Genomic DNA, 57671 nt, shown 5'->3' with positions numbered 1-57671 from the left:
GCCGAGCGGCGTGCCGATCAGGATCGCGATCGCGCACATCACCGCGCTGCCGAAGAAGGCATTCATCAGGCCGCCTTCCTGCATCGGCGGCGGCGTGCTCTGGGTGAACAACGCCAGGTTGACGCCGCCGATGCCCTTGGCGACCAGCGTCCACAGGATCCAGCCGAGGAAGAACAGGCCGAACAGGGCGGCCGCGCAGGCCAGCACGATGGAAACGGCGTTGACGATGCGACGCCTGCGGTACAGGCCATCGGCGACGCGGTGGTCGGTGGCCTTCAGGGACTTGGCGGTGGTGGCGGTCATGGCCATTAGTTGCCTTCCTTGCGCGACAGCTGCATCAGCATCAGGCGGGCAATGGCCAGCACGACGAAGGTGACGATGAACAGGACGAAGCCAAGCAGCAGCAGCGCGGAGCGATACGTTTCGGTGGCTTCACCGAAGTCGTTGGCGATCAGCGCGGCGATGGTGGTGCCCGGCTCGAGCAGCGAGGTCGAGAAGTTGACGCTGTTGCCGATGACGAAGGCGACGGCCATGGTCTCGCCGAGTGCGCGGCCCAGGCCGAGGAACACGCCGCCGATCACCGCCGAGCGGGTATACGGCAGGACGATGTCCCAGCTCACTTCCCACCTGGTCGAGCCCAGCGCGTAAGCCGATTCCTTGAGTCGCGTCGGCACGGTCAGGAAGACCTCGCGCATCACCGAAGAGATGAACGGAATGACCATGATCGCCAGCACGATGCCGGCGGTGAGCATGCCGATGCCCAGCGGCGGGCCCTGGAAGAACTGGCCGATAACCGGCCAGGTGCCGAGGTTGTCGTTGAGCCAGGGCGTGACGTACTCGGTCATTACCGGCACCAGCACGAACAGGCCCCACATGCCGTAAATGATCGACGGGATGCCGGCGAGCAGCTCGATGGCGGTGCCGATCGGCCCGCGCGCCCAGCGCGGCGCGACCTCGGTGAGGAAGAAGGCTATGCCGAAGCTGACCGGTACCGCGATCAGCATGGCGATGATGGCGGTGACGATGGTGCCGTAGATCGGCACCAGCGCACCGTACTTGTCCTCGACCGGATTCCATTCGGTGGTGATGAAGAAATCCAGTCCCGACGCGGCCAGCACGTGGCGACCGCCCCACAGCATCGACAGCGCGGCGCCGGCCAGGGCGATCAGCACGAAGACCACCGTGCCGGTCAGGATGTAGCGGAACAGCTTGTCGTTGCGCGCGTCGTGGTGATCGCGCGAACCAGGCACTGCCGCGGGGATGGTGGTGGCGGACATGGGTCAATCCGTCACTTGAACTCAGCGGCCCAGTACGCTTCCACCTGCTGCACCAGCGCCGGCGGCAGCGGCACGTAGTCCAGCGACTGCGCCTGCGCCTGGCCGTTCTCGAAGGCCCACTTGAAGAAGGCGAGCGTGTCGGCGCTGCGCTTGGCGTCCTTGGGCTGCTTGTACATCAGGATGAAGTTGGTCGCGGTGATCGGCCAGGCCTGCGCGCCGCTGGCGTTGGTGATCACCAGGTTGAAGTCCTTGGCGTTGGCCCAGTCGGCGCCCTCGGCTGCTGCCTGGAAGCTGGCGGCATTGGGCTGCACCCAGTTGCCGGCGGCGTTCTGCAGCGAGGTGTAGGTCATCTTGTTCTGCACGGCGTAGGCCAGCTCGACATAGCCGACCGAGCCCTTGATCTGCTGCACGTACGAAGCGACGCCTTCGTTGCCCTTGCCGCCGACGCCACCGGGCCACTTCACCGTGGTGCCCTCGCCAATGCCGCTCTTCCAGGTCGGGCTGACCTTGGACAGGTAGTTGGTGAAGTTGAAGGTGGTGCCCGAACCGTCGGAGCGGTGGACGATGTTGATCTTGGTCGAGGGCAGGGCGAGGCCCGGGTTGACCGCGGCGACCGCCGGGTCGTTCCAGGTGGTGACCTTGCCCTGGAAGATGTTGGCCAGCAGCGTGCCGGTCAGGCGCAGCTTGCCCGGCTCCATGCCTTCGATGTTGACCACCGGCACCACGCCGCCGATGGCGGAGGGGAACTGGCCCAGACCGGCCGCGGCCAGGTCTTCGGTCGTCAGCGGCTTGTCGGAGGAACCGAAGTCGACGGTACCGGCCTTGATCTGGGCGATGCCGCCGCCGGAGCCGATCGACTGGTAATTGACCTTGGCGCCGGTGGCCTTGTTGTAGTCGTCCGACCACTTCGAGATCAGCGGGTAGATGAACGTCGCGCCGGCGCCAGTGATCTGTACGGCGACCTTGTCGCCAGCGGGAGCTGCGGTCGGCGTGCCGGCATCGCCAGCAGGTGCCTGTGCCTCGCCCGACGGCTTGCAGGCGGTCGTGGCCAGGACAATGGCGAAGGCGAGGGCGGCAACGCGGGCCGTCGTCGTGTTCATGCGCAACTCCGTGTGGGGAGGGAGATATGAATCGGGATTCCAAGGCTCTCGCCCCGGGCTGCGCCATTTGATGATCTTTTTGTTACACCCCGATGACATGGAACGGTCACATTTCTGTAGCCAAGCCCGGGACGCCTCCCGGAACGAAAAAGCGGGCCCGAAGGCCCGCTCTTGGGTGTTGCCCGAGCCGGAAGGCTCAGTAGTTCATGTTCGCCGACCAGTACTTCTCGATCTGCTGCACCAGCGCGTCCGGCAGCGGCACATAGTCGAGCGCCTTGGCCTGGGTATCGCCATTGGTGTAGACCCAGCGGAAGAATTCCTTGGCGTTCTTGGCGCCGGCGGCGTTCTTGGGCTGCTTGTACATCAGGATGAAGTTGGTGGCGGTGATCGGCCAGGAGTTCGCGCCCGGGGCATTGGTCATGACCAGGTAGAAGTCCTTGGCATTGGCCCAGTCGGCGCTGGCAGCGGCGGCCTGGAAGGTCTCGTCCGACGGCAGCACGAAGTTGCCGGAGGCGTTCTTCATGCGGGTGTAGGCCATCTTGTTCTGCAGCGCGTAGGACAGCTCGACGTAGCCGATGCCACCGACGATCTGCTTGACGTAGGCGGCCACGCCCTCGTTGCCCTTGCCGCCGATGCCGACCGGCCACTTGACCGCGGTGCCTTCACCCACGCCGCTCTTCCATTCCGGGCTGACCTTGGACAGGAAGTTGACGAAGTTGAAGGTGGTGCCCGAACCGTCCGAACGGTGGACGACGGTGATCTTCTTCGCCGGCAGCTGCACGCCACCGTTGAGGGCGACGATCGCCGGGTCGTTCCACATCTTGACCTTGCCCAGGAAGATGTTGGCGAGCGTATCGCCGTCGAGCTTGAGCGCGCCCGAGGCGACGCCCGGCACGTTGACCACCGGCACCACGCCGCCGATCACCGACGGGAACTGCGCCAGGCCGTGCTGGGCCAGTTCTTCGGGCTTGAGCGGAGCGTCGGACGAACCGAAGTCGACCGTCGCGGCCTTGATCTGGGCGATGCCGCCGCCGGAACCGATCGACTGGTAGTTGACCTTCTTGCCGGCTGCCTTGTTGTAGTCGGCCGACCACTTCGACATCACGGGATACACGAACGACGCACCGGCGCCGGTGACATCGGCGGCCTGAGCGTTGGCTACGAACGCCGTCGCCAGCGCAAGAGCGGCGAGGCGGAACTGGATGGATTTGAACACTGTGGTCTCCTGGAGTGACGACGAGCGGGTTCGACCAGGGGCCTGACCCGTATGGGGCGCATTTGATAACGGTTCGATGACAGTGCCGGGACGGCTATGTGACACCGGAGTGACACGTGAAACAGAGCGCGCAATGCCTTGCAGGCTGCCGGCGTGGATCCCGGCGTACGCCGGGATGACGTTCCCCAAAAAAATGGGCGCGGCTGAGCCGCGCCCGAGGGGGAGGAAAGAGATGCGGGAAGTCGGGGCCCGACAAGGCCAGGCCCCCGATGCAGCCTTACCAGTACAGCTGGACGCGGGCTTCGAGGATGTTCGGGTTGTCGTCGACCTTGCGGTTGACCAGCACGTTGTTGTTGGCCGGGATGTCGGCGTACGGAGCGGCCGGGGTGCGGACGAAGTAGCGCGAGCTGTCGACCATCACGTAGTTCAGCATGAACTTGAAGTTCGAACGCCAGTACCAGTTCACGCCGACGGTCCAGGTGTCCATCTGGCCGCCGAGCACGCCGTCGACCACCGACGCTGCGGTCGGGGTGGCGCCGGCGATGGCGCGGCCGTCATCCAGGTCGATCGTGTCGAAGCGCAGGCCGGCCTGCCACATGCCCGAAGCCGGGCTGTCGGGCAGCGGGGTGGTCGGCACGCCGTCCTTGTAGCCCCAGGTCTCGCCGGTGATGTTCCACAGGCCGCTGACGTACCAGCTGTTGGCGTCGTAGTCCTTCGACTGGCGCGGGTTGCCGTTGTTGTAACGGTCGACCGTCGACTGCATGTACTCGCCCTGCAGCTTGAACGGACCGGTGACCCACATCGCCTCGGCACCGAGGGTCGACTGGCGGTCGGCATTGGTCATGTTGCCGGTGTCGACGATGCGCTGGCCGGCCAGGTCGGCGTCCGGACGGGCGCGGATGCGGACCGTGTCGGTGAAGGTGTCGTAGTCGATGTACGACAGGCCGAAGTGCAGGATGTTGCCCTTCTCGTTGATCGGCGCCCAGTTGCCGCGGAAGCCGAAGCCCGGGCCGTGCGGCGTCGGAGCCGGATGCTCGGTCAGCTCGCGGGTGAAGTAGCTGGCGGTGATGCCCCAGTCGTTGGTGCCGTAGTGGTAGGCGGCGCCGAGGCGACGGGCGATGCCGAAGGTGTTGGTGACCAGCGACTTGGAGATGAAGTCGTTGTTCTTGGTCGACGACAGTTCTTCAAGGCTGTTGGGCTGCTTGAACTGACCGGCCTGGAACCAGTGGTTGGCGTCGCCGCCGAGCTTGTACTTGGCGTTGACGTCCAGCCACTTGTCGGCCTTGGCGTCGTAACCGACGACCCAGTCGATGTTGCCCGGGCCCTTGCCCTTCAGCACCAGCTCGGCGCGACGCAGTTCGTTGTCGCTGTCCTTGCCGTCCGGGGCGTCGCCGTTGAGGTTGGCGAAGTCGTTGTCGAAATAGTTGTAGTCGGCCTGGACCAGGCCTTCGAACGAGATCTCGGAACCACCGATGACGTCGAATGCGATTTCGGCGTGGGCGGCAGGAGCGGCTAGAACGGCGAGCAGCGCGACGGAAAGGGTGCTGCGAGACAGTTTCATGGACGTAGCCCTTGGGGCGTTGGAAGACGCTGCGCAGGCTAGGGTGTGAAAGTTGCGTAAATATGACAGCCCTGACTTATTTCGTCGGGATGACGCTGGCATTACCGCCGCCAGCCGGCAGCCATGGCAGCGATCAGCCCTGGATCGGCCTGGCCGTCATTCCGACAGACGGTCGGGTTCGCCGGCTGTCTTTTCTTTGAAACGACACAGATCGCGCAGCACGCAGTGCGGGCAATCGGGCTTGCGCGCCTTGCAGACGTAGCGACCGTGGAGGATCAGCCAGTGGTGGGCGTCGTGCAGGTACTGCGGAGGTATCACCTTGAGCAGGCCGTCCTCGACCGCGCGCACGGTCTTGCCCGGCGCCAGGCCGGTGCGGTTGGCGACGCGGAAGATGTGGGTGTCCACGGCCATCGTCGGTTCGCCGAAGGCGGTGTTCATCACCACGTTGGCGGTCTTGCGGCCGACCCCGGGCAGGGCTTCGAGGGCGGCGCGGTCGCGCGGGACTTCGCCGCCGTGGTGCTCCAGCAACTGCCGGGCCATGGCCACCACGTTGGCGGCCTTTGTGTTGAACAGGCCGATGGTGGCGATGTACGGCTTGAGACCCTCGACCCCGAGGGCGCCGATGGCCTGCGGGGTGTTCGCCACCGGGAACAGCTTGCGCGTGGCCTTGTTGACGCCGACATCGGTCGCCTGCGCCGACAGTGTCACGGCCACCAGCAGCTCGTAGGGCGTGGTGTATTCCAGTTCGGTCTTCGGGCTGGGATTGAGCACCTTGAGGCGGGCGAACATCGTTTCGATTTCCGCGGCACTGAGGCGGCTGCTGCGACGGGCTCGCGTCGGAGCAGCTTTTTTCGCTTTGGCGGCTGGCATGCGGCGGATGGTGTCCGATCAGGGCTTGTGGCGCGCGGCGGCCTTGGCGCGTGCGCGCGCCAGTGCGGCGGCGGCGGCCGAGGGGAGGGCGGTTGCAACGGGTGCCGGTGCATCGGTGGCGACACTTGCAGCGACGGGCATCGCCGCGGCGCGATGTTCGGCGCGCTCGCGTGCGCGTCGCTCAAGGCGTGCGTTGCGCGTGCGGTAGCGATCGCGTGCGGCCAGTGCCTGCATGCGTTCCGTGCGCGCCGCTTGCAGGCGCGCGCGGCAATCGTCGCTGCAACTGGTACACGACGGTGCCGCATCGCCCGCAACCAGGCCAAGCGTGATCGCGCGATCGAGATCATCCTGGGCGAGCGCCGCGGCAATCGCGTGCACCGCTGCGCCTGCGCCCTCGCGGCAACCGCAAACGCAGGCGTGGTTGCTGCCGGTTGCCATCACTGACCGCTGAAGCTCGGCTTGCGCCGCTCCAGGAAAGCGGCAGTGCCTTCGCGCATGTCGTCGGTGGAGAACATCAGGCCGAACTGCGCGGTCTCGTACTCGAGGCCTTCCTCGATGCCGCATTCGCCGCCGACGTTGACGCAGTCAAGCACGCCACGCAGCGCCAGCGGCGCGGATGCGGCAAGCTGGTCGGCGAGCTTCATCGTCTCCGTTTCCAGCTCGGCAGCAGCGACCACGCGATTGACGATGCCCAGTTCGCGCGCACGCGCGGCATCGATCGGCGCGCCGGCGAGGCAAAGCTCCAGCGTCGCGGCGCGACCGGCCAGGCGCAGCAGGCGCTGCGTGCCGCCGAATCCCGGGATCAGCCCGAGGTTGACCTCCGGCTGGCCCACCTTGGCATTGTCTGCGGCGATGCGCAGGTGGCAGGACATGGCCAGCTCCAGACCCCCGCCCAGGGCGAAGCCGTTGATCATGCCGATCACCGGCTTGGGCATCTTTTCGATGCGGCGCATCAGCTTTTGCCCGCGCAGGGAGAAGTCGCGACCCTGCACCGGCGTCAGGGTGTTCATCTGGGAGATATCGGCGCCGGCCACGAAAGCCTTGGATCCGGCCCCGGTCAGGACCACGCAGCGGACCTCCGGCGCGGCCTCGGCGGCCTCGAAGGCGGCCAGCAGGGCATCCAGGGTCTGTGCGTTGAGCGCATTCAGCTTGTCGGGGCGGTTCACGGTAATCAGGCGCACGGCGCCGCGATCGGCAGTCAGGACGGGCGTTTCAGACATGTCGGAGGGTCACTGGGAAAGTTTCTGGGGTCGGTTCGGGGCCGTCGAATACTTCTGCGGAACTCCCGGCCAGGAGCGCTGTCAGAGCAGGACGGCCTCAGTGGCGATTAAGCCTTGGCGCCGTTATCCTAGCGCGTCCATCCGGGCCGATTCGACCGGTGCGGGCTTCACACATCAGGCTTTACACAGACGGTGCGGCCAACCCGCCCCTCGATCCACCACGGAGATTCCACCGAATGAAGTTGCGTTTGATTGCTGCCGCCGTTGCGGCCCTGGCACTGACCGCCGGCAACGCCGTCGCGCAGGACACTTCGACCGAGAAAGGCAAGCTCAGCTATGCCCTCGGCTATGACCTTGGTCGCAACTCCGTGGAGAGCGGCGAGCAGGTTGATGTGAACACCATCATCAAGGGCCTGCAGGACGGCTACGGCAAGAAGCAGCCGGCCGTCCCGGTCGACCAGCTGCGCACCGCCGTGCAGAACATGCAGCAGCGCCAGCAGGCCAAGGCCAAGGCCGAGTGGGACAAGGCCGCCGCCACCAACAAGACCAAGAGCGACGGCTTCATCGCCGCCAACAAGGCCAAGGCCGGCGTGAAGTCGCTTCCGAGCGGCGTGCAGTACCGCGTCATCGAGACCGGTACCGGCGCCAAGCCGACCCAGGCCAACACGGTGCAGCTGGAAGTCGCAGGTCCCTACGCATGGGGCGAGCGTCCGCAGCAGCCGCGTCCGGCGCAGGCGATCCCGGCGATCAAGGTCAGCGAGATCGAGATGGCGGCAATGCGCGAAGCACTGCTGCAGATGCCGGCCGGTTCGAAGTGGGAAGTCACCCTGCCGCCGGACAAGGCGTACGGCGCCGACCCGCGCACCCCGTTCCCGCCGAACGTCGCCGTCCAGTTCGAAGTGAAGCTGGTCAGCGTGAAGTGACGAATTGGCCCGCGACCGCATAGCGGCCACGGCTCTGCCAATTCGTCATCCCGGCGAAAGCCGGGATCCATCTGGATCCTGACGATCCGGATCGTGACGACAGCAACACCCATTGAGCCGGCCTCGTGCCGGCTCAATGTCTTTATGGGTCCCGACAACCATCCAACGGTTGAAACCCGCGCACTCCCGCCTTACGGTTGTCAGCTGATGAATACTCTTTTCCGCGCCGTGCTCAGTCCGTGCATCGGCGTCTGCGCACTCGACGATGAAGGCCTGTGCAGCGGCTGCCATCGCACCAGTGCCGAGATCGCGCGCTGGCCGCAAATGAACGATGACGAGCGCTTGCGCATGATGGAAACCACCTTGCCCGAACGGGAGCACAGACGAGGGTGAAGCCGCTGCCCGCCGGACCGGTTCTGCCTGACTGTCCCGGCCTGATGGCCGCGCTGCACCCGTTGCCGTCGCCACCGCAAGGGCCCGGCTGGAATCTCGCCGAGCTGCACGACCTGGTTCCGGACGGAACGGTGTCTGTTGCGGCGGCGGTACTGGTCGGACTGATCCCCCGCAGCGGCGGTACGCAGGTGCTGCTCACACGTCGCACCGATGCCCTGCGCCAGCATGCCGGGCAGGTCAGCTTTCCCGGTGGCCGCGTCGAACTCGACGACGCCGATGCCGTCGCCACCGCCTTGCGCGAGACCTGCGAGGAGATCGGCCTGGCGCCGGCGCAGATCGCGCCGCTGGGTTACCTCGATCCGCTGGCCACCATCACCGGCTACCGCGTGCAGCCGGTCGTGGCGCTGCTCGACGACGACTACGTCGCCCGTCCCGATCCGAACGAAGTCGCCGACGTGTTCGAGGTGCCGCTGTCGTTCCTGCTCGATCCGGCCAACCTGGCCACGCATACGCTCGACTTCCGCGGTCGCCCGCGCGAAGTGCTGGAGTACCGCTATCCCGCGCAACGCATCTGGGGCGCGACCGCGTCGATGCTGTTCAACCTGCGGCAACGACTGGAGGCCATCGCATGAGCACGACGCAATCCTGGGGCACGTTGATTTCCGCCGCGGAGCTGGCGTCCGCGCTTGGACGCAGTGACCTGGTCGTGATCGATGCTCGCTCCAGGCTGGGCGATCCCGCTACCGCCGAAGCGGCGTACCGCGAGGCACACATTCCTGGCGCGCGCTATGCGCATCTCGAACGCGACCTTTCCGCGCCGCCGGGCACTGCGCCGGCCATGCAGATCGATGCCGGCCGTCACCCCTGGCCGCAACTCGATGACTTCCTCGCCGCACTCGGTCGCTGGGGCATCACGCCGCAGACCCAGGTCGTGGCCTACGACGCCGGTGACGGTGCGCTTGCGGCTGCACGCATGTGGTTCCTGTTGCGGATGCTTGGCCACGAGCGTGTTGCCGTGCTCGACGGTGGCTGGGAGCAATGGCAGGCGCAAGGGTTGCCCGTCGACTCCGACGTGCCGCAGCCGACGCCGACTCATTACGCCGGCACGTTCGATGAGTCCCGCCTGCTCGATGCCGGCGCAGTGCAGGCGCACCTCGACGAAGGCGGACTGTTGATCGATGCGAGGGCGCATGAGCGCTTCCGCGGCGACATCGAACCGATCGACCGCGTCGCCGGCCACGTGCCCGGCGCACGCAACCGGCCTTACGCACTGAGCATGCGCGATGGTCGCTTCCGATCGTCCGATGAGCTGGCCGGCGAACTGTCGGCCATTCTTGCCGGTCGCCCGGCCAGCGACGTCGCGGTGATGTGCGGCTCGGGAGTCACTGCCTGCCACCTGCTGCTGGCAATGGAGCACGCGGGCCTGAAGGGCGCGAAGTTGTTCAAGGGATCATGGAGTGGATGGATCGGCGATCCGAGCCGTCCGATTGAGACAGGCGAGTAGCCAGCTGTAACAAGAATTCGCACGCGGTAACAAGAACGTCATCGAAGCTCCCGATGCTTGCGTGTTTTCGCATTGGGGGCGTGCGCGATGTCACGTATCGCACGGATTGTGTGGGGTTTGCTGCTTCTTGGAACATGCGCGATGGCGCAGGCGCAGGTGGATGCCGAGCGGGTGCGCATCCACGGTTCGCAGACGCTGGGCGCACGGCTGGTGCCGACAGTGGCCGAAGCGTGGTTGCGCGACATCGGCTATCAGGACATCCGCCGTGTGCAGGCGGCGCCGGCGACGACCGAGATCCACGCCGTTCGCGACGGCCAGCCGCTGATCGTCGAGATCGCAGGCAGCAACACGGCGCAGGGGTTCGCCGACCTGGTCGCCGGTGAGGCGCAGATCGCGATGATGACGCGGCGGCCGACCACCGCCGAACTCGATGAGGGCTGGCAGCTCGGCGACCTGGCCTCGCACGACCAGGAGTTCGTGCTGGCGCTCGACGGGGTCGCGGTCGTGGTCCATCGCGACAATCCGGTCAGGCGGCTGGACATCGCACAGATGCGTCGGCTGTTCTCCGGACAGATCCGCGACTGGCGCGAGGTCGGTGGTCGACCGGGCCCGGTGCGCCTGCAGATGGTGACGGGTGCGAACTCCGCGCGCGACCTCGTCGATGAGCAGGTGATGGCGGGCAGCGCCTATGGCATGAGTCGCGAGCACCCCGACGGACCGGCGCTGCTGGACGCCGTTGCGGCCGACCCGCAGGCAATCGGCTTCATCACGCTGCGCCAGCGCTGGGGCGCGGGCGTCAAGCCGTTGGCGATCGCTGAAGGCGGCCGTGCCGTCGCACCCACGCGCTTGAACGTGCTCAGCGAGGACTATCCGCTGATGCGCCGTCTGTACATCTACGGCAGTCAGATGATGGGCGCACTGGCCCGCAGCTTCGCGCTGTATGCGATGGGCCAGCACGGCCAGGACGCAGTCGCCTCGGCAGGTCACCTGGGCGTGACTTTGCGGCCGGGCTACAAGCCGCCGTCGCTGTTCGGTCCCGCCGAGTACAAGGCGCTGATCGGCAATGCCATGCGTCTTCCGCTCAGCCTGCGCTTCAACTTCACCGGCAACAACGACAGCGGCGTGGCCAGCAGCGTGTACGACAGCCGCTCGGTGCGCGACATCGAGCGCCTGGCTGCCTTCATGAAAATGCCGGTGAACCAGGGGCGGCAGTTGCTGGTGGTTGGCTTCGCCGATGTCGGCACCAGCTCGTCGGTGGCAGCCACGATGATGATGAGCAACGACCGTGCCGACCTGGTCGCGCACGAGTTGATGGCGCTGGGACTGCCGGTGCTGCATGCACGTGGCATGGGCGCACAGGTGCCGTTGAAGGCACCGGCGGATGCCCGCGCGCGCCTGCGCAACGAGCGTGTCGAGATCTGGCTGCTGTAACTGTTCCGAGGTGAGGGTGGCGGCGCTGGGCCGCCACCTTCGCCGGATTACTTGCCCAGGCGCGCCACCAGCGCCTGCAGCGCTGCCTGCGTGGCCGGGTCGCTCCAGGCATCGATGAAGCGCGGCAGCTGGATCTGGTCCGGATGCAACGCGGCGACCACGTCGGCGCGGGCGATGGCGCGGGTCTGGCGCATCACCGGCTGCGGCAGCGCCAACAGCGATGCGAGCCACTCGCGCGAACGCGTAACCACCTCATCGATGTCGACCAGTTCGTCGACAAGGCCGAGGCGATGGGCTCGATCGGCGGCGACCATCTCACCGGCCACGACCAGGCGCTCGGCCTGGTAGATGCCGACCACGCGCTGCATCAGGCGAAGGATGCCGACCGGCACGACCAGTCCGACCTGGGTTTCGTTGAGGCCGATGCGGAACGGCTTGGCCGGGTCTTCGCTGCGCGCCATCACGCGGTAGTCGCAGCACAGTGCCAGCACGCAGCCACCGGCGGGGGCGTGGCCGCCGATCGCGGCCACCACAGGCACCGGGCACTCGGCCAGGGTGCGTGCGGCGAAGAAGAACGACTCCCAGGCCGACATCAGCGCATCGCGGTCGTTGCCGAGCGAGACCAGGTAGGGCACGTCGAGGCCGGCCGAGAACACCTTCGGGCTGCCGCTGAGGATCAGGCCCTGCGCACCGTCGGCGACAGCCTTGCCGATCGCGGCGGTGAGCTGATTGCACAGCTCCGGGTTGAGCGCGTTGACCGGCGCGCGCGCCAGCTGGATCTCCACGATGCCGTCGGCGGAATGGGTCTGGATCATGCTCATGGCGTGGGGCTCATTGAATAGTGATGATGCAAGGTCTCATGGGGTGACGTCCTTGCTCCAGCGGTAGCGCACGGTGTAGGTGAGCGTGGTTTCGCCCTCGGCCGCGACCGGGACTTCGAATTCCGCGTGCTGGGCGTCTTTCTTCTTGCCAGGCACGCTGCTGGCTACCAGCTCCCAGTCGCTCCAGCGCGGCAGCGGCTCGATCACGCGAATGGTAGCCGCGGTCTTCTTGCCGTTGGTCAAGGTCAGTTCAATCGTCTCGGTGATGGTGCGGCCGGCGCGATCGAGGCGGAAGTCCCTGGGCTCGCGCTTTGCACGCAGGTCGAAGGCTTTGCCGAGCTGGAGGCGGATTTCTTCGCCGGTGGCCGTATGCGGAAGCATGGATTCGCCGAGGAAGTCGTCATCGACGAAGGCACGCACGCGGCCTGCCGGCAGCGGTTGGCCGAGACTGGCCTCCCTGGAGTTCTTGATGGAGACCGTCGTGGTCACAGGCAGCACGCCGGTCGCGCCACGGAACGAAGGTTCGATCACCGGTTGCGGTGGTACCCAGCCGCCGCCGTCTGCCTCGACCACATAGGCACGCTCGCACGCGATCGACGGCCGGGGCGCGAACAGCGGCACGCGCTCGTTGCTGCCATGGGCCAGACGCACCCGGCCGGGAAGATCATAGGCGTGGTATTCGCCGGACTCGCGCGAGGTCGGTTCCGGCGGTGGCGCCGGTGCCGCTGCCGACATCTCCATGCGGTCCATCGTCACCCGACTACCTGTGACCTGTATCCGCTCAACATTCGGTTCGCCGGCGACCAGGCTCACTGCGGCGCCATCGAACGTCACTCCGGAGCGATTGGCGATCAGCGCCGCACCATCGAGTGCGAGCTGGCAGCCGTCGCCCTTGGCAAGCCTTGCCAGGTACTCCGCGCGCCAGGCCATGCCGCCCATCGGATAGCTCAGCTGGAAATCGGCGTCACCGGCCGTGGGCGCGGCCACCGTCCATTGCAGCGCGGCGTGGCGCGGCAGGCGTGTTTCCCCGTCGACGAGGCTGAAGCTGTCGTAGTTGCGGATCACCTTGATGCCGCCGTCATCCAGCGCGAGCGTCAGGCCGTCGCCGGCAGACAGCAGCGTTCCGCTGTCGGTCTGCCTGGAACCGCCGGCGGTGTGCTCGACGGTGACCTTGTTGCCAATGGCCTGCGCGAGCACGTCTTCGGTACCCGACAGTGCAGCGACATAACGCTGGCCGACGATGCCGATGCCATCCGTCAGTGGTCGCAGCGACGCGGCCTCCACGTCCATCGACGGCGGAACGTCGTCGGCGGTTATCGCGTTCTCGCCTTGCTTGAGCGTGCGCTGCAGCTTGCGGTCGACCAGTGCGTACCCGGGCATGCCGGCCTGCGGGACACCGCTGTTGGCCAGCTGGTCGTAGCCGCCGCTGTAGACCGTCAGCCGGGTCGTCGTGGCATCGCCACCCTCGGCGCCTTGCCGGGTGGTCGCCGGTGCCGGGGCGGAGGCGCTGCCGCTGGCCGGTGGTGCCTTGGACCCCGAGCAGGCGGCGAGGGAGCAGGCGGCCACCAAGCAAGCCGGGGCAAGCAGCGAGAGCGGATGCTTCATCGGCGACTCCTTCAGCATGTGGGAAGTATCATAGGCCCATGAACGCATCACGCTTCCGCCTGGGGTTACTGGCCCTGCTCGCCGCCTTGTCTTCCTCGTCTGCGCTTGCAGCTGAGTGCACGCCGGTCGTGCGCGATGGCTGGGTGCGCATGCCGCCGATGGCGATGCCGATGATGGCCGGCTTCGGTCGCATCGAGAATCCGTGCGCCAGGCCGATGACAATAGTCGCCGTCAGCAGCGTCGCCTTCGGCGATGTGTCGCTGCACGAGACCCGGGTCGTCGACGGTGTCAGTCGCATGCGTGCGCTGCCGGAGTTGCGCATCGGCGCGGGCGAGTCCGCCGTGCTCAAGCCCGGTGGCATGCACCTGATGCTGATGCAGCCGGGCGCGACGCTGAAGCCTGGCAGCAAGGTCGCGGTCGAGTTCGCCCTGAAGGACGGCGGCAAGCTGCTCGGCGAGTTCGTGGTCCGCTCCGCGGGCGAATAGCGGGACATCGGCGGCACCGACACTGGCGTCACGGCCGGGTGCAACACAATCCGGGCACATGCCACGATCCGACTCCGCACCACCACGGAGATTCGATGGACACCCGCCCCGAGCAGCGCCTCCTCAAGCTTTCCATCGCGATCACCATTGTCGTCGGCGTCGTCGGCATCGCCAGCGGGCTGCTGGTCAATTCCGACGCGATCATCTTCGATGGCATGTACAGCCTGGTCGACGTCGTGCTGACGGTGGCATCGCTGAGCGTGTCGCGGCTGGTGGCCTTCGAGGGCAGTCGTCGCTTCCAGTTTGGTTACTGGCACCTGGAGCCGATGGTCGAGGCGTTTGGTGGTGCCACGCTGGCGTTGTCGTGTCTGTATGCGGCGTTCACCGCGATCATCGGCCTGACCTCCGGTGGCAACGAGGTGTCGTACGGCCTGGGCGCGATCTGGGCGGGCGTGCTGTGCATCGTCGGCATGGGCATGTCGGCTTACATGCGCGGCCACGCGCGTCGGCTCGGGTCGAATTTGCTGGCGCTTGATGCGCGCGCCTGGCTTGTCAGCGGCTCACTCAGCCTGGCCCTGTTGCTGGGGTTCGGCGTCGCCGTGTCGATGAAGCGCAGTGGCCATGAAGCGTGGGTGCCCTACATCGACCCGGCGATCCTGCTTTGCATCGCGCTGGCGATGCTGGCCGTGCCGATGCGATCGACCTGGCGCGCGATCCGTGAAGTCCTGCAAGTCGCGCCGGGGGACCTCGATCGCGAGGTCAAGCAGGTCATGGACGCGGTCGTCGCCGAGCACGGGTTCCTGGAGTACTCCAGCCACGTGGCGAAGGTGGGGCGGGGCAGGTTCGTGGAGATCCTGATCCTGGTGCCAGCCGACCACCAGATCGGGCCGATTGCGCGCGTCGACGCGATCCGCCGGGACATCGCCGCGCGCCTCGGCGCCGACCGGCCGCAGTTCTGGCTGACCATCGAGTTCACCGGCGACAGATCCTGGATGTGAGTCGCCCGGATGTGAATTGTCGTCAAATGTGAAATCAGCGTGCAGGGCAGCTTGCCGGAGCATCACGGTCGCTTCACGTTAGGCCGCATTAACGTTGGTGCTCGCGCTGCCAACCAGGCGACCCACAGTGGGAGGGAAAGGATCATGCGACATGATTTCGCAGCTTCCTCGCTGGCCGTAGCAGTCGCAGCCTGTGCTGCATTTTCCTCGCTGCCTGCGCAAGCCCAGTCAACCGCCTCGGCCGAGCAACTGAAGGCCGAACTTTCCCAAATGCGTCAGCAGCTGCAACAGCAGCAGCAGATGATGCAGAGGATGCAGCAGCGCCTGGACGAACTGGAATCGAAGGAGGCGGCGCAGGCCAGTGCAGCGCCGCCGCCGGCACCGACTCCGGCCGCTCCATCGGCACCGCTGGTCGCCTCGGCAACCGGGCCAACGCCTGAAGAGACGCGCATCCATCGGCCGCCGTCGGCATTGCCGGCAACGGCAGAGCCGCTGCCCGAGGGCTATGTCCAGCTCGGCGACACCGGCAACCTGATCAAGATCGACGTCGTCGCTCAGTTCGACATGATGTTCGACAACAAGTTCATGGGCGCCAAGGACCTGTTCGTGCCTTCGTCGATCCCGGTGCAGGGACAGCCGTTCCACGATTCGGACTCGCGCAGCAACCTGAGCGCCAAGCAGAGTGTGTTCCGCCTCGACTTCCGTCGCCAGACCGACTACGGCCTGCTGAAGGTGGTCTACAAGAACAACTTCTTCGGCAGTGGCAGCGGCGACATGCCGTACAACATGCAGTACCTGTACGGCGAACTGGAAGCGAAGGACTACTCGCTGATCGCCGGCTACTACCTGTCCGCGTTCACCGACATCGACGCCTTCCCGAACACCCTTGATTACGAGGGGCCGAACTCCTTCACCTTCAAGTACACGCCGCAGGTGCGCTATTCGCCGATCGTGTACCGCGCGGGCGAAGGCAAGCTGACCGTGCCGATGTCGATTGAGAAGCCGAACGCCGACATCGCCCAGATCGGTGATTTCGAAACCTATTCGCGCATTCCCGACCTGACCCTCGGCCTGCGCTGGGAAACCCCGGACTGGCACATCCAGTGGGCCAACCTGTTCCGCGACCTGGGCGTGCAGAGCGCGATCGGCGACGAGCAGCGCAACACCGATGCCTACGCCACCCAACTCAGCTTTGCCGCCGGCCTGTTCGACAACGACAGCGTCCAGGCCTGGGCCAGCTACGGCTCCGGCTACGCCAACTTCCTGCAGGACATCTCCGGGTTCGGGCTGGATGCCGCATTCAACGCCAATACCGACCTGAAGGCCATCGATGCCGGTGGCTGGGGCCTGGGTTACACCCATGGCTGGTCCGACAACGTCAGTTCGAGCGCGTCCTACGGCTACCTGCGGATCGATCCGGACGAGGACATGCTGATCGATCCGAGCCTGCCCAAGAGCACCCGGTTCGCATCGCTCAACCTGGCCTGGCAGTTCTCCGAACGGGCCATGCTCGGTGCCGAATACCTGTGGGGCAAGAACACCGACCTCAACGACAACGACGGCGAAGCACAACGCGTGCAGGTAACGCTCCGCTACGACCTCAACCCCTGATGAGGGGCGCGCACACCTGACCTGACGGCGCGACAAGGACCACCGACATTCGCCGGACGCGGGCAGGTCGCGTCCTATCCGTGAGCCAGGAGTGCATTGCCATGCTTCAGCGTCGCGCCCAGCGTCAGAAGTTCCGCGTCCTCATCGTTCACCCGAAGATCGGTACCGACACTGCCGGTGGACGGGCCTGCAAGATGCTGGTTGACGAGTTCCACGACCGCAACGTCGAGACCGTCACCGCCACGCACGTCGAGGACGCGCGCGCGACCATCATCTCCGATGCCTCGATCCAGGCGATGCTGATCGACTGGTCACTGCCCGACGAGGAAGGCAAGGAGCGAGGCAACGCCGCCGCCATCGACCTGATCACCACGATCCGCGCCCGCAACGAGTTCGTGCCGATCTTCCTGCTGACCGAGCGCGACAAGGCCAAGTCGCTGACCATCGAGCTGGTACAGGCGATCGACGAGCTGGTCTGGCTGCTGCAGGACACGTCCACCTTCGTCTGCGGTCGCGTGATGGCGGCGGTGGGCAAGTACGTCGGCGGCTTGTTCGGGCCGCTGGTCAGTGCGCTCTACAACTTCAACCAGGTCCACGAGTATTCCTGGCACACACCGGGCCACACCGGTGGCACCGCGTTCCTGAAGCATCCGGCGGGTCGCGCGTTCCATGACTTCTACGGCGCGCACGTCTTCCAGACCGACTTGTCGATCAGCGTCGGCGAGCTGGGTTCGCTGCTCGATCACACAGGTCCGATCGGCGCCAGCGAGAAGTACATCTCCACCGTGTTCGGCTCCGACCGCAGCTACACGGTCACCAATGGCTCCTCGACGTCGAACCGAATCATCTTCATGGCCTGCGTCGCGCGCGACAAGGTCGTGCTGTGCGACCGCAACTGCCACAAGTCGATCGAGCATGGCCTGACCATGACCGGCGGCGTGCCGCAGTACCTGGTGCCGTCGCGCAACCGCTACGGCCTGATCGGACCGATCTACCCGGAGCGCCTGGCCAAGGCCTACCTGACCAAGGCCATCGCCTCCATCCCGATCAGCAAGGGGCTCAAGGACAAGCAGCCGGTATTCGCGGTGGTGACCAACTCCACCTATGACGGCCTTTGCTACAACGCCACGCGCGTGCTCGAGCAGCTCGGCGGCTGGGTCGATCGCGTCCACTTCGACGAGGCCTGGTTCGGCTACGCCCGCTTCAACCCGCTTTATGCCGGGCGCCTGGCGATGCATGGCCCGGCCACCGACCACGACCGCAAGGGGCCGACGGTCTTCAGCACGCATTCCACGCACAAGCTGCTGGCTGCGTTCTCGCAGGCGTCCTACATCCACGTGCGTGATGGTCGCGATCCGATTCCGCATGCGCGGTTCAACGAGTCGTTCATGATGCACGGCTCGACATCGCCGTTCTATCCGATCATCGCCTCCAACGAGATCGCCGCGTCGATGATGGACGGCGCCGGTGGCCTGGCCTTGACGCGCGAGAGCATCGACGAGGCGATCAGCTTCCGCCAGACCGTGGGTCGCATCAACGCCGGTTTCGCCAAGAAGAAGGAATGGTTCTTCCGCACCTGGAACCCCGACAAGGTCAAGATCGGCGCCAAGCGCGTCGCCTTCGAGGACGCGCCGCCGGAAGTGCTGGCGACCGATCCGTCGTGCTGGGTGCTGCATCCGGGCGACACCTGGCATGGCTTCGACAAGCTCGAAGACGACTACTGCATGCTCGACCCGATCAAGGTGTCGGTGCTGACGCCTGGCATGGGCGACGACGGTGTGCTGGCGAAGCAGGGCTTCCCGGCTTCGCTGCTGACCGCGTACCTGGATTCGCGCGGCATCGAGGTCGAGAAAACCAGCGACTTCGCGGTGCTGTTCCTGTTCTCGATCGGCATCACCAAGGCCAAGTGGAGCACGCTGTTGGCGGCGATGCTCGACTTCAAGCGCGACTACGACATGGACCAGTCGCTGGCGCGGGTGATGCCGAACCTGGTGAAGGACTACCCGGAGCGCTACGAGGGACTGGGACTGCGCGGCCTCGGTGACCAGATGTTCGCCGAGCTGCGCAAGGGTGGACAGACGGCGCACCTGCAGAAGGCCTATTCCAACTTGCCGGACATCAAGCTCACGCCGGCCGATGCCTACCAGGAGCTGATCCTCGGCCGGGTCGAACGCGTGCCGTTGCCCAAGCTCGCCGGACGCACCGTAGCGACGAGCATCGTGCCGTATCCGCCGGGCATTCCGATGGTGATGCCGGGTGAATCCGCTGGCGCGGCCAACGGCCCGCACATTGGCTACCTGAAGTCGCTGCAGGGCTGGGACGCGGCGTTCCCGGGCTTCGGCCACGACACGCACGGCGTCGAGGTAGAGGACGGCGAGTACTACGTGCAGTGCCTGACGACAGGCTGAGGCGACGACGATGCACGGTGGCAGCAACGGCAAGATGGGGCTGCTCGGGGCGTCGTCGCTCGTAGTGGCGAACATGGTCGGCACCGGGATATTCCTGTTGCCGGCCAGCCTGGCTTCGATCGGAAGCATTTCGATCTTTGGCTGGATCGCGGCCGCGATAGGGGCCTCCGCGCTGGGTCTTGTGTTCGCGCATCTGGGCATGGTCGACCCGAAAGCGGGTGGGCCGTACGCGTACGCGCGCGACCATCTGGGCCCATTCGCGGCATTCCAGACCAACTTCCTGTACTGGGTGGCCAATGTCATCGGCAACATCGCCATCGCGGTGTCGGTGACCGGTTACCTGGGGGTGTTCTTCCCGGTGCTGGCGAACCCGTGGCTTTCCTGCGTCTGCACGGCGGTGGTGATCTGGGTGTTCATCTGGCTCAACCTGCGCGGCGCCAACGCGGTCGGCCACTTCGCTGCAATCACCACCGTGGCCGGCATCCTGCCAATCGCGGTGATCGGCCTGCTGGGGTGGTTCTGGTTCCGCCCTGAAGTGTTCATGGCGGGCTGGAATCCCGGCTCCGTCCCCGAGTCGACGGCCATCTTGCACAGCGCGTCGATCGCGCTGTGGGCCTTCCTGGGCGTGGAGAGCGCGGCGGTGTCGGCGGGTGTCATCGAGAACCCCAGGCGCAACGTGCCGCTGGCGACGATCATCGGACTGGTGGTGTCGACGTTGATCTATGTTGTTTGCTGCACGGTGATCATGGGGTTGCTGAGCAATGCCGAGCTGAAGGCCTCGCACGCGCCGTTCGCGGATGCGGCGCGGGTGATGCTGGGGCCCTGGGGGGCGATCATCATCTCGCTGGCGGCGATCGCGAAGGCGACGGGTGCGCTGACCGGGTGGATCCTGATCGTGGCGCAGTCGGCGCAGGCTGCGGCGGAGGACGGGATGTTCGCGCGGGTGTTCGCGGAGAAGAATGCGCGCGGGATGCCGGCGCGCAACCTGATCATCACCGGGGTGCTGATGACGGGGTTGCTGGTGCTGACGGTGTCTCCGACGGTCGCCGACCAGTTCACGCGCATTACCAGCGCCACGGTCGTGCTGATGGTGATTCCGTATGTGTATTCGGTCGTGGCCATGTGGCGCCTCAACATGACGCTGGACCTGACCGCCTCGCGTCGCTGGCTGCTGGGTGTGGTGGGGTTGCTGGCGTGCGTGTACTGCGGCGGGGTGATCCTCGGGCAGTCGGCGGAGCTGGACCGCAATGCATTCGTCGTGCTGCTGTTGAGCATCCCGTTCTATGCACTGGTGGGGCGCAGGGCGGTGAAGGTGGGGGCTAAGCTGCACTGAGGCGTGTGTCTGGGCTTTCGTCTGCGGTGCGGCGTCGTCCGCCGTGCCGGGGATTGCTCCGCCCCTTAGTCGGACATCCTGTCCGATGCGGGGCGCGGGACATCCATGTCCCGCTGCGGATCAATCCCCGACCCGTCGAACGACGCTTCGGCATTTCATCTCCCGGTCTCCGATGACGCCCATCAACCCGTCATTCCCGCGAAGGCGGGAACCCAGCGACGTTGCTTTTCCGTCATTCCCGCGAAGGCGGGAATCCAAGGACGTTGCTTCAGGCTTCTAAAACCTCCTCCCCCACTGACCGCGCACGCAAAAGAAAACGGGCCGCATCGCGGCCCGTTTCACCCTCACCTCATCCCCTCTCAAGCAGGAGAGGGGCTCCGAGATCAGGTCTGGAACGACTTGCCCGGGTTCGGGATGTGCGCTTCCTGCTCCATGCGATAGAAGCGGTTGGCGGCGAAGAATCCGAACAGGGTCCAGCCCAGGAAGATGCAGATGCCGCCCAGCACGATGGCTTCTGTGCCGGAGCTGTAGAGGGCATAGAAGCTGTAGAGCGTCGCGATCAGCGCGATGACGTTGGTCATCCTTGCCTTGACCTTCGGAATGCCGGCCACGTTCTGGATAGTGACGATGGCGGCCATCGACATCACGTAGGGAACCAGGTTGGTCACAACGGCCAGGTTGACAACCTTGCCGAACGTCTCGCTCAGTTCGGGGCTCGCCGTCATCAGTGCAAGGCCCGTCTGCACCGCCAGCAGGATCAGCATGCCGGTGATTGGCGTGCCGATCTTGGTGACCTTGCTGAAGACCGAAACGAAATAGCCGACGTCGGCCGAGCTCTTGAACACCTGGGCGACGGTGAACTGCCAGCCCAGCAGCGAGCCGATGCAGGCGATGACCATCAACGCGGTGACGGTCTGCCCGACGATCGGGCTGAACATGTACTCGTACGCAAGCCCGAACGGTGCGCTGGACTTGGCCAGCACCGCGTTCGGGATCATGCCGGCAATGACGTTGGTCGAAATGATGTAGACGGCGGCGGCGCCGATGGTCGCGACCAGCACCGCGATGGGCACGTTCTTCTCGGGGTTCTCGACGGCGTCGGCATTCGCGCAGGCCGACTCAAGCCCGAGGAACGCCCACAGGGTGACCGAGATCGAACTGCCGACAGCGGACCAGAAGCCCATCTCATGCGGGTTCCACGCAGCCGCCCAGGTGCTCGGGCTGAACCAGAACCAGCCGATCAGGCAGATCAGCACCACCGGCAGGATGACGCCCCACACCGTGACCGAACCGATCTTGCCGGTGATGCTGGCGCCGCCGAAGTTGGCGAACGTCGTGATCCACAGCAGCACGATGGTCCAGAAGCAGGTCTGCATCGGGCTCAGGGTCGCGCCGAACAGCACGGTGGCGTAACCCACCGCGGTGACGCCGATGGCGACGTTGCCGATCACCAGCGACAATCCGTAGGTGTAGTTCGCCATGTAGTTGCCGCCCTTGCCAAAGGCGTACTCTGCATAGCCACCCATGCCGCCGGGTTTCTTGCTGAGCATGCCGCAGCGGGCGAAGACGTAGGCAAGGGCGAGCGAGCCGCCAGCGGTGAAGAGCCAGGAGAAGATCGTGATCGTGCCGATCTCGGCCAGCTTGCTGGGCAGCAGGATGATGCCCGAGCCCATCATGTTGACCAGCGTGATGACGGTCAGCTGGAACACATTCATTTTCTGATGGGACTCGCTCATGACAGGCTCCGTTGGGTGGATCGGAACTTCAGGCGTTGCAAGTCGTGCTGCTCTCGATTCGCGCAATGGCGGGAACTACGCGCAGGAAAATGGATGCGCGCGAAACGGAGGCGGAGATTCGAACCTGGCAGTGCCTTGGACGTGGCGGACAAGGCCCGTTGGCGGCAATGCGTCCCCCGGTTCATGTGGAGATCGCCGCGAGATTTTCATAGCGCTTGTAATCTCCGTGTGAAGTCACGACCCGCGTAAGGCGGGGCAGGCGAACGGTCGCCTTCACACGGCCAAAACGCTCGCAAGTGACATGGTTCGGTGCGAGCATCGTCAACCTGATGACCGCCGACGCGCGCCCGATGGATGCCGCGGTGCCGGCGGGGAGTGATTCGAAGCTTGTAGCGCCAGCAGTGCCCTGGCCGCCAATCTGCTTGCCAGACGACAAGGAAGAGGACTCCCATGAGCATTCCCCTTGAACGCTTCTTTCGCATCCTGGTTGTCGGCGAACACACTGGTGTTGTCGCCCAGGTGATCGAGCACGAGCTGCACTTCCCGGTGACATCGATCGACCTGGAACAGATCCCGCAGGCGATTCGCGGCGGTGCCGACCTGGGCGCGATCATCGTCGCCCGCGAAGGGGCCCAGGCAGTGGTGGATGCGCGCGACGAGCGCGGCCTGCGCATGCCGATCTTCATGATCAGCGGCCGCGATGACGAAGCGCTGGACGAGCCCTTCCTGAAGTCGCTCGACGGCGTGCTGATCGCCGACCTGGAAACCCGCGATTTCTACGAGAAGCGGCTGGTCGCCTCGATCGAGCGCTACGCGCTGAGCCTGCGCACGCCGTTCTTCGGCGAACTGATGAAGTACGACTACGACGCCAACCGCACCTGGGCCTGCCCTGGCCACCAGGGCGGGCAGATGTTCATGCGCCATCCGGTCGGCCGTCTGTTCTACGAGCACATGGGCGAGAACGTGTTCCGCGACGACATCTGCAACGCGATGGTGGCGCTCGGCGACCTGCTCATCCACGAAGGTCCCGCGCTGGCGGCGCAGCGTGGCGCGTCCAAGGTGTTCCAGTCCGACCGCACCTACTTCGTCCTCAACGGCACGTCGTCGTCCAACAAGGTGGTCAACACCTCGTTGCTGCGCAGCAAGGACATCGTGCTGTTCGACCGCAACAACCACAAATCCAACCACCACGGCGCGCTGATGATGGCCGGCGCGATTCCCATTTACCTGGAGACCGACCGGAATGGCTTCGGCATGGTCGGTCCGATCGACTGGTCGGCATTCGACGAGGCATCGATCCGCGACAAGCTCAAGAACCACCCGCGCCTGGCCGGGACCGACGCCTGGAAGCGCGAGCGCCCGATCCGCGTGGCGATCATCGAGCAGTGCACCTATGACGGCACCGTCTACAACGCCCGCAAGGTGCTGGAGAAGATCGGCCACCTGTGCGAGTACATCCACTTCGACGAGGCCTGGGCGGGGTTTGGCGCGTTCCATCCCCTGATGAAGGATCACTTCAGCATGGGGCTCAAGCTGGACGCCGATTCCCCGGGCGTCATCGCCACCCAGTCGACGCACAAGCAGCTGGCCGGCTTCTCGCAGGCCTCGCAGATCCACGTGCGTGACGCGCACATCCGCGACAAGCCATTCCGGGTCAACCACAAGCGCTTCAACGAGATGTTCATGCTGCAGGCATCGACATCGCCGTTCTATCCGCTGTTCTCCAGCCTCGACGTCAACGCGCAGATGCACGCCGACAAGGCAGGCCGCGTGCTGTGGGACGACATGGTCAAGCTCGGCATCGAGGGCCGCAAGGCGGTGCGCAAGCGCTTCGCGGGCTTCATCAATCCGTTCGTGCCGGACAAGGTCGAGTACCAGGGTCGCAGCGTGCCCTGGGAGGACGTGCCGACCGAGGTGCTGGCGCGCGAACAGGCCTATTGGCAGCTGGCGCCGGGCGCGTCCTGGCACGGCTTCCGCAATCTGGGCGAAGACGCGGCAATGGTCGACCCGACCAAGCTGATGCTGACCACGGCCGGGATCGATGCGGCCAGCGGCAACTACGCCAAGACGGGAGTGCCGGCCACGATCCTCGCCAACTTCCTGCGCGAGAACAATGTCATCCCGGAGAAGAACGATCTCTACAGCATCCTGTTCCTGATGACCCCGGCGGTGGGCGAGGGCAAGATGGCGATGCTGCTGGCCGCGCTCGAACGCTTCCGCGACCACTACGAGGCCGACAGCCCGCTGGCAGCGGTCGTGCCCGGCCTTTACCAGCGCAACGAAGCGCGCTATCGCGACTACTCGCTGCGCCAGGTTGCGCAGGAGATGCACGACTACTTCGTCGCCAAGAACATCAAGGAGCTGCAACGGCTCAGCTTCCGGTACGAGTCGTTCCCGGAACAGGCGATGTCAGCGCGCGAGGCGAACGAGGCGCTGGTCGGCGGCGAGGTGGACTTCGTGCCGATGAGCGAGGTGTCGGGCCGGATCGCGGCGACGCTGGCGCTTATCTACCCACCGGGCATCGGCATCATCATTCCCGGCGAACGCTATGACGCGAAGGCCCAGCCGATGATCGACTACTTCCTGGCGTTCGAGGAGAACTGCAACCGGTTCCCGGGGTTCTCGTATGAGGTCCAGGGCGTCTACCAGGTGCACGAAGAAGGTCGCATCCGCTTCTACACTTACGTCGTGCAGGAATGACTGCCGGCGTGGTGCCGGCAGGTTTCATCTGGAATTGACGTCGCGTGGGATGAAGTCCCGCGGCACGTTCCGTCACCGTCCGCTCGCCACCTACCGCTGGCCAGTGCCAGCCGGGCCAGGCATACAGAGGAATCGCCATGTCCATGACCAACCCCTGGGTGTTGTATGTGACCACCGATCTCCCTGACCAGGGCTCGGCCTATGCGCTGGCGCTGACGCGACTGGGGCAGGCTGTCCAGGACCAGGGCATCGAAGTGCTGCGCGCCCACAGTTGCGAGGACGGGCTGATCATCGCCCAGGGTTCGGCCTCCTACTCGTGCGTGGCGATCGACTGGGACCTGGGTGAAACCGCCGGCATGAGCGAGAAGGCGGTGCTGGAGATCATCCGTGCGGTGCGCGAGAAGTCGCTGCGAATCCCGATCTTCCTCCTCAGCCGCGGCGTCACCACGCGCAACCTGCCGATGAGCGTGATCCGCGAAGTGCGCGAATACGTCAACCTGATCGGCGAGACGCCGGAGTTCTTCGCCAAGCGCGTGCGGTTCGCCATCGACGACTACCACAACGGCATGCTGCCGCCGTACTTCAAGGCGCTGAAGAAGCTGACCGAGGAGGGTACCTACCAATGGGATGCGCCCGGCCACATGGGTGGCGCGGCGTACCTCAAGCACCCGGCCGGCGCCGAGTTCCACCGCTTCTTCGGCGAGAACATCATGCGCGCCGACATCGGCATCTCCAATGTCGAGCTGGGATCATGGCTGGACATCGAAGGCCCGCCGGCGGAATCGCAGCGAATGGCAGCGCGGGTGTTCGGCGCCGACTGGACCTTCTACGTGCTGGCCGGCTCGTCGGCCTCCAACCGCATCGTCGTGCAGGCTGCGGTCGGCAACGACGAGATGGTGGTGGTCGACCGCAACTGCCACAAGTCGCTCAACCATGCGATGACGCTGGCCGGTTCGCGGCCGGTGTATTTCCAGCCCAGCCGCAACGGCTACGGCATGATCGGGCTGATTCCGCCCAAGCGCTTCGCCAAGGCGCACATCGACAAGCTGGTTGCTGATTCGCCGCTGGCCAAGGGTGCGAAGTCGAGTGCGCCGGTGCACGCGGTGGTCACCAATCCGACCTACGACGGCATGCTCTACAACGTCGACAAGGTCGCCGAGATGCTGGCCGCGAGCGTGCCGCGCGTGCACTTTGACGAAGCCTGGTACGCCTACGGCAAGTTCCATCCACTGTTCAAGCACCGCTTCGCGATGGGCGTGCCGCGCGACATGAAGAACCGGCCGACGGTTTTCGCCGTGCAGTCCACGCACAAGATGTTGCCGGCGTTCTCGATGGCGTCCTACATCCACGTCAGCAACAGCGAGCGCGGCAAGGTCGAATGGGCTCCCCTCAAGGAAGCCTTCATGATGCACGGCACGACTTCGCCGTTCTATCCGCTGATTGCCTCGCTGGATATCGCCAGCGCGATGATGGACGAGCCGTCGGGCAGCGCGCTGCTGCGCGAGACGGTCAGTTACGCGGTCGAGTTCCGCAAGGCCGTGGCCTCGGTCAACAAACGCTTCAAGGAAGAGGGCGAGTGGTTCTTCTCGCTGTTCCAGCCCGACCAGGTGCCGGTCGGCAAGAAGAAGGTCGACCTCGCCGACGCGGCGAGCGACGTGCTGTGCAACGACCCCGCATGCTGGACGCTGCGCGCCGGCGAGAGCTGGCACGGCATCCCCGACGAGGTCGTGGCCGGCGACTTCTGCATGCTCGATCCGACCAAGGTCACCATTCTGTGCCCGGGCACCGATTCGAAGGGCAAGATCGCCAAGCGCGGCGTTCCCGGCACGATCCTGTCGAAGTTCCTCGATGCGCGTCGCCAGGAGATCGCGCGCACCGGCGACTACACCGTGCTGGTGCTGTTCTCCGTGGGAACCACCCAGGGCAAGTGGGGCACGCTGCTGGAAACGCTGATGGCGTTCAAGCGCCTGTACGATCGCAACGCCTCGCTCGAGGAGGCGCTGCCGGAACTGGTCCACGCCTATCCGCAACGCTATGGCGGCATGACGTTGCCGCAGCTGTGCGACCAGATGCACCAGGTCATGACCGAACTCGATCTTCAGGCCATGGCCAATGCAGCGGGCGAGGTTTTGTCGGAACAGGTGCTCACGCCCTCGGAGGCCTATCAGCAGCTGATCCATGGCACCACCGAAGAAGTCCGGATCGCCGACCTGCCGGGCCGCGTGGCGGCGTTGATGATCGTGCCTTATCCGCCGGGCATTCCGGTGCTGATGCCTGGCGAACGCGTCGACCCCAAGGGCGGCACGATCGTGAAGTACCTGATCGCCGTCGAGGCCTTTGGCAAGCGCTTCCCCGGCTTCGGGCGCGAAGTGCAGAACGTGCACCCCGACGACAATGGCGACCTGTGGGCAAAGGTCACGCTTGAAGGTGCGGCGGGCAAGCCGGCGAAGGCGGTCAAGGCCAAGGCCAGCAAGGCGAAGCGCTAGCCGGTACATGCGCCGCTCTCGCTGGAGAGCGGCGCCCGGGCATCAGTGTTGCGAGCAGGCCTCGCGCACGGCCTCGGGCAGCGGCGCGGCGCGACCGTTGCCTCGATCGATCCACACCATCACCACGTTGCCGTCGCAATACAGCACGCTGTCATCGGCGGCATCGACGATGCGGTGGCCGATGCTGACGCTGCTGTTGCCGAGCCGGTCGACGAACAGCTCGATGGCGACTTGCGCCGGCCATTCGATCGGGCGACGGTAGTTGAGGTTGGCCGCGGCGACGACCGGGGCGACGTGCTCGTCCAGGCCCTGTCCCGGCACCGACAGCATCCAGTGCAGGCGGGCTTCCTCGAGGTAACTCAGGTATTTCGAATTGTTGACGTGGTTGAACGCGTCCAGGTCGCGCCAGCGCACCGACATCGGCACGCGGATCAGAGCGACGGGTGCGGGCGACATCGATGTCTCTGGTTCCGCCGCAGGCGCGGTTGCCGGCTGGATTTTGTCAGTGCTGGTCTTGACGGACTTCTTTGCAGCCGGCTTGCGCTTGCGTGCGGTGCTGCGACCCGTTTTGGACGGGTCGCCCTTTACAGCGGGGGTGTCGCTCATGCGGCGGTTTTCTTCTTGTTCGTCTTCTTGCCGGCGGCTTCCGGTTTCGCGCCGAGCAGCGGGGCGAGGAAGCGGCCGGTGTGGGAGTGGGTCAGGCTGGCGATGTGCTCCGGCGTGCCGGTGGCGAGGATGGTGCCGCCACGGTGGCCGCCTTCCGGGCCCAGGTCGATGACCCAGTCGGCGGTCTTGATCACGTCGAGGTTGTGCTCGATCACGACCACGGTGTTGCCGTCGTCGCGCAGGCGGTGCAGCACGGCCAGCAGGTGCTCGATGTCGTGGAAGTGCAAGCCGGTGGTCGGCTCGTCGAGGATGTAGAGCGTGCGGCCGGTGTCGCGCCGCGACAGTTCCTTCGACAGCTTGACGCGCTGCGCCTCGCCGCCGGACAGCGTGGTCGCGCTCTGGCCGAGCTTGATGTAGCTCAGGCCGACGTCCATCAGCGTTTCGAGCTTGCGCGCGATCGCCGGGATCGCCTCGAACAGGCCCAGCGCATCTTCGACCGTCATCTCCAGCACGTCGTTGATGTTGTAGCCCTTGTAGAGGACTTCCAGCGTCTCGCGGTTATAGCGCTTGCCACCGCAGACGTCGCACGGGACGTACACGTCGGGCAGGAAGTGCATCTCGACCTTGATCAGGCCGTCGCCCTGGCAGGCCTCGCAGCGGCCGCCACGGACGTTGAAGCTGAAGCGGCCCGGCGAGTAACCACGCGCACGCGCTTCAGGCACCTGTGCGAACAATTCGCGCAGCGGCGTGAACAGGCCGGTGTAGGTCGCCGGGTTGCTGCGAGGCGTGCGGCCGATCGGCGACTGGTCGATGTCGACGACCTTGTCCCACAGCTCGATGTTCTCGTACTCGCGGTGCGGCGCCGGCGTGTGCGAGGCGCCGTTGAGTTCGTTGGCGGCGATCGCGAACAGGGTGTCGTTGATCAGCGTCGACTTGCCCGAACCCGACACGCCGGTGACGGCGGTGAACAGGCCGCTCGGCACGGCGAGGTCAACATCCTTGAGGTTGTTGCCGGTGGCGCCGCGCAGGTGGAAGGTGGTCTTGGGATCGGGCTTGTGACGCTTGGCCGGGATCTCGATGCGCTTCTTGCCGCTGAGGTACTGACCCGTCAGCGAGCGCGGCGCCTTGAGCAGGTCGGCGAGCTGGCCCTGTGCGATGACTTCGCCGCCGTGCACGCCGGCACCGGGGCCGATGTCGACGACGTAGTCGGCCAGGCGGATCGCGTCTTCGTCGTGTTCGACCACGATCACGGTGTTGCCGAGGTCGCGCAGGCGCGTCAGCGTGCCGAGCAGGCGCTCGTTGTCGCGCTGGTGCAGGCCGATCGACGGTTCGTCGAGCACGTACATCACGCCGACCAGGCCGGCACCGATCTGCGAGGCAAGACGGATGCGCTGGGCTTCACCGCCCGACAGCGAATCGGCCTTGCGCTCCAGCGTCAGGTAATCCAGGCCGACATCGACCAGGAAGCGCAGGCGATCGCTGATTTCCTTGACGATCTTGGTCGCGATCTCGCCGCGCCAGCCGGGCAGGTTGAGGCCCTTGAAGAACGACAGCGCTTCGTCCACCGGCAGCACCACGATCTGCGGCAGCGGGCGTTCGGCAACGAAGACGTTGCGCGCGGAACGATTGAGGCGGGCGCCGCCGCAGTCGGTGCAGGCGCGTTCGCTGATGTACTTCGCCAACTCTTCGCGCACCGCCGCCGATTCGGTCTCGCGGTAACGCCGTTCGAGGTTGGGGACGATGCCTTCGAAGCGATGCTTGCGCTGGCTGCGGCCGCCGCTCTCGGTGAGGTAGGTGAACGTGACCAGGTCTTCGCCGCTGCCGAACAGCACGGCCTGCCGCACCTTCTCCGGCAGCGTCTGCCAGACCGCGTCGACATCGAACTTGTAGTGCTTGGCCAGCGACTGGATCAGCTGGAAGTAGTAGGCGTTGCGACGGTCCCAGCCGCGCACGGCGCCGGCCGAGAGCGACAGCTCCGGATGCACGACCACGCGCGAGGGATCGAAGAACTGCGCCACGCCCAGGCCGTCGCAGGTCGGGCAGGCGCCGATCGGCGAGTTGAACGAGAACAGGCGCGGTTCGAGTTCGGGCAGCGAGTAGTCGCAGACCGGGCAGCTGTACTTGGACGAGAACAGCAGCGGGGCGGCTTCGGCGTTGTCGAGCGACATCACCTGGGCCATCCCGTCGCCGAGCTTGAGGGCGGTCTCGAACGATTCGGCCAGGCGCTGCTTGATGTCCTCGCGCGGCTTGAAGCGGTCGATCACGGCTTCGATGGTGTGCTTGACGCGCAGCGCCAGCGGCGGCACCGCGTCGATCTCGTACAGTTCTCCGTCGACGCGGACGCGGACGTAGCCTTGTGCGCGCAGTTGTTCGAAGACCTGGGCGTGCTCGCCCTTGCGTTCGCGGATCACCGGTGCCAGCAGCATATAGCGCTGTTCGCGCCCTTCTTCGGTTTCGCCCAGGGCGAGGACCTGGTCGACCATCTGGCTGACGGTCTGGGCCTCGAGGGGGTAGCCGTGGTCGGGGCAGCGCGGGGTGCCGACGCGTGCGTAGAGCAGGCGCAGGTAGTCGTAGATCTCGGTGATCGTGCCGACGGTCGATCGCGGGTTGTGCGAGGTCGACTTCTGTTCGATCGAGATCGCCGGCGAGAGGCCTTCGATGTGGTCGACATCGGGCTTCTCCATCACCGACAGGAACTGACGCGCGTAGGCCGAGAGGGACTCGACGTAGCGGCGCTGTCCTTCGGCATAGATGGTGTCGAACGCCAGCGACGATTTGCCCGAGCCCGACAGGCCGGTAATCACGATCAGTTTGTCGCGCGGCAGGTCGAGATCGATGTTCTTGAGATTGTGCGTCCGCGCGCCGCGGATGCGGATGTAGTCCAGCGCCATCGGTTGCCTGTCTGGGAGGAGGTCGCCTTCGCGTAATGCGACGGCGAACAGGGGAGCGTATCGACTGGCGAAGATGGGGGCAATTAGTAGTTTTGGAAGGCCCGCAGGGCGGGGCTGCTGGGGGTGTTCAGGCCTGGCGGTCCGCGTGGGGCTCGCCGGACGCCGGGCTTCGGCGTGGCGCCGTCCGCCGGGCCGGGGATTGCTCCGCCCCTTCGCCGGACATCGTCATTCCCGCGAAGGCGGGAATCCATGGACCTTCTCGCCCGTCATCCCCGCGAAGGCGGGGACCCAGCGTCTTAGGGCACCCGGAACGCTTACAGCAGCCGGAAGCTGGCTCCGCTGTCGGTCGCTCCGGCCGGATGCCCCCTGGTCTCGATCGAAGCCGGACTGACCCCATTGACGATCAACTGCACCTTGATCGCCTCTGCGCGCTGCTGCGACAACGCCAGATCCTCGCCGGCACCGGCGGGCCCGGTGATCTCGATCCGCTTCTCGCCGCCACTGCCCTGGATCGCCTTGGCGGCCTGGCTGAGCACGGCAAGGCTGTCAGGGCTGACCTGGGCGCTGCCGTCGATGAACTGGATCGGTGTCTGGTTCAGGGCCTTGATGACTTCGCCGGCCGATGCGCCGGTCTTCAGCCCGGCCAGCGCCTGTGCGGCGGCGTCAGGGCTGCTTCCCACGCCGCGGAACAGGCCGGTGAGGGTGTAGCCCGGGAACAGCTGTTCGGCGCGGGCGAGCAGGGCGGTGCGGTCAGGGTCCGATGCGTAGCCGCCCAGTTCGATGCGTTGCCCGTCAAAGCCAATTGCGGCGCCGGGCATCGTGAATGCGCCGAGGAACTGCGGCAGGTTTGCCTGCCATGGTGCCGGCCTTGCGGCAGCGTCCACGGTGAGCGCGCCGGTGATGCCGGGTCCGTAGGCCTGACGCAGCATCGCCTCGATGGCCTTGCGGCTGCTCTCGCTGTCGACGGTGCCGTCATAGCGCACCGTGCCGTTGTTGTTGACCAGGTTCACGCGCGCCTCGAACTGCGCTGCCGGGGGTGCGGCGGCCATGTCCGCCTGGGCCTGCGCCGGGGACGTCGGCGTGGCGTCACGGCTGCAACCGGCAAAGGCGATCGCGCCAACAAGCGTCATCGCGACGACCAACGTCGTGCGCGATGACGAGGAAAGGGTGGGTACTGCAGTCATGCGGACTGGCTTCATGGGCGCTCCGGGAGCAAGGCTTCACGAAAGGGAGGGCCCGGCGAACCGGGCCCTCGCTGGTGTCATCTCAGTACTTACTTGTGCGAGACGTACTCGATCTCGACCGGATCCGCGCATTCCTGCGTACCGTTGTTGCACAGCTTGTAGCTCATGGTGCCGCTGCCGATGATGCGGAACGTATCGGTCGCTGCGCCCTTGTTCTTCACGGTCTTGAGGATGGCGCCATTGCGGTAGATGTCGATGTTCTTCTTGCCGAAGGTCCAGGTGAGATCAACGCGCGTGCGATGGTTGCTGAGCGCGGTGGCCTCGGCCTCGACCGAGCGCGGCCAGTTGGCGTCGGTGAAGCTGGGATACAGCGACACGCCGGTGGCGGCACTGAAGCCACGGATCGTCACGTACCACTTGCCGCCCTGCGGTGCCGGGAAGAAGCAGTTCTCGTTGTTGCCTGAACTGAACGGACGGCAGTCATACGCAGTCAACGTCGGCTCGGCGCCGCGCCGAACGTACATGTCGGCATCGCCAGTCCCGCCGTACATGGCAAACAGCAGGTTGGACGCGCCGTTGGGAACCAGCAGCTCGTAGCGGATCGTGCCGTTGGCGGCGACGGTGATGCCGGTGACGGTGACACCGTTGCTCAGCGGGATGGCCGGCGGCGGCGGCGGCGGCGGCGGGACGTCCGGCGGCAAGGCTTCCGTGCCAGCCGCAACTGCCACTGCATAGCGTGCATCGATGATGCCGGCGCCGCAGTAGTTGTCGTAGCTGCACCCACCCGCGAATCCGCCGGAGGCATAGGCGGTGTTCTCGAGGATCTTCTTGACCTGCGCAGGAGTCTTCGGTGTAGCTGCGGCGGCCTGCATCAGGGCGATCGTGCCCGACACGTGCGGTGCCGACATCGAGGTGCCCGCGTACCAGGCATAGCCTTCGGCTCCCTGGCCCTGCAGGCCGAGGTTGAGCGTCGACAGGATGTTGTCCGCCGCCGGCGTGTAGCCCGAACCGCCCGGTGCGGCAACGTCGACAACCGCGCCGTAGTTGGAGAAGTCCGAGATCGTGCCAGTCGGGCCCACCGAGGCAACCGTGATCACGTCGTTGCAGCTGGCCGGTGAGTAGTTGGCCGCATCGTCGGATGAATTGCCCGCCGACACGACAACCGTCGTGCCGCGACCGACCGCCGCGGTGTAAGCCGCCTGTTCGGCAACGGAGCAGGCGCCGCCGCCACCGAGGCTGAGGTTGATGACTTCCGCCGGCGTGGCATTGGCCGGAACCCCGGCTACCGTGCCGCCCGATGCCCACGTCACCGCATCGATGATGTCGGACTCGTAACCGCCGCACTTGCCGAGCACGCGTACCGGCTGCACCTTCGCGCCGAACGCGACGCCGGCTACGCCTGCGCTGTTGTTGGTCGCGGCGGCAACCGTGCCGGCGACATGCGTGCCGTGCCAGCTGCTGTCTTCGGGGATGCCGAAGATGTTGCACTCGCCGTCGTGCCAGTCGCCCGGATCGTTCGGGTCGGCGTCACGGCCATCGCCATCGACGCTCACTTCCGGGTCGATGATGAAGTCGTAACCGGCGACGGTCTGGGTGTTCAATTCCGAATGCGGCGTGATGCCGGTATCGAGCACGGCGACGACCACTCCGGAACCGGTGCTGATGTCCCATGCCGGCTCGGCGTTGATGCCGCCCGGACCATTCTTGTAGTGCCACTGCTGCGCATACAGCGGATCGTTGGGCACCATCAGCGGCTTGCGCAGGCGATCGGGCTCGACCGCGAGCACGGCCGGATCCTTCATCAGCTCGACCATCAGCTGCTTGGTCGCGGCGAGATCGAGCTTGCGGTCGGTGCGGATCAGCGAGCTGCCGGTCGCCAGCGTGCGTAGCGGTGCGATGCCCAGGCCCAGCGTCTTGGCTGCCGTGGCCAGTTGCGTGCCGCTGGCAGCAGCGCTCAGCTTCCTGGCGTCCGATCGGTAGGTGATGATGAAGCGGTCGTACTGCACAGGCTGCTTCTTGGCCGCCTTTGCCGCTTGCTTGGACACGGTGGAAATCTTGGACGTGCTGACGTTCGGCAGCTTTCCGCCGGAGTTGGCGGCAGGAGCGACGATGAAAGCGGTAGCGATGGCCAGCGCGGTCCACTTCAGGGAGCGAGTCTTGCGAGTCATGACAACATCCTTTGTTGGCTGCTCAGGATTTCCCGTCGCCTCCCCCTGGCTCCGGGGTTCGTGTCGGCTACATCGGAGCAGATCCGTGTCGCCCGACAGGGTGTGTGCCAATGGCGCAGGCGCTGCAATGCAGCCGTGCGCTGGCACGCGGGATTGGATGAGTGATGGGGCGGCTGGTTGCCGCGGGCGTACTACTCGAGGGCGCAACGCGGACGTTGCCGGATCCTTCCACTGACATGCCGGGGCCCCTGTTTTTCTGATCGCGCCTTCTTGGTCGCGTTCAATCCCTCTTGCCGCGTTCAACACGCAGCCGCGTGGGATGCTCGATGGTGATCGGCCCCCTGTAGCCGCTCACAACGTGAACCTATTCCAAACCATCGGAGAAGTGCAAGCACTCGGCACAGGAAAATACTCACGCATGAGCAGGAAGCGCTTGCGCGATCAGTGAAGTCAATGATGAATGCGCACGGCAGCAGATGCTGCGTGTCTACTTCGCGTGAAATTGTTGCCTACTTCACAACACTGAACTCGATTCGACGATTGCGCGCGCGTCCTTCATCCGTCGCGTTGTCAGCAACCGGTTGATCCTGTCCATGGCCGACGCTGGTGAGGATGGATGCATCGACGCCTTGCTCGATCAGTCGCTGTTTCACTGCGTCGGCGCGATCCTTCGAGAGCTTCGTGTTGGCGGCGGCATCGCCGCTGTTGTCGGTATGGCCACCGATCTCGATGCGCGTTCCCGCAGGCGACTTCTTCATCGCAACAGCGGCCTTGGCGAGGATCGCGTCGCTCTGCGCGGAGATGCGTGCGCTGTCGGTGTCGAAGTGCACCACCATCAGGTTCAGCGCACGCACCAGGTCGTCCGCATTGAAGTCGCGCGCGAGCAACTGGTCCAGTGCCTGCGTGGCTGCATCACCGTTTACTGCGGTGGTCGGCACATCGGTGACGCCGGTGCGTTCGCCGTGGCAACCGCGTGGCAGCAGCACCGCGGCGGCTATCACTGCACCGATCAGCAACAACGGCAGCAAGTGGCGGGCCCTGGGCCGCGGACGAGCGGGTTCGACGACAGGTGGCTCGGGTCGCAATGGTGCCGCGGCCGCGACGCCGGTCGCGCCGACCGCGGACGCGGTCGCCCATTGCCCGAACTCGTCCAGTCCAATGCCAATCCCGCCAAACCAGTGCTCGAGCTTCTGCGACAGCGCACTGGCCGCGACCGGCAGGTCGCCATGCTCGCTGAGTTCGTCGATCGCATCGGGCAGCATCGCCGCCGCGGCAGTGCCTACGGTTGCGGCGGGCAGGCCCAGGCGGGTTGCGAAGCTGGAAAGCGTGTCGCTGCCAAGGACGCCCTCGAGCTGGGCGGGGGTGATGGGCTGGTTTGGCCCGGGCCCGAGCCAGGAGTCGACCAGCTCGCCCAGTCCCTGGTTCCTGAACGACTGGATGAAGCCGGCAGGTCCGCCGTGCTTGGGATTGAAGACCTGCGCCACCAGCAGGCCCATCAAGCGCTTGGCCTGGTCCGGATCGAGGCCGAACCGGCGGCTCACCTGCTCTAGAATCTGTCCGAACATGGCGGTTCCTCCCGCTCAGGCGTCCCGGACGGAGGCTGCGGGGCCAGGCTCGACGCCGCCCCGGCGTCGCCCCGGCGCCCCGGCAGTACAGCATGGGCGGCGTTAAGGGGGTGGCAGGCCGCTTCCGGCCCCCGCGGGCCCGAAAGTGGCCCAGTACTTGCCGTAACCCGCTGAAACCCCTAAAATTCCGCTTCTGTCCGCCCGATTCTGGGTGCGGCAGCGACCAAAATAACTACAGAGGAATCTGGTCATGTACGCAGTAGTAGTCACCGGCGGTAAGCAGTACCGCGTGATGCAGGGCGAAACCCTGCGCGTTGAACTGCTCGATGCCGAAGTCGGCAGCGAGATCAAGCTCGACAACGTCCTGATGCTGGGCGGAAGCGACGGCGTGAAGATCGGCGACGCCCTCAAGGGTGCAACCGTCTCCGCCAAGGTCGTCGGCCACGGCCGCGCCGACAAGGTGCGCATCGTGAAGTTCCGTCGCCGCAAGCACCACCGCAAGCAGATGGGTCACCGTCAGCACTACACCGAAATCGAAATCACCGGCATCGCCGGCTAATTAGGAGAAGCAGCCATGGCACACAAAAAGGGCGTAGGTTCCACCCGTAACGGCCGCGACTCCAACCCGAAGTACCTCGGCGTGAAGATGTACGGCGGCCAGGCCATCGAGGCCGGCAACATCATCGTTCGTCAGCGCGGCACCCAGTTCCACCCGGGTTCCGGCGTCGGCCTCGGCCGCGATCACACCCTGTTCGCGCTGGTCGACGGCAAGGTCGAGTTCGCGACCAAGGGCCCGAAGAAGCGTCGCACCGTCAGCGTCGTCTCCGAGTAATCGGATTCGAAGCTGCAGCGAGGGGCCCCGCTTCGGCGGGGCTTTTCGTTTCTGCGATAAGCTCGCATCGTTCAACAGCTCCACTACTGAAGTATTCAACGCTCCCATGAAACTCGTCGACGAAGCCGAAATCCAGGTCAGCGCAGGCAACGGCGGCAATGGCTGCGTTGGCTTCCGCCGTGAAAAATTCATCCCGCTTGGCGGCCCCGATGGTGGTGACGGTGGCGCCGGCGGCAGCGTCTGGCTGGTTGCCGACGAGAACCTCAACACCCTGGTCGACTTCCGCCACCAGCGCCAGTTCCGCGCCAAGCGCGGCGAGAACGGCATGGGCCGGCAGATGTACGGCAAGGCTGGCGAAGACCTGATCATCACCGTGCCGGTCGGCACCGTGGTCACCAATGTCGGCACCGATGAAGTCATCGGCGACCTGGTCAGCCACGGCGATCGCCTGCTGGTGGCCAAGGGCGGCAGTGGCGGCCTGGGCAACATGCATTTCAAGAGCTCGGTCAACCGCTCGCCGCGCAAGGCGCTGCCGGGCCTGCCGGGCGAAGAGCGCGAGCTCAAGCTCGAGCTCAAGCTGCTGGCCGATGTCGGCCTGCTCGGCTTCCCCAATGCCGGCAAGAGCACGCTGATCCGTGCAGTGTCGGCGGCGACTCCCAAGGTCGCCGACTATCCGTTCACCACGCTCTATCCGAACCTGGGCGTCGTCAGCGTCGAAGCGCATCGCAGCTTCGTCATCGCCGACATCCCGGGCTTGATCGAAGGCGCCGCCGACGGTGCCGGCCTGGGCGCGCAGTTCCTGCGCCACCTGCAGCGCACGCGTCTGCTGCTGCACCTGGTGGACATGGCGCCGATGTCGTTCGGCGAGGAAGACGGCAACGAGCAGCTGAGCCCGGCCCAGCAGGTGCGCGCGATCGAGCGCGAGCTGGCCAGGCACGACCCGGAACTGCTCGACAAGCCGCGCTGGCTGGTGCTCAACAAGGCCGACCTGCTGCTGGAAGAAGAGCAGCAGGCCGCGGCCAAGGCCATCATCGACGAGCTCGGCTGGAAGGACCGCTGGTACATGGTCTCGGCGATCGGTCGCGAAGGCACGTTCCCGATCATGCAGGACGTGATGGCGTTCTTCGACCGCCAGCGTGCGGACGCGCTGGAGGCCGCGCAGGCAGAAGGCCCGCATGCGCCTTGAGCCTGTCGCACAGGCAACAAAAAACCCGGCATCGGCCGGGTTTTTGTTTTGCGCTGCCGGCGGTGAGGCCGGGCAGGGCGACGAACTTGACTACCGCTTCAGCGCCGGCGTTGCCGGCGCGTCGGCAGGATCACGCAGCCTTGAGCGCCTTGATGCGGGCGTTCAGGCGAGCCTTGTGACGGGCAGCCTTGTTCTTGTGGATGAGACCACGCGAGCTGAAGCGATCGAGGATCGGCTGTGCGACTGCGAAGGCGGTCTCGGCGCCGGCGGCGTCGTTCTCGCCCAGGGCCTTGAGCACCTTCTTCACAGCGGTACGCAGCATCGAACGCTGGCTGGCGTTGCGGGCATTGCGGACGACGGTCTGCTTGGCGCGCTTTTTGGCGGACTTGATGTTTGCCACGGCAAATTCCTGGAAACTGGTAAGAGAAATATGGGATTGCGGAAAATCAGACCGGAAAGTATGGACGATACAATGGGTTGCGTCAACCTCGCCAGGCCCAACGAAGCCGGGCCCGGCAGGGCGTGCGTGAGCGGCAGGGGGAAGGGCCGATGAGTGGCGGGCTGTTGCGCTCTACAACCGTTTTCAGCGCGATGACCTTCATCTCGCGCGTTTCCGGGCTGGTGCGGGACCAGATCTACGCGGCCGTGTTCGGGGCCAGCCCGGCCATGGACGCCTTCGTGGTGGCCTTCCGGATCCCCAATTTCATGCGCCGGCTCTCGGCCGAGGGTTCGTTCTCGATGGCCTTCGTGCCGGTGCTGGCCGAGTACAAGGCCAAGCACGACGAGGCCGCGGTCAAGGAACTGATCGACCGGGTCGCCGGCACCCTGACCGCCGCGCTGCTGGTGATCACGGCCCTGGCGGTGATCTTCGCGCCCGCGGTCATGCGCCTGTTCGCACCCGGCTTCGAGCCCGGCAGCGAGCAGAGCGAGCTGGCCGAGCTGATGCTGCGAATCACCTTCCCCTATGCGCTGTTCATCTCGCTGGCCTCCTTCGTCGGCGGCATCCTCAACAGCTACAAGCGCTTCGCCATACCGGCGCTGTCGCCGGTGCTGCTGAACATCTCGATGATCCTGGCCGCGCTGTGCCTGGCGCCGCAGCTCAAGGAGTGGGGTTACGAGCCGGTGCTGGCGCTGGCCTGGGGCGTGTTCGCCGCCGGCATCGCCCAGCTGGTGTTCCAGCTGCCCTCGCTGGCACGGATCGGGCTGCTGCCGCGGCCGCGCTGGGGTGGTTCGCACGGCGGCGTGCGCAAGATCATGAAGCTGATGGTGCCGACCCTGTTCGGCTCGTCCGTGGCCCAGGTCAACCTGCTGTTGAACACGATCATGGCCTCGTTCCTGATCAGCGGCAGCGTGACCTGGCTGTACTACACGGACCGCCTGCTGGAATTCCCGCTGGGCATGTTCGGCGTCGCCATCGGTACGGTGATCCTGCCGCACCTGTCGGCACGCCACGCCGACACCGATCCCCAAGGCTTCTCGCGCGGCCTGGACTGGGGCTTCCGCCTTTGCATGATGATCGGCGTGCCGGCCTGCATCGGCCTGGTGCTCTGCGCCAAGCCGCTGATCGCAGCGCTGTTCCAGCACGGCCACTTCAGTGCCGAGGACACGCGCATGGCGCAGCTGAGCCTGATCGCGCAGTCGACCGCGGTGCCGGCGTTCCTGCTGGTGAAGGTGCTGGCGCCGGGCTTCTATTCGCGTCAGGACACGAAGACGCCGGTGAAGTCGGCGGTGGTGTCGGTGGCGGTGAACGTGCTGATGACCGTCACCCTGATGCTGGGGCTGTTGTTCCTGACCGACGTTGGCGCCGCCGCACGGGCGCAGTCGACCGGCCTGCTCGATGCGCTGGGTCGCATCCCCGGCGCGCACGCCCTGCTGGCGCTGGCCATCGCGATCGCCGGCTGGACCAATGCGCTGCAGCTGTGGTGGTACCTCAGCCGCGCCAAGGTCTACGAGATGCAGCCCGGCTGGCGCCGTTTCCTGCGTCAGATCGCCGTGGCCAGCCTCGCGATGACGGCGGTGCTGCTGGCCATCCTCTGGGGCTGGCAGGGCTGGAGCGAGTGGCCGTGGTGGGAGCGGGTGTGGAAGCTGGGCGTGCTGGTCGGCGCCGGCGGTTTCGCCTATGCCGCCGCACTTTGGATGCAGGGCATCCGTCCGCGCGATCTGCGCGGGCACTGAACAAAATGACCCGTCATTCCCGCGCAGGCGGGAACCCAGCGTCGTTCCTGTCCGCCTGCAAAGTCGCTGGGGTCCCCGCCTGCGCGGGGAGGACGGTGTTCAGAGAGACAAGTGTCCAGAGAATGGAAATCCCTTGCCCCGGCTATACTTAATGGCAATGAGCAGGCTTTTTCGTGACGTCGAGGGCGGGTCCCGGTGCCCGCACGGCAGTGTGGTCTGCATCGGCGCATTCGACGGCCTGCATCTCGGGCATCAGGCGCTGGTGCGCCACACGGTCGCCCGCGCGCGCGCGCTGGGCGTGGAAGCGGTCGTCCTGAGCTTCGAGCCGCTGCCGCGCGAGTTCTTCGCCCCGGCGGCACCGCCGCCGCGGTTGCTGCTGACCCACGCCAAGGCCGAGCGCCTGTTCGCGCTTGGCGCCGATCAGCTCGGCCTGCTGCGTTTCGATCGCCGCTTCAGCAGCATGTCGGCCGAGGACTTCGTCCGCACCGTGCTGATGGGCCGCCTGTCGGCGCGCGAAGTCTGGGTCGGCCCGGAGTTCCGCTTCGGCAAGGGCCGCGCCGGCGACATCGCACTGTTGCAGCGGATGGGCGCCGAGCACGGCTTCAGTGCCGGCGAGATCGAACCGTTCCTGCTCGATGGCGAGCGCGTGTCGAGCACGAAGATCCGCGAGGCACTGCTCGCCGGTGATTTCGACGCGGCCGCCGAACTGCTCGGCCGGCCCTATGCGATCGACGGCCACGTCGTGCCCGGCAAGCGCCTGGGCCGCACGCTCGGTTTCCCGACCGCCAACCTCCGCTTCGCCGGCAAGACCCCGGCCTTGTCGGGCATCTATGCGACCTGGGTGCACGGCGTCGGCGACACGCCGCGCGCGTCCGTGTCGAGCCTGGGAACGCGGCCGACCGTGGCCGGCGTGGAGCCTTTGCTCGAAGCACACCTGTTCGACTTCAACGGTGACCTGTACGGCCAGCGCATCGAAGTCGAATTCGTCGCCAAGCTGCGTGATGAACTGAAATTCTCCGATCTGCCGGCACTGACCGCGCAGATGCACCGCGACGCCGAGCAGGCCCGCGCCATCCTTTCGCAAGAAGTTTTCGCCTGAGCGCACGCTGTGACCAATAACGAAACCAACCAGTACAAAGCCACCCTGCATCTGCCGGCGACGGATTTCCCGATGCGCGGCGACCTGCCCAAGCGCGAGCCGGTGACCCTGGCGCGCTGGGAAGGCGAGGGCCTGTACCAGCGAATCCGCGAGAAGGTCGGCAAGCGCGAGCGCAGCTTCGTGCTGCACGACGGTCCGCCGTATGCCAACGGCGCGATACACCTGGGCCATGCGGTCAACAAGGTGCTCAAGGACGTGGTGGTGAAGTCCAAGCTGCTGGCCGGCTTCGACGCGCCGTACGTGCCGGGCTGGGATTGCCACGGCCTGCCGATCGAGCACCAGGTCGAGAAGAAGTTCGGCAAGGTCGGCGACAAGATCGACGCCAGCGAGTTCCGGCAGAAGTGCCGCGAGTACGCGGCCGAGCAGATCGACCTGCAGCGTACCGACTTCAAGCGCCTGGGCGTGCTCGGCGACTGGGAGAACCCGTACCGGACGATGGACTTCCGCTACGAGGCCGACATCATCCGTTCGCTGGCGAAGATCGTTGAACGCGGCCACCTGGTGCGCGGCGCGAAGCCGGTGCACTGGTGCTTCGACTGCGGCTCGGCCCTGGCCGAAGCCGAAATCGAATACGCCGACAAGCAGTCCTGGGCCATCGACGTCGCCTACGACGCGCGTGACCCGCAGGCGCTGGCGGCGTTGTTCGGCGCCACCGTCGAAGACGGCGTGCGCGTGGCGATGCCGATCTGGACCACCACGCCGTGGACGCTTCCGGCGAGCCTGGCAGTGAGCGTCGGCCCGGACCTCGAGTACGTGCTGGTCGAAGGCCCGCGCCTGGCCGATGGCAGTCGCCGCTTGCTGGTGCTGGCCGAGGCGCTGGCCGGCAAGGCGCTGTCGCGCTACGGCATCGAAGACGTGAAGGTGCTCGGTCGCGTCCTCGGCAACGACCTCGACAGCCAGCTGCTGCAGCATCCGTTCTATGCCGATCGCGAGATCCCGGTGCTGGTCGGTGACCATGTTTCGGCCGAGGACGGCACCGGCATCGTCCACACTGCGCCGGGCCACGGCCAGGAAGACTATGCGGTCGGCCTGAAGTACGGCCTGCAGGATCGCTACAGCGCCGGCCAGATGAACCCGGTCGACGGCCGCGGCCTGTACCTGCCGTCGACGCCGCCGGCCGACGGCACCACGCTGGCCGGCCTGCATATCTGGAAGGCCGAGCAGCCGATCCTCGACGTGATCGGCGCCAGCGGCCACCTGCTGTTCGCCCACCGCATCACCCACAGCTACCCGCACTGCTGGCGCCACAAGACGCCGGTGGTGTTCCGCGCCACGCCGCAGTGGTTCATCTCGATGGAGCAGGCCGGCCTGCGCCGCGACAGCCTGGCCGAGATCGGCAAGGTCGGCTGGGTGCCGGAGTGGGGTGAGGCGCGCATCTACAACATGATCGAAGGCCGTCCGGACTGGACGATCTCGCGCCAGCGTTACTGGGGCGTGCCGATCGCGCTGTTCTTCAACCGCGAGACCGGCGAGCCGCATCCGCGTTCGCCCGAACTGATGCGCAAGGTCGCCGAGCGCGTCGAGCTCGAAGGCGCCGATGCCTGGTACGCGATGACCGCCGAAGAGCTGCTCGGCAGCGAGGCCGCGGATTACGAGAAGGTCACCGACATTCTCGACGTCTGGTTCGACTCCGGCGTCAGCCACGAGTGCGTGCTCGCTCAGCGTCCGCAGGACGGCCTGCACAAGCCGGCCGACCTCTACCTGGAAGGCTCCGACCAGCACCGCGGCTGGTTCCACAGCTCGCTGCTGACCGGCGTGGCGATGGACGGCGTCGCCCCGTACCGGCAGGTGCTCACGCACGGCTTCACCGTCGATGCGCAGGGCAAGAAGATGTCCAAGTCGCTGCAGAACACGCTGGCGCCGCAGAAGGTCATCGACCAGATGGGCGCCGACGTGCTGCGCCTGTGGATCGCATCGACCGACTACCGCAACGAGATGTCGGTGTCCGACGACATCCTCAAGCGCAATTCCGACGTCTACCGCCGCATCCGCAACACCGCGCGCTTCCTGCTGGCCAACCTCAGCGGTTTCGATCCCGCCGTGCACCTGCGCCCGCTGGGCGACATGGTCGCGCTCGATCGCTGGATCGTGCACCGCGCGGCCGAACTGCAGGACCGCATCGCCAGCGCCTACGAGCGCTACGACTTCGCCGAGATCGTGCAGGCGCTGTCGAACTTCTGCAGCGTCGACCTGGGTTCGCTCTACCTCGACGTCACCAAGGACCGTCTCTACACGATGCCGGAAGACTCGCGCGGCCGCCGTTCGGCGCAGAGCGCGATGTACCGAATCGCCGAGGGTTTCGTGCGCTGGATCGCGCCGATCCTGGCCTTCACCGCCGACGAGATGTGGCAGCACCTGCCGAAGGTGACCGACCAGGGCGCGCGCGAGGACAACGTGCTGTTCACCACCTGGTACGACGGACTGGCCGTGCTCGGCGACGACTCGGTGCTGTCGGCGCAGGATTTCGATCGCCTGCTGGCACTGCGCGAAGAGGTCAGCAGGACGCTCGAGCCGATGCGCGCCGCCGGCGACATCGGCGCCGCGCTCGAGGCCGAGATCGCGCTGAAGGCCGGCGTTGCCGACCAGAACTGGCTGGCGCAGTTCAGCGACGAGCTGCGCTTCCTGTTCATCAGCGGTGACGTCGAAGTCATCGCCGATGACGGCATCAAGGACATCGCCGTGCTGGCCACGCCGACCACCAAGTCCAAGTGCGTGCGCTGCTGGCAGTACCGCGCCGACATCGGTAGCGACACTTCCCATCCGGAGCTGTGCGGCCGCTGCGTGGTCAACCTCGGCGCTGGCGAAAACCGGGAGTGGTTCTGATGGCGCCCGTTCGTCCCAATGCGTTGCCTTGGCTGCTGCTGTCGGTGGCCGTCATCGTGCTCGACCAGCTCACCAAGTGGTGGGTACTGACCTCGCTGCCGGAGTACACCGCGATCCCGGTGATCGAAGGTTTCTGGAACTGGTACCGCACCTACAACACCGGCGCGGCGTTCAGCTTCCTGAGCGATGCCGGTGGCTGGCAGAAGTACGTGTTCGTGGTGCTGGCGGTGGCGATCAGCGGCCTGCTCGCCTGGTGGCTGGCGCAGACCCGTCGCGGCGACTGGAAGAGCGCGCTGCCGTATTCGCTGGTGATCGGCGGTGCCCTGGGCAACGTCATCGACCGGCTGCTGCACGGCCACGTCGTCGATTTCATCCAGTGGCACTGGCAGGACCACTATTGGCCGGCGTTCAACGTTGCCGATTCGGCAATTGTCGTCGGCGCGGTCGGTATCGCCCTGTTTGGCCTGCTGGCGCCCAAGCCGCAGCCAGCGGCGAGCAAGTAGTCGGACCCCTGCGGAGTACAATGGCGCCATGGATGTTCTGCTAGCCAATCCCCGCGGTTTCTGCGCCGGTGTCGACCGCGCCATCGAGATCGTCAAGCGTGCGATCGAGACGCTCGGCGCGCCGATCTACGTGCGCCATGAAGTCGTGCACAACCGCTTCGTGGTCGACGACCTCAAGCACCGCGGCGCGATCTTCGTCGAGGAACTCGACGAGGTGCCCGACGGCGCCACCGTGATCTTCAGCGCCCACGGCGTGTCCAAGGCCGTGCGCGAGGAAGCGCAGCGGCGCGACCTGAAGGTGTTCGACGCGACCTGCCCGCTGGTGACCAAGGTCCACCTCGAAGTGGCCCGTCACTGCCGTGCCGGCCGCGACGTGGTGCTGATCGGCCACGAGGGCCACCCCGAGGTCGAAGGCACGATGGGCCAGTGGAAGCGCGAGGCCGGCTCGGGAAAGATCTACCTGGTCGAGGACAACGACGACGTCGCCGCGCTGGAGATCGACCAGCCGCAGAACGTCGCCTACACCACCCAGACCACGTTGTCGGTGGACGACACCCGCAGCGTGATCGAGGCCCTGCGCACCAAGTACCCGGCCATGCAGGGCCCGAAGAACGACGACATCTGCTACGCCACCCAGAACCGCCAGGACGCCGTGCGCGAACTGGCCGCCAAGTGCGACCTGGTGCTGGTGGTGGGGTCGATCAACAGCTCCAACTCCAACCGCCTGCGCGAGCTGGCCGAGCGCGAGGGCGTCGCGGCTTACCTGATCGATGGCGCGATCGAGATCAACCCGTCCTGGGTCGATGGCCGCAAGCGCATCGGCGTGACCGCCGGCGCTTCGGCGCCCGAGGTCCTGGTGCGGGGTGTGATCGAGCGTTTACGCGAACTGGGTGCCCAGCACGTCAGCGAGCTCGACGGCGAGCCCGAGGACATGGTCTTTGCCCTGCCGAAGGAGCTTCGGCTGCAGCTGGTCGATTGACCAAAAGCGGCACGAGCGCCTAGAATTCGCGCCTCGCGGAGATTTCCGCAGCCGGCCCGCCTGTACAGGAAGGGCCTGGCCGATAGACCCGCCGGAATAGCTCAGTTGGTAGAGCGGCGCATTCGTAATGCGTAGGTCGTAGGTTCGATTCCTATTTCCGGCACCATTGAAATCAAGGGCTTGCAGGGTATTTGCCTTGCAGGCCCTTTTTCATTTGGGGCACTGGGGGCCATTTGGGGGCCAGTTCGATGCGATCATTTCGCCGGCAATGGAGCACAGCCGTGGACCAGGATGACGTGGGACGGTGTCGATGATGATTGCGATCATGGCTGGTCGGCCTCGGTATGGCCGCTTTCGACCCAAAGCGGACGCTCTAATCAGCGCGCACGGGTTACTGCCGGGGGCGTCCAACGGCCTTCAGTGATTGCAGCCTCCGGCCAGTACGCACGGATATAGAGCGAGAACTCATCCGCCGGTGCCGGCAACCAGTTGCTCTCCCGGGCGGGACCGGGCGAGGCGTGCTGGACGTACAGCGTCAACGAACCGTCCTCGCCGAGCTTGAGGTCCTTGTTCTTGGTGCCGACGCCGAAGCGGTTGAGCGAGTTGGGCTCGAACAGGTGGTGCCTGTTGTAGAGCGTCAGCGACCAGAACCCCTTTACCGGCGGCGTCTGACCCTTTGGGAACGTTACGGTGTAGGCGCTCCCGCCCGCCCCGTTGAGCCGCGTGCCGCTGGCATCTACGTCGGTATAGATATAGCGGGTTTCGTTAGGCGCATTGTCGTAGATGTTGGACTTCGCCGATGCCGTACGCGAGAGGTAGTCGAAGCCCCACCGCGCGCCATTGGGCGGAGACGTCCAGCCATTGCCGACCGGCCGGCCGTTGTTGCGGAACTCGAACAGTGGCGCGATGACATCCTTCTCGGTCGCTACGGCAATCCGGGTCAACTGCTCCTTGATCTTCGGGTCCTTCGCCGCTGCGTCGAGCAACGACTGCGCGGTCGAATATAGGGCTTCTTCGCCCGGTAGCGGCGGAACACCCTTCATGACGGCGGGCAGCTCGTCGAAGAACTTCTCAGGCAGGACGAATTTCATTTCGCCTGGGCCTTCGACCTTTGGCGCCGGGAAGACCGGGGTCTTCGACCAGTCTTTCGTCTTCATCGTCCCATCGAACTCGTCCAGCGGGTACAGCACGACCTGGTTGACCAATGGACGTACGATCGCGCGGTCCTCGGGCGTGTCGTCCATGAAGACGCGCGGCAGCACCGCTACCAGATCGGTCGATGAGCGGCACGTGGCGGTGATGCCCTTGGGCACGTCGCCCTTCCATTCCGGTCCGACCAACAGGTAGAAACCTGGCTTGGTGCCGTACTGCTGGCCGATCGAGCAAAACGATTCGGTGCGCGAATCGGCCATCTGGTAGACGAAGAAACGCTTTCCAAAATCCGGCACCTGGATGACCACCGGCTGCGTGTTGAGGTGCTGATACCCGGCCCCGTAGACGGTGTCCTGGTTGGGACACGTCACGAACTTCTGGTCGGCCTGGATGTAGTCGGTCAGCATGCTGATGGAGCCCGGTGGCGCCACTGGCAACACGCCGCCGTTGCGACCGGGCTCGGGCAGATCCGCAAGCGCCATGGCGCGGTTGTAGTGGTTTACCAACGGCCAGCCCCACACGTAGACCATCCGGCCCATGGTTTCGATATAGCCCGGTGTCATCACCGTGCCCGATGGAGTGCCGGCAATGCCGGCCGCGGAGGTGGGGGCAGGCACCTGCGTCGGCGAGACCGTTTTGGCGGGCGCGACCGCAGTGGGAGAGGCGGTTTGCGAGGGCGGCGTGTCAGCGCGCTGGCAACCGGTGAGCAGCAACACACTGGACGCGAGTGCAGCGACGGCAATATGCAGCGAACGCATGGCCTTCCCCTAGTGACGGTTAACTGACATAGACGAATTCGATGGCCGGGGGTATGCCATGCCACCGGCGATAGAAAATATCGACCTTGATGCCCGCGCGAGGGTGACCACGGTGTGAAGTCCGCTATTGGCCGTTAGCGGTCATGTGGATACTCCGGCGTTCGGGCCGGTGCTAACGTCTGCTTCCGACCCAATGCGGACGTTTGTGGCTTGGCTTGAACGTGCTGACGATCGTTACCACCTTTGTGTCAGCCCGTCGCGCATTCCGCACTGGCAGTTGGGCGTGGTTCGTGGCTGTCATTCTGTTTTGGCCTTAGCCTACCTTTACGCGCTCGCGATCAATCGGACCGGATAGCGGTAGGTGGTAAGACCGCTCCTGGCCGATAGCGGTCCTTGGGGACAGCGAAGCTTTCGGCGCATTGCCAAAGGGCGCTTCCTTCGGTGAGGTTCGTCCCTCACTGCGCCTTCACCGTTCTCCCGATGACCATTAGAGGCCATCCAGGGAGGAAGCCATGCGCTCAACCGTCACGAGTTCACTCGCCATCGCGCTTTTTTCGTTGGCCGTCGCCGCCTGCTCACGCGATCAGCCAGCCGCCAGGCAAGGCGGCGCCGAACCGTCCCAGAGCGCATCTACCAGCCCGGCGCCAACACCTGCTCTCAATACGTTGACGCCCGAAAAAGCCACCGCGCTGGTCAAGGATGTCTACACCTACGCCTATCCGCTGGTGCTGATGGACGTCACGCAGCGGCAGGCGACGAACGTGCCGAACGCGACCGAGGTGTCGATGCGGGCGCCGATCAACCAGTTCGCGCATTTCCGCAGCTATCCGAAGGCCGACGCCAAAGACGTGGTGCGGTTCAACTTCGACACGCTGTACTCGTTCGCCTGGCTCGACCTCAATCAGGGGCCGGTGATACTCACGGTTCCGGACACCAACGACCGGTATTATCTGGTGCCGACGCTGGACATGTGGTCCGACGTGTTCTCGTCCCTGGGTGCGCGTACAACAGGCACGAAAGCCGGACACTTCGCTTACATTCCGCCCGGTTGGAACGGCACGCTGCCGGAGGGTGTCGAGAGAATTCAGGCGCCGACGTCGACGATATGGTTGATGGGACGCACGCAGACGAACGGGCCTTCCGACTACGAGAACGTGCACAAGGTCCAGGACGGCCTGAAGCTGACCCCGCTGGCGAGCTGGGGCAAGGACTACGCACCACCGGCGACGTCGCCGGTCGATGCCAGCGTGGACGACAGGACACCGCCGCTGGTAACGCTGGACCAGATGAGCGGCGTCGATTTCTTCAAACGCTTCGCGCAGCTACTGAAAAAGTATCCGCCGCACGCCAACGACTATCCAATCCTGTTCAGAATGCGCGCGATGGGCCTGGCACCTGGGCACGATTGGGACGCCAGCAAGTTCGACGACAAGGCGACCGCACTCATCAACGATGGGGCAAAGGCAGCGTTGTCCGACATCACGGCCAACATCAAGCGCGGCGGCGGCGCCACCCACGTCAACGGTTGGAACCTGACCACCGAGGGCATGGGTGCCTACGGCACGTCCTACCTGCGACGCGCCACCGTGGCGCTGGCGGGTCTGGGCGCCAACCTGCCAGAGGATGCGATCTATCCGTCGGTGTTCGCAGACAGCGACGGCAATCCGCTGGACGGCGCCAACAAGTACGTCCTGCACTTTGACAAGGGCCAACTGCCGCCAGCCGACGCGTTCTGGTCGTTGACCATGTACGACGCGCAGGGCTTCCAGGTGCCCAACCCGATCGACCGCTTCGCCATCGGGGACCGCGACAAGCTCAAGTTCAACGCAGACGGCTCGCTGGACATTTACATCCAGCCTCAATCGCCGGGCGCCGACAAAGAGTCCAACTGGTTGCCGTCGCCGGCTTCCGGGCCGATCCAGCCGACGCTGCGGCTGTATTCACCGCGCGCCGCTGTCATGGAAGGCGCATGGGCGCCACCGGCGCTGAAGCGCATGTAAGGACAGGCCGCCGTAGCGCGCCGAGCGTCCCAATTCCGGTTCGTAATGCGTAGGTCGTAGGTTCGATTCCTATTTCCGGCACCATTGAAATCAAGGGCTTGCAAGGTTTTTGCCTTGCAGGCCCTTTCTTCATTTTGGGGCTGGGGGCAAATTGGGGGCCGGTTCGGCGAGATCAGTTCGTCGGCCGTTGTCGGCAGGCCTTGCTACAAGAGTGATGCGGAATCGAATCGATGCCGGTTGCGATCATGGCTGGTCCGGCAGGGAGTGAGTGCTTTTCGACCCGGAATGGACATTCACTACGGCTGCACACGCAACGCGGAAGCTCCAAGGCAGTCGCGTTGCTGCGGCGACGACGCACCACCTACAGCCACCGAGAACCGGGAGTTGGGCCATGCGGATCCCTGTCTTTGCATTGTTGAGCGCTGTGTCTTTGATGGCCTGTCAAAAGCAGCCTGCGCAGGAGCCCATAGCCGACCAACCGGGCCCTCCAGTCGCGCCCGCGCCTGTCGCAAAACCGGAGCCGCCTGCCGATGCCATGGCTATCAGGTCACAGGAAGCAGCTCCCGGTACGATCCCGGTCACCGTCGAGAACTTCATTCGCGCTGAGACCGACCTTTACTTCAATACTGTTGCGACGAAGGAAGGTGGCTTCGGCAAGTTCCAGCACCATCGCGAGATGATGCCAGTGGACAAACAGACAATCATTCGAACCAATCGCGACACGCTTTATTCCTCGGCGGTTTTCGACTTGGACGCTGGTCCCGTAACGGTGACGCTCCCGGATGCCGGAGGCCGGTTCCTGTCAATGCAATCCATTGACCAGGACATGTACTCGCCGCCGGCGATCTATTCACCAGGTCGGCACACTATCACTCGCAAACCAGATGGCACGCGTTACGTGCTGGTCGGCGTCCGGATCCTCGTCGACCCGAACGACCCGGAGGACATGAAGAAGGCCCACGCGTTGCAGGATGGGCTAAAGGCCGAGCAGCAAGGTCTTGGCGAATTTGAGCTGCCAAAATGGGACCCGGTTAGCCAGAAGAAAGTGCGCGACGCGCTCATTACCCTCGGCACGACCCTAACCGACACCAGTCGCGCGTTTGGACAGAAGAATGAGGTAGATCCCGTCCAGAGGCTCATTTCATCGGCGACGACCTGGGGTGGCAATCCGCGCAAGGATGCGATCTATCTCAACTTCACCCCACCGCAGAACGACGGCAAGACTATCTACAGGCTCCACGTGCGCGATGTCCCGGTGGATGGATTCTGGTCGATCAGCCTCTACAACGCGGAGGGCTACTACCAGAAGAACGCCTTCGACGTTTACTCGCTGAACAACATCACGACGCAGAAAAATGCGGACGGCGCGGTCGACGTGCAATTTGGCGGATGTGACGGCAAGGTGCCCAACTGCCTGCCGATCATGCCGGGTTGGAACTACACGGTCCGCCTGTACCGGCCACGTGCGGAAATCCTCAGCGGGAAATGGAAATTTCCGGAGCCTGCGCCGGCGACTTGAATGCTGCCTTCGGCCTTTCGGGTAGCGCCGGCTCGGCACACCGGCTTTCCGTAGGAGCATCTTTACTTGTCGCTGCGCGTTCCGATCTCATTCGACCAGTAACTCAGCGCGTCCTCTAGTACGGCGGTCACCGGTCTGGCATTTCCATCGAGCATGAGTGCGTCAACGGATACAACAATCTCGTATCCTTCAATCTGATCGTCATCGAACAGCGTTCGCACATTCGTCACTGTATATCCGTGCGAGCTATTTGACTGAAGCCACGCCAGTAACCTATCTGGCGTCGCATCCTCAGACCAGAACCTCATTTCGCCTGTCGCTTCGAGGCGCATTAGCTTAAAACGACCATCGCTCACAACGCGGTGCTTGCTCACAAGCGCGATGAGCGCGACCAAGGCGTGCGCTGAGCTCGCTTCGCGGTGATGACTGCGCCATTGGCCCGCTGTCATCCCGCTCCCGGACGAAAAACTCCAATCTTCTACGGCGATGAATGAAGCGCAGACGTCGACCAACGCCTCTGCGCGCGCGTGCGCACTATCGGCCTCCTTGTATCTCTCAACGTCGCGCCGAGCCTTGTGAATGAACCACTCAGGTCCGGAAATTCCAAAGATCGAGTTCACTGCGTCAGCGTGGGTATAACAATCCTCTTGGCTCATTCTTTGCTCTCATTGCGTGATCTGCGGGGCAGGGTTGGCTGGCCCGGTAAAGCGTTGCCCAGGTCGTTCCCCGAGCGGCTATAGCTCTACCCCAAGCTCCTGCGCAATCACTTCGGTGGCTCGTCGCTCAGAATCCTGTAGCGAAACCCGCAGTCGCACAGGGATCATTGCCTCGATCGGTACCGCGACGTTTCGCGCGGAAACACGAATATCAACCGCACCCGCAAGTTCTTCGTTGTTTCCCGGGGCAGCCCGAATATGCAGTTCCTTCACGTGCGGGTCGAGGGCATGGCGGAAATCGATGCATTCCCCTTGCATGTGCTGCATGAGTGTCTCGCCTTCGGCAGTCGACCATCTGAACTCGCGGTTCGCTGTTGGAGCGACGGAAGGGAATGCTGGCTCAGCGCCGAGCCTCCGGCCCTCCTTGAAGGAGCCAGGATAGCGGGGGGCGATGTTCTCAAACTCTGGCGGCTTCCGGAGCATCGGTGAAATGCTACTTTCAATTCGATCAAGTGAAGACGGGTCCGCCAAGTAGACATTGCCGCGACTGAAAATATCGACGACGACGTGGTCTGCGCTGCTTACACCCTCGTTGATCAACTTCAGAGACAACGACGCGCATGGCGTGAGGGCGTTGAAGTAGCGCGGGAGTGCTTCGATCCGTTGCTGTAGCTCGGACTCCCAGCGTTGATAATCGTTGCGATACTTCTCCGAGCCAAATATCGATACGTACGCGTGCTCTTTGGTCCCATCCATCGGGTGGGCCGAGCGGATTGCGGCAATCGCTCGATCCACAAATTCAGGCGAGAGTTCCTGATAGCGAATCAGTGTCCCATCCAACCGTGCAATTAAAGTTCCTTGATGGGCAGCTTCAACCTTCAATAGAGGTCCTTTTCCCATCAGTTGTTCCACCTGCTTCTGCACATTTCGGAGCTGCTTTTCGGTGTCGCTCAATTCGGGTGGTAGCAGCCAGGTGTCCGGTATGGCAACGGCTCCCATGCCAACCTCTCGGGCGGCCTGGAGAGGTGCCATGTCGTCCGTCAAGAGTGAAATTTGTACGTTAAGAAGGTGACCGCACGCTAACGCCTCCTCGACCACCCGTTCGTCCGCAGCCGTCAGGTCGAGTTCTTCCGGTCTCTCTCTGTTGTTGGGTAGTCGCGGAGCTAAGCGAACGGAGATCCGGTACCCGCCCGCAACCACGGCGCATTCGCTGGCGTCGGTCCGGATGATCTCGCGTAGCATTCCCGAGACCTCGCGTGCGCGTTTCGCCCGTCTGGCGTTGCCCCCGCTCTTGTGCCGATCAATCTCGCGTTGAACCTCCTTTACAACTATCAGCACAACTGAGGTGTCGGTTGTGACCGCCGTCCAGTCGAGATTTTCAGGCCTGCGGCACTGAAGAAAGAAGTTCGTATCGGGGACAAAGTAGATGGTCATCGTGGACACACCGGAAAGGGCGCTGAAAGGGCATTGTGCCAGCGTATCCCGCCCTGCCTATCAAGCCAATCTGGGCCGGCGTTGAACGATATAGCGCGGTGTCATTTTCGCTGTGCTGCCGGCCCAGGTGAGGCGCCGTGTCAGGGCAGAGAATCCAGCGCAGGTGGACCTGCCAGGAATCCGCGATCGTCGATGGTTCGACCGTGACCCAGTCTTCGAAACTGTGCTGCGCGATTCGCGATGGCCCTTGCCTCGGTTGGGGCGGCGGGTAGGCGGAGGAGGAGCAGATAGCGGACGTGTCGCCGAGCCAGCGCCTCGACGGCGCGTACACGCGGGTTGAGTTTTCCGCCGACTACGTGACCTTCGACCGCCAGCCGTTGTTCCTCCCGACGAAGCTCTACGTCGAGATTCGCTGCCCGGGCGATCAAGGCCAGTTCCGCCGGTTTCCAGTCTGATGGGGCGCGCATTCCCCACAGCAGCCGGTAATAGGCGATTACCTCGATGTCATCCAGTGAAATCCCGTCTGGAAGAGGGGCCTCCATACCTGTGTCGCGTGCGAGCGACTTCAGCGCGGAAATGCTGTGTGAGGCACTTTGACGAGGGGGGTTCGTGGGCACGACGCTTTCCTCCGAATGCTCCGAAAGTGATTGGCGTTTGTACGACGGTGCGACGGGTGGTTGCGGCCCATGCCAATATTCCCGGCTTGCCCCCCCGCTTTCCCGTCCTGCTATGAAATGTTCTAGCTAAGACCGTAATCCGTTGGTTGAGGCTGTGCGGTGTTAGCAGCGACGTCAGGAGTTGAAAGTGACCATTCCCAGCATCCGGCAGGCCCGATGCCGCGGATTCTGCGCGAAGTGGCGCCTGCGATGGATTTGGCGTTCTCGACCGTTCGCCACGGGTATCCCTCATTCTGGGCGAGCCTCATCAGGACGGAAGCTTCAACGGGTCCGGATGAGAGGACTTCCCTGAGCCAGATGGCGGTCTCGGCTCGTGACCGGCGAGGGCGCTCCGCGCCGGCGAGCAATTCACTGGCCGATCCTTCCAGCAACTCTCCCCAGGTGATGCTTGCAACGGGCATGAGTTGGCCATCGACTTCGACTTCGTCCGCCTTGAGCTGGAACCGTATCCCTCCGCCCTCCTGACCCAGGTTGTTCTTGGCCCGAGCAACAATGCGGTCGCCGTTCTCGCCCTTGGCGACCACAAGGACGCTTCTGGCAAGCGCGCCGAACGCGAGGGATCCGGTTACTCGCTCCACGGGGTCTCGGCCACCAGTACCCTTCGTGAAGTGGGTTATGCCCAGCACCGCAACGTGCTGGCGCATCGCCATCTCCCGAAGAATTGTCAGGTCCCGGCGAACCTCGGCGTTGCGGTGAGAGTCGCTGTTTCGGGGAAGGACACTCACAATGGAGTCGATGACCACCAGGGAGACGTCGCCGTATTCCTCGATGAGCAATTCGAGCGGCCGGAGATCGGTGGAGGGGTCAAACGGACGAGGTCGACCAGACTTCGAATCGCGCACATTGCTGACGAAAGTTACCATCGCACAGTCCGCATCCGCTGCGACGAGTCGTGGCTTCAACGTATCCGCCACATCGTCCTCACCCGACCAGATGAGGACGCGGCCCCGAACGGAAGCAGTGGCGTCTGGCCAGGGTCTGCCGCGGCTCACGATTGCGGAAATTTCCATTGCGAGCAGGGTCTTTCCACAGCCGGGAGCTCCTGCACAGATGGTGATCTTTCCTCGCGCTATCCAATCCGGCCACAGCCAGCGCACTGGTTCACCTTGGATATGCGCGGCATCGACGCCAGATGCGGCCTGGTCAAGATCGTCGGCAGGCGATGGGGGCGCCGCTGTGTTCAATTCGTACTTGTTCATATGCACCGTCCCATCGCTTCGAAGCGCGACGAGTCGAAGCAGATTTGTCCAAGAACGGCTCCGGAGCTGCACCCGCGGCTGCAACCCAGGCTGGCGCGGTTCCCGTGGAAGGAAATGACGAGCGCGCTTGCCTCCGCGCACACGGGGCAGCGGCAAGTCGCTGTGTCCGGGTCGACGAAAATGGCTTCTTCAAAATTGCGGATGATCCAGGCTTGCTGAAAGTTGTTCATTCACTTGCTCCATGACGAGAAGGATGGTCTGGAGGACTGAAAACGCCTGGAGGCAGCGTGGCCGAAGAGCGCGCTGCGCTGCGGGGTCAGGTGTTGGGAGAGCCGGTTCGTTGAAGGGCTCGGATTGCGGCTCTTCGCTGGTAGTTCCGGCCGTTGATCTTCGTCGGGATTGGTAGGACGCCTCTTCGAACCCATCGCCACAGAGTCATTGCTGTGACGCCGCCAAGCTCCCGCGCGACCTGCGCATGAGGAACCAGGACGTCATCGTCGGCGTCTGAGGGATGCGAACCGCGGTTTGTTGTACTCATCGTCAGGCTCCGAAATGGCGACTGTTCGTCTTCGCCATGAAGCCAATACTGCCGCGAAAATTTCGCGGGTGTTCGCAACGTCAAGAGTGGAAATTCCTGCTTATTGCGGGAAAAGTATTGGGAACTATTTCCAAATTATCCAAGCTCAATTTCGATCAGTGTTTGCGCACAGAACTCGCTATGAAAAGTACAAGCCTGTTGTCGTGCGTTCAGGCTTGTGAGGCGCTGTTCGGAGCGGAGACGTCATTTTGCGCAGAGTTCCTTTCTGATCGACGCACGGGAAGAACGACCCCGGTGGGCGGGAGTCCTTGCAGGATCGCGTGCAGCTCGTGGTCCCACCGATGCAGTGCGTCGGCGACCTGCGGCCGATAGTCGCTGTGGTCGTAGATGGCCCGAAGTCCACCCATCGCATGGTTCAAAACTCGCTCTGCGGTGTCGGGAGTGACCCCGCACCAGCCTGTGAGGCCCGTTCGCACGGTGCGTCGGAGGTCATGCGGAACCCAGCGCTCGGAGATTGGCGGAAGCCCTAGCTCTTCCGCTGCTTTGAGGATCCTGGGGGTGATGTGCCGGCGGATCGCGTTGTGAATCGTGTCGGGTCGAAGCGGGTTGGGAAGACCGCTAGTACGGTCGGTGCTGGCAGAGAAGAATGGCGCATCCGCGCCCAGGTTGGGGCAATCCCGGAGGATGGAAAGGGCGAGGTCGTCTACCCACAAATCAGTCCTCCGGTTCGACTTGTTCTTCCTCTGCGTCCAGAAATCGCCGGTGCTGTCGATGTCGCTGCGCCGCCAACTGCCGATTTCACCCATGCGTTGACCGAAGCAGAGCGCCAAGCGCAGGCAATGACCATACGGGTAGCCAGCCAGCTCGCACGCGCGCCAAAGGACGCGAATTTCATTGCGATCGAGCGTTCGCTCCCGTTTGGTTTGTTGGGCGGGATTGTCCAGTTCCGCCGCTGGGCTGCTCTCCCAATCGAAACGGTCGCGCGCGAAAGCGAAAAGTAACCTGATGACAACCGCCATGCGGTTGCCGGCCGCACCAGAACGGGCGGCGACTTCGTCCAGGTAGGTCTTGAGCACACCCCGCCGGATGGTGCCGATGTCCCTCCCTCCGAAACGGGCGAGGAATTCGTCGAGCGCTCGCCGATAGTCCCTTCTGCTCGATGAGGCGAGCCGCGGGAAGTGAACCTCCGCCCACTTTTCTGCGAGGTTGCGAGTTACGCGATCTGCGTCTCTGGTAATGGAGTCCTGCGTCAGGGCGCTGGCCCGCGACTGCTCCACCTTCGGGTGCCGCCCATTAGCAAGGTCGTCGTCAATCTTGCAGGCCTTCTGGCGGGCGAGGGTGAACGAAGCGACCGGAGGGGTCAAGGCCGCGGCCTCGCGGGCGATCGCATGGTGCTCGCCGATCTTCTGACGATGCTTCTGGGCGCCGACCCGGTAGCGGTAGACCCAGGTCGCCCGGTTGGGCCCGATCCGAAGGGATAGGCCCGGTTTTGCAGCATCCGTCAGTTCCACCCGTGCGGCGTAGCTCTTCTTTAGCAGAGCAGTCAGCTTCTTCTCGTTGAACGAAATCTGTGTCATGGCCGTCGCACCGTCATCAGGGACCAGCCGGCTCGCCGGGGGCAAATTGGGGGCCGAAAGTGAAGTTACGGTCAGAACTGGTGCGCTATGTATCGTTACGCATAGTTCGACTAAAGTCCCTAAATTATAGGCGGTTTGTGTGCTCCATGGTGACGGCAAGTCCGTGAAGTTCAACGACTTCGTAATGCGTAGGTCGTAGGTTCGATTCCTATTTCCGGCACCATTGAAAACAAGGGCTTGCAAGGCTCCCGCCTTGCAGGCCTTTTTCATTTGGGGAATTCGGGGGACGAGTGATCGGGATAGTCCGGCTTGCAGGACCGGCGTAAGGTGTATGCCAGGACCTTCCCCCGAGGATCTGCAATGGACCGGAAGATGAAGGCAGCGGTGGTGCGCGCGTTCGGCCAGCCGTTGG

44 protein-coding genes, 1 tRNA gene and 2 pseudogenes (2 of these 47 running past the window's edge) are annotated in these 57671 nt (G+C 64.9%); 23 read left to right on the top strand and 24 right to left on the bottom strand.

Annotated features, from left to right (window positions below):
* The 8 genes from pstA to AC3A3Q_RS09000 form a co-directional block, all read right to left on the bottom strand.
* Positions 1–303, bottom strand: the beginning of a protein-coding gene (pstA, locus tag AC3A3Q_RS09035; protein ID WP_487585982.1) for a phosphate ABC transporter permease PstA. Its footprint begins 597 nt before the window's first position; 303 of the gene's 900 nt are visible here — the first part of the coding sequence; it begins with the start codon at positions 301–303; its stop codon lies beyond the left edge, outside the window.
* A gap of 5 nt (positions 304–308) precedes the next feature.
* Positions 309–1277, bottom strand: coding sequence for a phosphate ABC transporter permease subunit PstC (pstC, locus tag AC3A3Q_RS09030; protein ID WP_200605805.1), 969 nt, complete (start codon positions 1275–1277; stop codon positions 309–311).
* Between the two features lie 11 nt (positions 1278–1288).
* Positions 1289–2377 (bottom strand): phosphate ABC transporter substrate-binding protein PstS, encoded by a 1089-nt coding sequence (pstS, locus tag AC3A3Q_RS09025; protein ID WP_487585920.1) that lies wholly within the window; start codon positions 2375–2377, stop codon positions 1289–1291.
* Between the two features lie 196 nt (positions 2378–2573).
* Positions 2574–3593 carry a phosphate ABC transporter substrate-binding protein PstS gene (pstS, locus tag AC3A3Q_RS09020; protein WP_487585919.1) on the bottom strand — a complete coding sequence of 340 codons (1020 nt, stop codon included), beginning with the start codon at positions 3591–3593 and terminating at the stop codon, positions 2574–2576.
* A gap of 277 nt (positions 3594–3870) precedes the next feature.
* Complete coding sequence (locus AC3A3Q_RS09015; RefSeq protein ID WP_487585918.1) at positions 3871–5154, bottom strand: OprO/OprP family phosphate-selective porin; 1284 nt, start codon at positions 5152–5154, stop codon at positions 3871–3873.
* Between the two features lie 156 nt (positions 5155–5310).
* The gene (gene nth / locus AC3A3Q_RS09010; protein ID WP_487585917.1) at positions 5311–6024 is read right to left on the bottom strand and encodes an endonuclease III; all 714 of its coding nucleotides are present in this window, start codon (positions 6022–6024) and stop codon (positions 5311–5313) included.
* A gap of 18 nt (positions 6025–6042) precedes the next feature.
* Positions 6043–6402 carry a hypothetical protein gene (locus AC3A3Q_RS09005; RefSeq protein ID WP_487585916.1) on the bottom strand — a complete coding sequence of 120 codons (360 nt, stop codon included), beginning with the start codon at positions 6400–6402 and terminating at the stop codon, positions 6043–6045.
* 59 nt (positions 6403–6461) lie between these two features.
* Positions 6462–7244, bottom strand: a complete 783-nt coding sequence (locus AC3A3Q_RS09000; RefSeq protein WP_487585915.1) for an enoyl-CoA hydratase/isomerase family protein — start codon at positions 7242–7244, stop codon at positions 6462–6464.
* A 236-nt stretch (positions 7245–7480) separates the two neighbouring features.
* Here AC3A3Q_RS09000 and AC3A3Q_RS08995 point away from each other — a divergent pair, with 236 nt between their 5' ends.
* The 4 genes and pseudogenes from AC3A3Q_RS08995 to AC3A3Q_RS08980 all read left to right on the top strand — a co-directional run bounded on the left by AC3A3Q_RS08995 (position 7481) and on the right by AC3A3Q_RS08980 (position 11495).
* Entirely contained in the window at positions 7481–8167 is a 687-nt protein-coding gene (locus AC3A3Q_RS08995; RefSeq protein ID WP_487585914.1) for an FKBP-type peptidyl-prolyl cis-trans isomerase N-terminal domain-containing protein, read from the top strand.
* Positions 8168–8374: 207 nt separating this feature from the next.
* Positions 8375–9192 (top strand): annotated as a pseudogene (locus tag AC3A3Q_RS08990) (NUDIX hydrolase).
* On the top strand, positions 9189–10064 hold the full coding sequence (locus AC3A3Q_RS08985) for a sulfurtransferase (RefSeq protein ID WP_487585913.1): 876 nt from the start codon (positions 9189–9191) through the stop codon (positions 10062–10064). The pseudogene AC3A3Q_RS08990 and the gene AC3A3Q_RS08985 overlap by 4 nt, the downstream one beginning before the upstream one ends.
* A 141-nt stretch (positions 10065–10205) precedes the next feature.
* On the top strand, positions 10206–11495 hold the full coding sequence (locus AC3A3Q_RS08980; RefSeq protein WP_487585912.1) for a substrate-binding domain-containing protein: 1290 nt from the start codon (positions 10206–10208) through the stop codon (positions 11493–11495).
* A gap of 47 nt (positions 11496–11542) precedes the next feature.
* Here the strand turns inward: AC3A3Q_RS08980 and AC3A3Q_RS08975 are convergent, their stop codons facing one another.
* Complete coding sequence (locus AC3A3Q_RS08975) at positions 11543–12310, bottom strand: enoyl-CoA hydratase/isomerase family protein (RefSeq protein ID WP_487585981.1); 768 nt, start codon at positions 12308–12310, stop codon at positions 11543–11545.
* A gap of 42 nt (positions 12311–12352) precedes the next feature.
* Positions 12353–13921, bottom strand: a complete 1569-nt coding sequence (locus AC3A3Q_RS08970) for a DUF4139 domain-containing protein (RefSeq protein ID WP_487585911.1) — start codon at positions 13919–13921, stop codon at positions 12353–12355.
* A gap of 38 nt (positions 13922–13959) precedes the next feature.
* Here AC3A3Q_RS08970 and AC3A3Q_RS08965 point away from each other — a divergent pair, with 38 nt between their 5' ends.
* The 5 genes from AC3A3Q_RS08965 to AC3A3Q_RS08945 all read left to right on the top strand — a co-directional run bounded on the left by AC3A3Q_RS08965 (position 13960) and on the right by AC3A3Q_RS08945 (position 20756).
* Complete coding sequence (locus AC3A3Q_RS08965) at positions 13960–14406, top strand: copper chaperone PCu(A)C (RefSeq protein WP_487585910.1); 447 nt, start codon at positions 13960–13962, stop codon at positions 14404–14406.
* Positions 14407–14501: 95 nt separating this feature from the next.
* Positions 14502–15404 (top strand): cation diffusion facilitator family transporter, encoded by a 903-nt coding sequence (locus tag AC3A3Q_RS08960; RefSeq protein ID WP_200605789.1) that lies wholly within the window; start codon positions 14502–14504, stop codon positions 15402–15404.
* 270 nt (positions 15405–15674) lie between these two features.
* Positions 15675–17015 (top strand): DcaP family trimeric outer membrane transporter, encoded by a 1341-nt coding sequence (locus AC3A3Q_RS08955; RefSeq protein ID WP_487585909.1) that lies wholly within the window; start codon positions 15675–15677, stop codon positions 17013–17015.
* A 101-nt stretch (positions 17016–17116) separates the two neighbouring features.
* Entirely contained in the window at positions 17117–19423 is a 2307-nt protein-coding gene (locus tag AC3A3Q_RS08950; RefSeq protein WP_487585908.1) for an Orn/Lys/Arg family decarboxylase, read from the top strand.
* Between the two features lie 10 nt (positions 19424–19433).
* Positions 19434–20756, top strand: a complete 1323-nt coding sequence (locus AC3A3Q_RS08945) for an amino acid permease (protein ID WP_487585907.1) — start codon at positions 19434–19436, stop codon at positions 20754–20756.
* A gap of 383 nt (positions 20757–21139) precedes the next feature.
* Here the strand turns inward: AC3A3Q_RS08945 and potE are convergent, their stop codons facing one another.
* On the bottom strand, positions 21140–22492 hold the full coding sequence (gene potE / locus AC3A3Q_RS08940; RefSeq protein ID WP_487585906.1) for a putrescine-ornithine antiporter: 1353 nt from the start codon (positions 22490–22492) through the stop codon (positions 21140–21142).
* Positions 22493–22942: 450 nt separating this feature from the next.
* Here potE and speC point away from each other — a divergent pair, with 450 nt between their 5' ends.
* Positions 22943–25192, top strand: coding sequence for an ornithine decarboxylase (gene speC, locus AC3A3Q_RS08935; RefSeq protein WP_487585905.1), 2250 nt, complete (start codon positions 22943–22945; stop codon positions 25190–25192).
* Positions 25193–25329: 137 nt separating this feature from the next.
* Positions 25330–27678, top strand: a complete 2349-nt coding sequence (locus tag AC3A3Q_RS08930) for an Orn/Lys/Arg family decarboxylase (RefSeq protein ID WP_487585904.1) — start codon at positions 25330–25332, stop codon at positions 27676–27678.
* A gap of 42 nt (positions 27679–27720) precedes the next feature.
* On the opposite strand, the gene AC3A3Q_RS08925 is transcribed toward AC3A3Q_RS08930, so the two are convergent.
* The 5 genes and pseudogenes from AC3A3Q_RS08925 to AC3A3Q_RS08905 form a co-directional block, all read right to left on the bottom strand.
* Positions 27721–28134: an acyl-CoA thioesterase gene (locus tag AC3A3Q_RS08925; RefSeq protein WP_487585903.1), complete on the bottom strand. Its 414-nt coding sequence runs from the start codon at positions 28132–28134 to the stop codon at positions 27721–27723.
* A gap of 164 nt (positions 28135–28298) precedes the next feature.
* Positions 28299–31175 (bottom strand): annotated as a pseudogene (gene uvrA, locus AC3A3Q_RS08920) (excinuclease ABC subunit UvrA); the annotation flags it as partial.
* Positions 31176–31489: 314 nt separating this feature from the next.
* Positions 31490–31855: an OmpA family protein gene (locus tag AC3A3Q_RS08915; protein WP_487585980.1), complete on the bottom strand. Its 366-nt coding sequence runs from the start codon at positions 31853–31855 to the stop codon at positions 31490–31492.
* 593 nt (positions 31856–32448) lie between these two features.
* Entirely contained in the window at positions 32449–34527 is a 2079-nt protein-coding gene (locus AC3A3Q_RS08910) for a S8 family peptidase (protein ID WP_487585902.1), read from the bottom strand.
* A gap of 509 nt (positions 34528–35036) precedes the next feature.
* Positions 35037–36092, bottom strand: coding sequence for an OmpA family protein (locus AC3A3Q_RS08905; protein ID WP_487585901.1), 1056 nt, complete (start codon positions 36090–36092; stop codon positions 35037–35039).
* A 250-nt stretch (positions 36093–36342) separates the two neighbouring features.
* On the opposite strand from AC3A3Q_RS08905, the gene rplU reads away from it, so the two are divergent.
* The 3 genes from rplU (at position 36343) to obgE (ending at position 38110) form a co-directional block, all read left to right on the top strand.
* Positions 36343–36651 carry a 50S ribosomal protein L21 gene (gene rplU, locus AC3A3Q_RS08900; protein ID WP_158731474.1) on the top strand — a complete coding sequence of 103 codons (309 nt, stop codon included), beginning with the start codon at positions 36343–36345 and terminating at the stop codon, positions 36649–36651.
* A 15-nt stretch (positions 36652–36666) separates the two neighbouring features.
* Positions 36667–36924 carry a 50S ribosomal protein L27 gene (rpmA, locus tag AC3A3Q_RS08895; RefSeq protein WP_200605762.1) on the top strand — a complete coding sequence of 86 codons (258 nt, stop codon included), beginning with the start codon at positions 36667–36669 and terminating at the stop codon, positions 36922–36924.
* A 106-nt stretch (positions 36925–37030) separates the two neighbouring features.
* Complete coding sequence (gene obgE, locus AC3A3Q_RS08890; RefSeq protein WP_487585900.1) at positions 37031–38110, top strand: GTPase ObgE; 1080 nt, start codon at positions 37031–37033, stop codon at positions 38108–38110.
* A 130-nt stretch (positions 38111–38240) separates the two neighbouring features.
* Here obgE and rpsT read toward each other — a convergent pair whose 3' ends face one another.
* Positions 38241–38510 carry a 30S ribosomal protein S20 gene (gene rpsT, locus AC3A3Q_RS08885; RefSeq protein WP_137833401.1) on the bottom strand — a complete coding sequence of 90 codons (270 nt, stop codon included), beginning with the start codon at positions 38508–38510 and terminating at the stop codon, positions 38241–38243.
* 149 nt (positions 38511–38659) lie between these two features.
* On the opposite strand from rpsT, the gene murJ reads away from it, so the two are divergent.
* The 6 genes from murJ to AC3A3Q_RS08855 all read left to right on the top strand — a co-directional run bounded on the left by murJ (position 38660) and on the right by AC3A3Q_RS08855 (position 45915).
* On the top strand, positions 38660–40285 hold the full coding sequence (gene murJ / locus AC3A3Q_RS08880; protein ID WP_487585899.1) for a murein biosynthesis integral membrane protein MurJ: 1626 nt from the start codon (positions 38660–38662) through the stop codon (positions 40283–40285).
* A 157-nt stretch (positions 40286–40442) separates the two neighbouring features.
* Entirely contained in the window at positions 40443–41384 is a 942-nt protein-coding gene (locus AC3A3Q_RS08875) for a bifunctional riboflavin kinase/FAD synthetase (RefSeq protein WP_487585898.1), read from the top strand.
* Positions 41385–41456: 72 nt separating this feature from the next.
* Positions 41457–44267, top strand: a complete 2811-nt coding sequence (ileS, locus tag AC3A3Q_RS08870) for an isoleucine--tRNA ligase (RefSeq protein WP_487585979.1) — start codon at positions 41457–41459, stop codon at positions 44265–44267.
* Entirely contained in the window at positions 44267–44770 is a 504-nt protein-coding gene (gene lspA / locus AC3A3Q_RS08865) for a signal peptidase II (RefSeq protein ID WP_487585897.1), read from the top strand. Before ileS ends, lspA begins: the two co-directional genes overlap by 1 nt.
* Positions 44771–44798: 28 nt before the next feature.
* On the top strand, positions 44799–45749 hold the full coding sequence (ispH, locus tag AC3A3Q_RS08860; RefSeq protein WP_487585896.1) for a 4-hydroxy-3-methylbut-2-enyl diphosphate reductase: 951 nt from the start codon (positions 44799–44801) through the stop codon (positions 45747–45749).
* Positions 45750–45839: 90 nt separating this feature from the next.
* Positions 45840–45915, top strand: a tRNA-Thr gene (locus AC3A3Q_RS08855).
* A 211-nt stretch (positions 45916–46126) separates the two neighbouring features.
* Here the strand turns inward: AC3A3Q_RS08855 and AC3A3Q_RS08850 are convergent.
* Positions 46127–47659: a DUF1254 domain-containing protein gene (locus AC3A3Q_RS08850; RefSeq protein WP_487585895.1), complete on the bottom strand. Its 1533-nt coding sequence runs from the start codon at positions 47657–47659 to the stop codon at positions 46127–46129.
* A gap of 557 nt (positions 47660–48216) precedes the next feature.
* Here AC3A3Q_RS08850 and AC3A3Q_RS08845 point away from each other — a divergent pair.
* Both AC3A3Q_RS08845 and AC3A3Q_RS08840 read left to right on the top strand, forming a co-directional pair.
* On the top strand, positions 48217–49659 hold the full coding sequence (locus AC3A3Q_RS08845; protein WP_487585894.1) for a DUF1254 domain-containing protein: 1443 nt from the start codon (positions 48217–48219) through the stop codon (positions 49657–49659).
* A gap of 391 nt (positions 49660–50050) precedes the next feature.
* A complete protein-coding gene (locus AC3A3Q_RS08840) occupies positions 50051–51178 on the top strand; it encodes a DUF1254 domain-containing protein (protein WP_487585893.1) in 1128 nt (375 codons plus the stop codon).
* Between the two features lie 62 nt (positions 51179–51240).
* Here AC3A3Q_RS08840 and AC3A3Q_RS08835 read toward each other — a convergent pair whose 3' ends face one another.
* The 6 genes from AC3A3Q_RS08835 to AC3A3Q_RS08810 form a co-directional block, all read right to left on the bottom strand.
* Positions 51241–51834, bottom strand: coding sequence for a hypothetical protein (locus AC3A3Q_RS08835; RefSeq protein ID WP_487585892.1), 594 nt, complete (start codon positions 51832–51834; stop codon positions 51241–51243).
* A 78-nt stretch (positions 51835–51912) separates the two neighbouring features.
* Positions 51913–53268, bottom strand: coding sequence for a PIN domain-containing protein (locus AC3A3Q_RS08830; protein ID WP_487585891.1), 1356 nt, complete (start codon positions 53266–53268; stop codon positions 51913–51915).
* A 140-nt stretch (positions 53269–53408) separates the two neighbouring features.
* The gene (locus AC3A3Q_RS08825; RefSeq protein WP_487585890.1) at positions 53409–53885 is read right to left on the bottom strand and encodes a hypothetical protein; all 477 of its coding nucleotides are present in this window, start codon (positions 53883–53885) and stop codon (positions 53409–53411) included.
* 122 nt (positions 53886–54007) lie between these two features.
* On the bottom strand, positions 54008–55144 hold the full coding sequence (locus AC3A3Q_RS08820) for an AAA family ATPase (RefSeq protein ID WP_487585889.1): 1137 nt from the start codon (positions 55142–55144) through the stop codon (positions 54008–54010).
* Positions 55141–55374, bottom strand: coding sequence for a hypothetical protein (locus AC3A3Q_RS08815; RefSeq protein ID WP_487585888.1), 234 nt, complete (start codon positions 55372–55374; stop codon positions 55141–55143). Before AC3A3Q_RS08815 ends, AC3A3Q_RS08820 begins: the two co-directional genes overlap by 4 nt.
* 517 nt (positions 55375–55891) lie before the next feature.
* Entirely contained in the window at positions 55892–57259 is a 1368-nt protein-coding gene (locus AC3A3Q_RS08810) for a tyrosine-type recombinase/integrase (RefSeq protein WP_487585887.1), read from the bottom strand.
* Between the two features lie 360 nt (positions 57260–57619).
* Here AC3A3Q_RS08810 and adhP point away from each other — a divergent pair, with 360 nt between their 5' ends.
* Positions 57620–57671, top strand: partial view of an alcohol dehydrogenase AdhP gene (gene adhP, locus AC3A3Q_RS08805; RefSeq protein WP_487585886.1) — the 5' portion only. The gene runs 977 nt beyond the window's last position; only the first 52 of its 1029 coding nucleotides appear in the window; the start codon lies at positions 57620–57622; the stop codon falls past the right edge of the window.

The sequence above is a fragment of the Lysobacter sp. Soil_C_59 genome, from assembly GCF_057656415.1.
This window is presented reverse-complemented; position numbering and strand designations above follow the sequence as displayed.

What these genes read in the sequence shown, in the direction of transcription:
- AC3A3Q_RS08810 (WP_487585887.1), bottom strand. Translation starts at nt 57,259, where the DNA reads ATGACACAGATTTCGTTCAACGAGAAGAAGCTGACTGCTCTGCTAAAG.
- AC3A3Q_RS08820 (WP_487585889.1), bottom strand. Translation starts at nt 55,144, where the DNA reads ATGAACAAGTACGAATTGAACACAGCGGCGCCCCCATCGCCTGCCGAC.
- AC3A3Q_RS08955 (WP_487585909.1), top strand. Translation starts at nt 15,675, where the DNA reads ATGCGTCAGCAGCTGCAACAGCAGCAGCAGATGATGCAGAGGATGCAG.
- AC3A3Q_RS08950 (WP_487585908.1), top strand. Translation starts at nt 17,117, where the DNA reads ATGCTTCAGCGTCGCGCCCAGCGTCAGAAGTTCCGCGTCCTCATCGTT.
- pstS (WP_487585920.1), bottom strand. Translation starts at nt 2,377, where the DNA reads ATGAACACGACGACGGCCCGCGTTGCCGCCCTCGCCTTCGCCATTGTC.
- AC3A3Q_RS08995 (WP_487585914.1), top strand. Translation starts at nt 7,481, where the DNA reads ATGAAGTTGCGTTTGATTGCTGCCGCCGTTGCGGCCCTGGCACTGACC.
- AC3A3Q_RS08815 (WP_487585888.1), bottom strand. Translation starts at nt 55,374, where the DNA reads ATGAACAACTTTCAGCAAGCCTGGATCATCCGCAATTTTGAAGAAGCC.
- AC3A3Q_RS08840 (WP_487585893.1), top strand. Translation starts at nt 50,051, where the DNA reads ATGCGGATCCCTGTCTTTGCATTGTTGAGCGCTGTGTCTTTGATGGCC.
- AC3A3Q_RS09015 (WP_487585918.1), bottom strand. Translation starts at nt 5,154, where the DNA reads ATGAAACTGTCTCGCAGCACCCTTTCCGTCGCGCTGCTCGCCGTTCTA.
- AC3A3Q_RS08850 (WP_487585895.1), bottom strand. Translation starts at nt 47,659, where the DNA reads ATGCGTTCGCTGCATATTGCCGTCGCTGCACTCGCGTCCAGTGTGTTG.
- AC3A3Q_RS08930 (WP_487585904.1), top strand. Translation starts at nt 25,330, where the DNA reads ATGTCCATGACCAACCCCTGGGTGTTGTATGTGACCACCGATCTCCCT.
- AC3A3Q_RS08925 (WP_487585903.1), bottom strand. Translation starts at nt 28,134, where the DNA reads ATGTCGCCCGCACCCGTCGCTCTGATCCGCGTGCCGATGTCGGTGCGC.
- ispH (WP_487585896.1), top strand. Translation starts at nt 44,799, where the DNA reads ATGGATGTTCTGCTAGCCAATCCCCGCGGTTTCTGCGCCGGTGTCGAC.
- AC3A3Q_RS08965 (WP_487585910.1), top strand. Translation starts at nt 13,960, where the DNA reads ATGAACGCATCACGCTTCCGCCTGGGGTTACTGGCCCTGCTCGCCGCC.
- lspA (WP_487585897.1), top strand. Translation starts at nt 44,267, where the DNA reads ATGGCGCCCGTTCGTCCCAATGCGTTGCCTTGGCTGCTGCTGTCGGTG.
- AC3A3Q_RS08960 (WP_200605789.1), top strand. Translation starts at nt 14,502, where the DNA reads ATGGACACCCGCCCCGAGCAGCGCCTCCTCAAGCTTTCCATCGCGATC.
- rpmA (WP_200605762.1), top strand. Translation starts at nt 36,667, where the DNA reads ATGGCACACAAAAAGGGCGTAGGTTCCACCCGTAACGGCCGCGACTCC.
- AC3A3Q_RS08980 (WP_487585912.1), top strand. Translation starts at nt 10,206, where the DNA reads ATGGCGCAGGCGCAGGTGGATGCCGAGCGGGTGCGCATCCACGGTTCG.
- AC3A3Q_RS08945 (WP_487585907.1), top strand. Translation starts at nt 19,434, where the DNA reads ATGCACGGTGGCAGCAACGGCAAGATGGGGCTGCTCGGGGCGTCGTCG.
- speC (WP_487585905.1), top strand. Translation starts at nt 22,943, where the DNA reads ATGAGCATTCCCCTTGAACGCTTCTTTCGCATCCTGGTTGTCGGCGAA.
- AC3A3Q_RS09000 (WP_487585915.1), bottom strand. Translation starts at nt 7,244, where the DNA reads ATGTCTGAAACGCCCGTCCTGACTGCCGATCGCGGCGCCGTGCGCCTG.
- ileS (WP_487585979.1), top strand. Translation starts at nt 41,457, where the DNA reads ATGCGCGGCGACCTGCCCAAGCGCGAGCCGGTGACCCTGGCGCGCTGG.
- obgE (WP_487585900.1), top strand. Translation starts at nt 37,031, where the DNA reads ATGAAACTCGTCGACGAAGCCGAAATCCAGGTCAGCGCAGGCAACGGC.
- AC3A3Q_RS08985 (WP_487585913.1), top strand. Translation starts at nt 9,189, where the DNA reads ATGAGCACGACGCAATCCTGGGGCACGTTGATTTCCGCCGCGGAGCTG.
- pstC (WP_200605805.1), bottom strand. Translation starts at nt 1,277, where the DNA reads ATGTCCGCCACCACCATCCCCGCGGCAGTGCCTGGTTCGCGCGATCAC.
- AC3A3Q_RS08975 (WP_487585981.1), bottom strand. Translation starts at nt 12,310, where the DNA reads ATGATCCAGACCCATTCCGCCGACGGCATCGTGGAGATCCAGCTGGCG.
- murJ (WP_487585899.1), top strand. Translation starts at nt 38,660, where the DNA reads ATGAGTGGCGGGCTGTTGCGCTCTACAACCGTTTTCAGCGCGATGACC.
- AC3A3Q_RS08835 (WP_487585892.1), bottom strand. Translation starts at nt 51,834, where the DNA reads ATGAGCCAAGAGGATTGTTATACCCACGCTGACGCAGTGAACTCGATC.
- potE (WP_487585906.1), bottom strand. Translation starts at nt 22,492, where the DNA reads ATGAGCGAGTCCCATCAGAAAATGAATGTGTTCCAGCTGACCGTCATC.
- AC3A3Q_RS08910 (WP_487585902.1), bottom strand. Translation starts at nt 34,527, where the DNA reads ATGACTCGCAAGACTCGCTCCCTGAAGTGGACCGCGCTGGCCATCGCT.
- AC3A3Q_RS08905 (WP_487585901.1), bottom strand. Translation starts at nt 36,092, where the DNA reads ATGTTCGGACAGATTCTAGAGCAGGTGAGCCGCCGGTTCGGCCTCGAT.
- nth (WP_487585917.1), bottom strand. Translation starts at nt 6,024, where the DNA reads ATGCCAGCCGCCAAAGCGAAAAAAGCTGCTCCGACGCGAGCCCGTCGC.
- AC3A3Q_RS08970 (WP_487585911.1), bottom strand. Translation starts at nt 13,921, where the DNA reads ATGAAGCATCCGCTCTCGCTGCTTGCCCCGGCTTGCTTGGTGGCCGCC.
- AC3A3Q_RS08875 (WP_487585898.1), top strand. Translation starts at nt 40,443, where the DNA reads ATGAGCAGGCTTTTTCGTGACGTCGAGGGCGGGTCCCGGTGCCCGCAC.
- AC3A3Q_RS08830 (WP_487585891.1), bottom strand. Translation starts at nt 53,268, where the DNA reads ATGACCATCTACTTTGTCCCCGATACGAACTTCTTTCTTCAGTGCCGC.
- rplU (WP_158731474.1), top strand. Translation starts at nt 36,343, where the DNA reads ATGTACGCAGTAGTAGTCACCGGCGGTAAGCAGTACCGCGTGATGCAG.